53 protein-coding genes (2 of these 53 cut by a window edge) are annotated in these 57479 nt (G+C 73.3%); 10 read left to right on the plus strand and 43 right to left on the minus strand.

Going from position 1 to position 57479, the window contains the following annotated elements; all coding sequences use genetic code 11:
* The 4 genes from add to E0504_RS16565 form a co-directional block, all read right to left on the minus strand.
* Nucleotides 1–392, minus strand: the beginning of a protein-coding gene (gene add, locus E0504_RS16550; RefSeq protein ID WP_243657534.1) for an adenosine deaminase. The gene continues 655 nt to the left of window position 1, outside the view; only the first 392 of its 1047 coding nucleotides appear in the window; it begins with the start codon at nt 390–392; its stop codon lies beyond the left edge, outside the window.
* 155 nt (nt 393–547) lie between these two features.
* A complete protein-coding gene (gene mqnC, locus E0504_RS16555; protein WP_049795791.1) occupies nt 548–1753 on the minus strand; it encodes a cyclic dehypoxanthinyl futalosine synthase in 1206 nt (401 codons plus the stop codon).
* Nucleotides 1754–1928: 175 nt separating this feature from the next.
* Nucleotides 1929–2294: a hypothetical protein gene (locus tag E0504_RS16560; protein ID WP_243657524.1), complete on the minus strand. Its 366-nt coding sequence runs from the start codon at nt 2292–2294 to the stop codon at nt 1929–1931.
* A gap of 58 nt (nt 2295–2352) precedes the next feature.
* Complete coding sequence (locus E0504_RS16565; RefSeq protein ID WP_131625070.1) at nt 2353–4206, minus strand: serine/threonine-protein kinase; 1854 nt, start codon at nt 4204–4206, stop codon at nt 2353–2355.
* Between the two features lie 614 nt (nt 4207–4820).
* On the opposite strand from E0504_RS16565, the gene E0504_RS16570 reads away from it, so the two are divergent.
* Entirely contained in the window at nt 4821–5282 is a 462-nt protein-coding gene (locus E0504_RS16570; RefSeq protein ID WP_071066462.1) for a sirohydrochlorin chelatase, read from the plus strand.
* Between the two features lie 97 nt (nt 5283–5379).
* On the opposite strand, the gene cobA is transcribed toward E0504_RS16570, so the two are convergent.
* The 6 genes from cobA to E0504_RS16600 all read right to left on the minus strand — a co-directional run bounded on the left by cobA (nt 5380) and on the right by E0504_RS16600 (nt 10937).
* Nucleotides 5380–7029, minus strand: coding sequence for a uroporphyrinogen-III C-methyltransferase (gene cobA / locus E0504_RS16575; protein WP_243657525.1), 1650 nt, complete (start codon nt 7027–7029; stop codon nt 5380–5382).
* A gap of 169 nt (nt 7030–7198) precedes the next feature.
* The gene (locus E0504_RS16580; protein WP_112108470.1) at nt 7199–7870 is read right to left on the minus strand and encodes a phosphoadenylyl-sulfate reductase; all 672 of its coding nucleotides are present in this window, start codon (nt 7868–7870) and stop codon (nt 7199–7201) included.
* Nucleotides 7870–8088: a hypothetical protein gene (locus E0504_RS16585; RefSeq protein WP_018505187.1), complete on the minus strand. Its 219-nt coding sequence runs from the start codon at nt 8086–8088 to the stop codon at nt 7870–7872. The genes E0504_RS16580 and E0504_RS16585 overlap by 1 nt, the downstream gene beginning before the upstream one ends.
* Nucleotides 8085–9842 carry a nitrite/sulfite reductase gene (locus E0504_RS16590; RefSeq protein WP_131625072.1) on the minus strand — a complete coding sequence of 586 codons (1758 nt, stop codon included), beginning with the start codon at nt 9840–9842 and terminating at the stop codon, nt 8085–8087. The genes E0504_RS16585 and E0504_RS16590 overlap by 4 nt, the downstream gene beginning before the upstream one ends.
* 56 nt (nt 9843–9898) lie before the next feature.
* Entirely contained in the window at nt 9899–10099 is a 201-nt protein-coding gene (locus E0504_RS16595; RefSeq protein WP_071066465.1) for a putative leader peptide, read from the minus strand.
* A gap of 277 nt (nt 10100–10376) precedes the next feature.
* Nucleotides 10377–10937, minus strand: a complete 561-nt coding sequence (locus E0504_RS16600) for a response regulator transcription factor (protein ID WP_165938532.1) — start codon at nt 10935–10937, stop codon at nt 10377–10379.
* 694 nt (nt 10938–11631) lie between these two features.
* Here E0504_RS16600 and E0504_RS16605 point away from each other — a divergent pair.
* Nucleotides 11632–12801: a helix-turn-helix transcriptional regulator gene (locus tag E0504_RS16605; protein ID WP_112108473.1), complete on the plus strand. Its 1170-nt coding sequence runs from the start codon at nt 11632–11634 to the stop codon at nt 12799–12801.
* Nucleotides 12802–12983: 182 nt separating this feature from the next.
* On the opposite strand, the gene E0504_RS16610 is transcribed toward E0504_RS16605, so the two are convergent.
* The 8 genes from E0504_RS16610 to E0504_RS16645 form a co-directional block, all read right to left on the minus strand.
* Complete coding sequence (locus E0504_RS16610) at nt 12984–13835, minus strand: menaquinone biosynthetic enzyme MqnA/MqnD family protein (RefSeq protein WP_041256667.1); 852 nt, start codon at nt 13833–13835, stop codon at nt 12984–12986.
* 74 nt (nt 13836–13909) lie between these two features.
* On the minus strand, nt 13910–14218 hold the full coding sequence (locus E0504_RS16615; protein WP_071066468.1) for a hypothetical protein: 309 nt from the start codon (nt 14216–14218) through the stop codon (nt 13910–13912).
* Nucleotides 14218–14607 carry a hypothetical protein gene (locus E0504_RS16620; RefSeq protein WP_131625073.1) on the minus strand — a complete coding sequence of 130 codons (390 nt, stop codon included), beginning with the start codon at nt 14605–14607 and terminating at the stop codon, nt 14218–14220. Before E0504_RS16620 ends, E0504_RS16615 begins: the two co-directional genes overlap by 1 nt.
* 7 nt (nt 14608–14614) lie before the next feature.
* On the minus strand, nt 14615–15763 hold the full coding sequence (gene mqnE / locus E0504_RS16625) for an aminofutalosine synthase MqnE (RefSeq protein WP_041254931.1): 1149 nt from the start codon (nt 15761–15763) through the stop codon (nt 14615–14617).
* 110 nt (nt 15764–15873) lie between these two features.
* Nucleotides 15874–16176 carry a hypothetical protein gene (locus tag E0504_RS16630; RefSeq protein ID WP_235014693.1) on the minus strand — a complete coding sequence of 101 codons (303 nt, stop codon included), beginning with the start codon at nt 16174–16176 and terminating at the stop codon, nt 15874–15876.
* A 102-nt stretch (nt 16177–16278) separates the two neighbouring features.
* Nucleotides 16279–17055, minus strand: a complete 777-nt coding sequence (locus tag E0504_RS16635) for a UbiX family flavin prenyltransferase (RefSeq protein WP_020463537.1) — start codon at nt 17053–17055, stop codon at nt 16279–16281.
* An 8-nt stretch (nt 17056–17063) separates the two neighbouring features.
* Nucleotides 17064–17993 carry a menaquinone biosynthesis prenyltransferase MqnP gene (gene mqnP / locus E0504_RS16640; protein ID WP_200835441.1) on the minus strand — a complete coding sequence of 310 codons (930 nt, stop codon included), beginning with the start codon at nt 17991–17993 and terminating at the stop codon, nt 17064–17066.
* Nucleotides 17990–19441 carry a menaquinone biosynthesis decarboxylase gene (locus tag E0504_RS16645; RefSeq protein ID WP_112108485.1) on the minus strand — a complete coding sequence of 484 codons (1452 nt, stop codon included), beginning with the start codon at nt 19439–19441 and terminating at the stop codon, nt 17990–17992. The genes mqnP and E0504_RS16645 overlap by 4 nt, the downstream gene beginning before the upstream one ends.
* A 339-nt stretch (nt 19442–19780) precedes the next feature.
* Here E0504_RS16645 and E0504_RS16650 point away from each other — a divergent pair, with 339 nt between their 5' ends.
* Nucleotides 19781–20197: a PLD nuclease N-terminal domain-containing protein gene (locus E0504_RS16650; protein WP_112108487.1), complete on the plus strand. Its 417-nt coding sequence runs from the start codon at nt 19781–19783 to the stop codon at nt 20195–20197.
* 61 nt (nt 20198–20258) lie between these two features.
* On the opposite strand, the gene ccsB is transcribed toward E0504_RS16650, so the two are convergent.
* From ccsB to hemL, 7 genes are all read right to left on the minus strand, one after another.
* Complete coding sequence (ccsB, locus tag E0504_RS16655) at nt 20259–21449, minus strand: c-type cytochrome biogenesis protein CcsB (RefSeq protein WP_112108475.1); 1191 nt, start codon at nt 21447–21449, stop codon at nt 20259–20261.
* Nucleotides 21449–23533: a cytochrome c biogenesis protein ResB gene (locus tag E0504_RS16660; protein ID WP_131625074.1), complete on the minus strand. Its 2085-nt coding sequence runs from the start codon at nt 23531–23533 to the stop codon at nt 21449–21451. Before E0504_RS16660 ends, ccsB begins: the two co-directional genes overlap by 1 nt.
* Nucleotides 23530–24558: a cytochrome c biogenesis CcdA family protein gene (locus tag E0504_RS16665; RefSeq protein ID WP_112108477.1), complete on the minus strand. Its 1029-nt coding sequence runs from the start codon at nt 24556–24558 to the stop codon at nt 23530–23532. Before E0504_RS16665 ends, E0504_RS16660 begins: the two co-directional genes overlap by 4 nt.
* A 6-nt stretch (nt 24559–24564) precedes the next feature.
* Nucleotides 24565–25122, minus strand: a complete 558-nt coding sequence (locus E0504_RS16670; protein WP_071066476.1) for a TlpA disulfide reductase family protein — start codon at nt 25120–25122, stop codon at nt 24565–24567.
* Nucleotides 25123–25416: 294 nt separating this feature from the next.
* Nucleotides 25417–26337 carry a putative RNA methyltransferase gene (locus E0504_RS16675; protein WP_112108478.1) on the minus strand — a complete coding sequence of 307 codons (921 nt, stop codon included), beginning with the start codon at nt 26335–26337 and terminating at the stop codon, nt 25417–25419.
* Between the two features lie 22 nt (nt 26338–26359).
* The gene (locus tag E0504_RS16680) at nt 26360–27004 is read right to left on the minus strand and encodes a histidine phosphatase family protein (RefSeq protein ID WP_112108479.1); all 645 of its coding nucleotides are present in this window, start codon (nt 27002–27004) and stop codon (nt 26360–26362) included.
* Nucleotides 27001–28356, minus strand: a complete 1356-nt coding sequence (gene hemL / locus E0504_RS16685; RefSeq protein ID WP_112108480.1) for a glutamate-1-semialdehyde 2,1-aminomutase — start codon at nt 28354–28356, stop codon at nt 27001–27003. Before hemL ends, E0504_RS16680 begins: the two co-directional genes overlap by 4 nt.
* Before the next feature lie 595 nt (nt 28357–28951).
* Here hemL and E0504_RS16690 point away from each other — a divergent pair.
* The 4 genes from E0504_RS16690 (at nt 28952) to E0504_RS16705 (ending at nt 32556) form a co-directional block, all read left to right on the plus strand.
* A complete protein-coding gene (locus E0504_RS16690) occupies nt 28952–29716 on the plus strand; it encodes a PadR family transcriptional regulator (protein ID WP_112108481.1) in 765 nt (254 codons plus the stop codon).
* A gap of 307 nt (nt 29717–30023) precedes the next feature.
* Complete coding sequence (locus tag E0504_RS16695; RefSeq protein ID WP_112108488.1) at nt 30024–31235, plus strand: ATP-binding cassette domain-containing protein; 1212 nt, start codon at nt 30024–30026, stop codon at nt 31233–31235.
* Entirely contained in the window at nt 31232–32059 is an 828-nt protein-coding gene (locus E0504_RS16700) for an ABC transporter permease (protein ID WP_112108482.1), read from the plus strand. Before E0504_RS16695 ends, E0504_RS16700 begins: the two co-directional genes overlap by 4 nt.
* A gap of 272 nt (nt 32060–32331) precedes the next feature.
* Nucleotides 32332–32556 (plus strand): heavy-metal-associated domain-containing protein, encoded by a 225-nt coding sequence (locus E0504_RS16705; protein WP_020463551.1) that lies wholly within the window; start codon nt 32332–32334, stop codon nt 32554–32556.
* 58 nt (nt 32557–32614) lie between these two features.
* On the opposite strand, the gene hemB is transcribed toward E0504_RS16705, so the two are convergent.
* From hemB to E0504_RS16735, 6 genes are all read right to left on the minus strand, one after another.
* Nucleotides 32615–33631, minus strand: coding sequence for a porphobilinogen synthase (hemB, locus tag E0504_RS16710; protein WP_112104681.1), 1017 nt, complete (start codon nt 33629–33631; stop codon nt 32615–32617).
* Complete coding sequence (locus E0504_RS16715) at nt 33628–35442, minus strand: uroporphyrinogen-III synthase (protein WP_112104682.1); 1815 nt, start codon at nt 35440–35442, stop codon at nt 33628–33630. Before E0504_RS16715 ends, hemB begins: the two co-directional genes overlap by 4 nt.
* 2 nt (nt 35443–35444) lie before the next feature.
* Nucleotides 35445–36509: a hydroxymethylbilane synthase gene (hemC, locus tag E0504_RS16720; RefSeq protein ID WP_112104683.1), complete on the minus strand. Its 1065-nt coding sequence runs from the start codon at nt 36507–36509 to the stop codon at nt 35445–35447.
* Nucleotides 36506–37936, minus strand: coding sequence for a glutamyl-tRNA reductase (locus tag E0504_RS16725; protein ID WP_071066482.1), 1431 nt, complete (start codon nt 37934–37936; stop codon nt 36506–36508). Before E0504_RS16725 ends, hemC begins: the two co-directional genes overlap by 4 nt.
* Complete coding sequence (locus E0504_RS16730) at nt 37933–38865, minus strand: redox-sensing transcriptional repressor Rex (RefSeq protein ID WP_071066483.1); 933 nt, start codon at nt 38863–38865, stop codon at nt 37933–37935. Before E0504_RS16730 ends, E0504_RS16725 begins: the two co-directional genes overlap by 4 nt.
* 221 nt (nt 38866–39086) lie before the next feature.
* Entirely contained in the window at nt 39087–39623 is a 537-nt protein-coding gene (locus E0504_RS16735; RefSeq protein WP_243657526.1) for a glutaredoxin family protein, read from the minus strand.
* Between the two features lie 246 nt (nt 39624–39869).
* Here E0504_RS16735 and E0504_RS16740 point away from each other — a divergent pair, with 246 nt between their 5' ends.
* Together E0504_RS16740 and E0504_RS16745 are read left to right on the plus strand one after the other, a co-directional pair.
* Nucleotides 39870–40829, plus strand: a complete 960-nt coding sequence (locus E0504_RS16740; RefSeq protein ID WP_112104685.1) for a sigma-70 family RNA polymerase sigma factor — start codon at nt 39870–39872, stop codon at nt 40827–40829.
* 276 nt (nt 40830–41105) lie between these two features.
* Nucleotides 41106–41990, plus strand: a complete 885-nt coding sequence (locus tag E0504_RS16745; RefSeq protein WP_020463559.1) for an HAD family phosphatase — start codon at nt 41106–41108, stop codon at nt 41988–41990.
* A gap of 47 nt (nt 41991–42037) precedes the next feature.
* Here the strand turns inward: E0504_RS16745 and E0504_RS52100 are convergent, their stop codons facing one another.
* The 11 genes from E0504_RS52100 to E0504_RS16800 form a co-directional block, all read right to left on the minus strand.
* The gene (locus E0504_RS52100) at nt 42038–43378 is read right to left on the minus strand and encodes a lysophospholipid acyltransferase family protein (RefSeq protein WP_373693907.1); all 1341 of its coding nucleotides are present in this window, start codon (nt 43376–43378) and stop codon (nt 42038–42040) included.
* 38 nt (nt 43379–43416) lie between these two features.
* Nucleotides 43417–44457, minus strand: coding sequence for an NAD-dependent epimerase/dehydratase family protein (locus E0504_RS16755; protein ID WP_131625075.1), 1041 nt, complete (start codon nt 44455–44457; stop codon nt 43417–43419).
* Nucleotides 44458–44657: 200 nt separating this feature from the next.
* A complete protein-coding gene (locus tag E0504_RS16760; protein ID WP_235013575.1) occupies nt 44658–45494 on the minus strand; it encodes an SAM-dependent chlorinase/fluorinase in 837 nt (278 codons plus the stop codon).
* A gap of 313 nt (nt 45495–45807) precedes the next feature.
* Complete coding sequence (locus tag E0504_RS16765; protein ID WP_003948845.1) at nt 45808–45906, minus strand: 30S ribosomal protein bS22; 99 nt, start codon at nt 45904–45906, stop codon at nt 45808–45810.
* A 102-nt stretch (nt 45907–46008) separates the two neighbouring features.
* Nucleotides 46009–46881 (minus strand): pyrroline-5-carboxylate reductase, encoded by an 873-nt coding sequence (proC, locus tag E0504_RS16770; protein WP_112104688.1) that lies wholly within the window; start codon nt 46879–46881, stop codon nt 46009–46011.
* A gap of 94 nt (nt 46882–46975) precedes the next feature.
* Nucleotides 46976–49387, minus strand: a complete 2412-nt coding sequence (locus tag E0504_RS16775) for an acyltransferase (RefSeq protein ID WP_243657527.1) — start codon at nt 49385–49387, stop codon at nt 46976–46978.
* A 436-nt stretch (nt 49388–49823) separates the two neighbouring features.
* Nucleotides 49824–50573 (minus strand): class I SAM-dependent methyltransferase, encoded by a 750-nt coding sequence (locus tag E0504_RS16780; RefSeq protein WP_071066487.1) that lies wholly within the window; start codon nt 50571–50573, stop codon nt 49824–49826.
* A gap of 73 nt (nt 50574–50646) precedes the next feature.
* Complete coding sequence (locus tag E0504_RS16785) at nt 50647–51513, minus strand: sugar phosphate isomerase/epimerase (RefSeq protein WP_071066580.1); 867 nt, start codon at nt 51511–51513, stop codon at nt 50647–50649.
* 502 nt (nt 51514–52015) lie between these two features.
* A complete protein-coding gene (locus E0504_RS16790) occupies nt 52016–53221 on the minus strand; it encodes a Ppx/GppA phosphatase family protein (protein WP_243657528.1) in 1206 nt (401 codons plus the stop codon).
* Between the two features lie 379 nt (nt 53222–53600).
* Nucleotides 53601–54281, minus strand: a complete 681-nt coding sequence (locus E0504_RS16795) for a response regulator transcription factor (RefSeq protein ID WP_026240240.1) — start codon at nt 54279–54281, stop codon at nt 53601–53603.
* A 138-nt stretch (nt 54282–54419) separates the two neighbouring features.
* The gene (locus tag E0504_RS16800) at nt 54420–55871 is read right to left on the minus strand and encodes a cell wall metabolism sensor histidine kinase WalK (protein WP_112106943.1); all 1452 of its coding nucleotides are present in this window, start codon (nt 55869–55871) and stop codon (nt 54420–54422) included.
* Nucleotides 55872–56203: 332 nt separating this feature from the next.
* Between E0504_RS16800 and phoU the strand changes: the two genes are divergently transcribed.
* Complete coding sequence (gene phoU / locus E0504_RS16805; RefSeq protein ID WP_020463569.1) at nt 56204–56848, plus strand: phosphate signaling complex protein PhoU; 645 nt, start codon at nt 56204–56206, stop codon at nt 56846–56848.
* A gap of 159 nt (nt 56849–57007) precedes the next feature.
* On the opposite strand, the gene E0504_RS16810 is transcribed toward phoU, so the two are convergent.
* Nucleotides 57008–57479 carry the 3' portion of a phosphoglyceromutase gene (locus tag E0504_RS16810; protein ID WP_071066489.1) on the minus strand. 266 nt of this gene lie beyond the right edge of the window, so 472 of the gene's 738 nt are visible here — the last part of the coding sequence; the start codon falls outside the window, past its right edge; it ends in the stop codon at nt 57008–57010.

The following is a 57479-nucleotide window of genomic DNA, read 5'->3' on the forward strand; positions in this document are numbered from 1 at the left end:
CGGGCTGCCCAGCCGACGACGTCCATCGCGACCTCGGGTGGCAGCACCCGGTCGATGTCCGGGGTCAGCCGTACCTCGACCCCGAAGCGCTCGCGGGCCTCGACGGCACCCTCGGCGTAGCCGGTGAAGATCTCCTGCCAGGGCACGCCCCGGTTCACCCGGAACCACGGCGAGAAGATGCCTTCGAGGTAGACGGCGCCCTGCGCGGCGGCCCGTCCCGCGTAGTCGACGACGACCTCGCGGAAGTCGTCGGCCGTGCGCATGACCTGCGTCGTGAGCACCCAGACCTTGAGGAAGTGGTCGAAGTCGCGGAAGCGGTACAGCTCGGCCACGCCCTCGACGGTGCGCGCCGGCAGCGCCTCGTTGTTGCGGCGCGCCATCGCGAGCAGCATCTCCGGCCGCACCGTCCCCTCGAGGTGGACGTGCAGCTCGATCTTCGGCCCGCTACCCACCGCGGCCGGCTCGCCCCTGACCGCCTCAGCGGACGTCGACACAGCATTCGGGACGGCCTTCGGGACAGCGTTCGGTTCGTGGCGCTGGTCGTGGCTCAGGTCGACACCAGCGGCAGCGCGGTCGAGGAGAAGTGCGAGGCCACCCGGTCGTCGACCGGGTCGAGCGCCGGGTCACGGTGCACGACGAGGTGCCGGTACAGCGTGTCGCGCTGCGCCGGGATGCGGTCGGCGGCCCGGATCAGGTGGATGAGCTCGGACCGGTTGGTGCGGTGCCGGGCCCCCGCGGAGGAGACGACGTTCTCCTCGAGCATCACCGAGCCGAGATCGTCGGCGCCCATGTGCAGGGTGAGCTGGCCGACCTCCTTGCCGGTGGTCAGCCACGAGCCCTGCAGGTGGGCCACGTTGTCGAAGAACAGCCGCGCGACGGCCACCAGCCGCAGGTACTCCAGGGTCGTCGCCTGCGTCCGGCCGCCGAGGTGGTTGTTCTCCGGCTGGTACGTCCACGGGATGAACGAGCGGAACCCGCCGGTGCGGTCCTGGACGTCCCGGATCATGCGCATGTGCTCGATGCGCTCGGCGTTGGTCTCGCCGGTGCCCATCATGAACGTCGCCGTCGACTCCAGGCCCAGGCCGTGGGCGATCTCCATGACCGACAGCCACACGTGGCCGGGCTCCTTGAGCGGGGCGATCGCGTGCCGGGGACGCTCGGTGAGGATCTCCGCGCCCGCGCCGGCGAAGCTGTCGAGCCCGGCGTCGCGCAGCCGGGTGATCACCTCGGCGAAGTCCAGGTCGGACGTCCGCGCGATGTGCACGACCTCGCTGGCGCCGAGCGAGTGCAGGGCGAGCTGCGGGTAGGCGGCCTTGATGCCGGCGAACGTCCGCTCGTACCACTCGATCCCGAACTCGGGGTTGTGGCCGCCCTGCAGCATGATCTGGGTGGCGCCCAGCTCGACCGCCTCGCCGCATTTGGCGACGATGTCGTCGAGGTCGCGGACCCAGCCCTCGGCGTGCTTCGGCGACCGGTAGAAGGCGCAGAACCGGCAGGCCGTCACGCAGACGTTGGTGTAGTTGATGTTCCGGTCGATGATGTAGGTGGCGATGCCGTCCGGGTACCGGCGGCGGCGGACGGCGTCGGCCGCGCGCCCGAGCCCGTGCAGCGGAGCGGACGTGTAGAGGAGGAGCGCCTCCTCCGGCGAGATCCGCCCGCCGTCGGCCGCCCGGTCGAGCAGCGCGCGGATCTCGGCGTCGGGAACGCGGGCCCGGCCCGCCGGGGACTCACCGTCGGCATCAACAAGGCTCACCCCAGGATCGTACGACCTGCGCCGGGCGAGCCCCGGGCGACGGGCGGCCGAACTCGGACGAGCCGGCTCGGAAGACACCGCCTCAGAAGCCCCGGCCCGGGCTACACCGGCCCGGGGAAGCGCCGGCCCGGGTGGCGCCGGCCCCGGCGGCGCCGGGGCCGGGTGGCGGACCGGCTCAGATCCGGTCGTATCCCGAGCTGTCGCGGGAGCCGGAACCCGCCCCGGCGCCGGGCCCGCCCGCACCGGTCGTTCCCGGGCCGGAAGGCCCGGCGCCGTTCTGGCCGCCGAAGTCGGAACGGTGCACGTCGGAGTGCATGTTGTCCGGCCCGACACGGGCGTCATGGCCGGTACCCTGCCCGCTACGGCCGCGGCTGGTGAGCTTGCTGGACAGCTGTCGGATCTTGTCGCGGTTCTCCGGCTTGTTCGCCGCGGCCCGCGCCTTGTCGACCATCTGGCGGGCCTTCGGGCTGTGGAGCATCTCCTGGACCTTGCTGCTGAAGTTCGCCATGACGACGGTGTACCTGCGTCGGGCCTGTTTCATGCCGCCGACCTCCACGCGGCCGCGAAGCGTGGCCGGCCCGGGCCCGCGCCAGCACGGTTCAGCCGTTCTGGTTCCCGAGCCCGCCGGGCAGCTGGGTGGACAGGTTGGGAACCTGGTCGCCCAGGTCAGGGGTCTGGTCACGCAGGTTGTCGGTCTTGCCCCACAGGTCGTCGATCCGGCCGCCGATGTCGTCCCGGAATGTGCTGACGACTCTGTCCCAGAGCCGCTGGCGCTGGTCGTCCACCATCGTGGCGATCTGGTCGGCCGCCGACAGCAGGAGCAGCACGAGCGCCACGAAGATGATCGTCTTCTTGAACGGGATCCGCAGGCGCCACCGCCGGCGCGGCCGGCGGCTCGGCGCGTACGGCGCCGGCGCGGGGGGTGCCGGGCGGTGCGCGTCGCCGTAGTACGGCGCCGGCGCCGGAGCGGGCGAGGGCGCCGGCCGGGGAGCCGGTCGCGGCGCCGGGCGAGGCGCGGGCGGGGGTGGCGCGGCGGGTGCGTATCCACGGGGAGCCGGCCTGGCACTCGCCGGCCGCGCGCCGCCGCCCTGGGCCTGCGGCGGACCGGCCGCGCCGGCACCGGCCGCCGCCGCGCCGGCTCCAGCCGCGCCGGCCGCACCTGCCGAGTACCGCCCGTCCGGTCGGGCGGCTTCGGGCTCGTCCCCGTACTGGACGAATCCGCCCTTGCGGCGGCGGCGGGCGGGTTGCTGCCCGCCCGGCACCGGCGGGGATGCCGGGCGGGCACCGGGCAACCCGCCCGGGGCCGCACCGTCGCCCGGCCGGCCCGAGGCAGGCGCCGGCGGGCCCTCCCACCAGCGGCTACTGACGTCCGCGGGGCCGGCGACGCGGGTCCGGGCCGGTCGGCCGGGGGCCTGGCCCGCGCCGGCCGTCCCGCCCGCCACACGGGTCGCCGCGGGCCCACCACCGGCTCCGGCGGCTCCGGCGGCACCTGCCGCGCCGAAGGTGTCGCCCGCGCCGCCCGCGCCGGCGGCCGCCGCGGCGGCGGCGGACCGGCCGCGTGGCCAGGTGCCGTCGAGGACCTCACTGGCCACGGCGCGCGTGTTGCCGCTCCGGCCACGGTCACCGAGCAGGTTCAGCAGGATCTGCTCGGCGGACGGCCGCACCCGCTGGTCGCGTCGCAGCGCCGCGGCGACGACGTCGCGCAGCTGTGCCGGGACGGGCCGCAGGTCGGGCTGGCCGGTGAGGATCCGCTCCGACATCTCGAGATAGGTGCCGTCGCCGTAGGGGTGGCTCCCGCCCGCGGCGTAGGCGACAAGGAGGCCCCAGGCGAAGACGTCGGTCGCCGGGCCCACCGGCGCCGTGCCCTCCATCTGTTCCGGGGCCATCCACCCGGCCGAGCCCAGGACCAGCCCGGACTGGGTGCGCCCGCCCGCCGCGTCGAGCGCCCGCGCGATCCCGAAGTCGATCACCCGGGGGCCGGAGTACGACAGCAGCACGTTGCTGGGCTTGAGGTCACGGTGCACGATCCCGGCGCCGTGGATCGCGGTCAGCGCGGAGGCCACCCCGACGGCGACCCCCTGCAGGGTGGACAGCGGCAGCGCCCCGGACTCGGCGACGACCTCGTCGAGCCGGGCACCGTCGATGAACTCGGTGACCAGGTAGGGACGGCGGGCGTGCGGGTCGGCGTCGAGGACCTGCGCGGTGCAGAAGGGGGCCACCCGGCGGGCGGCGGCGACCTCGTCGGCGAACCGCTCCCGGAACTCCGGATCCACCGCGAGATCCGAGCGGATCACCTTGATCGCTACGTGCCGGCTGCTCTGGTCGAGGGCCAGGAAGACGGTGCCCATGCCGCCGGCGCCCAGCCGGCCGACGACCTCGTAGCGCCCGATCAACGTCGGATCACCCGGCTGCAGGGGGGCACCCCGCGTCCGGCGTGCCGATCGGTCCGCCACTGGTCTCCCGCTCGTCTCGGGCGCCACCGCGACGTGCCGCCACCCTCGATCCCGCGGGAACCCGCGGACACCCCATCATCACGCCTCGGCCGCGCCGGCGACAGGCCGGCGGTCCGGGTCGCGCCGGGCGGCCGTCGCTCGCGACGGTAACCCGCGCAGCGTCGGATGACCGTATGCTGTCCGTCTTCCGACGGCCGCCCGCCGTAACAGCACCCAGCCCGCGAGCCGGGCCACCGGGCCCGGCGATCTCCAACCCCGAGGGCCACTGCGATCCCAGACCACACGACCAGGACAGATCGCTATCTATCGGACAGAACTCCCAAAGGGCCGGGCGGCCTGCTCGCCCTTTCGTTTCCATCTCGCCCTAATGAGGTGGAATCCGCTGCCATCGACACCCGAAACGGCGAGGAAGAAACCAAACGGCGAGAAGGACTCCTCAGGGCAAGAAGCCGAGCCGGGCCTCCGATCAGCCGCCAGGAACAGAGCCACCCCAGCATCAGAGCCGGGCCCGCGCCGCCGCGCCGCGGCGGGCCGGAACCGCCCGGCGACGCGCCCGCCCGGCGACGCGCCCGCCCGGCGACGCGCCGCCCGCCGCTGGTTGCAGACTAGAGAGCATGCGCGGTCTCCTGGTGATCGGACACGGCTCGCGGCGGGCGGAGGCGAACGCCACGGTCGTCGAGCTCGCGCGCACGCTGGCCGGTGCCGACACCGACAGCCCAGCCCCAGCCCCCGGCGACGGGAGCGGCGGCGGCGTGCCGACCGGCACGCCCCCCGCCTGGGACGCGGTGGAACCGGCCTTCCTCGAGATCGCCCGCCCGGACATCGCGGAGGGCTACGCCGCGCTGGTCCGCACCGGCTGCTCGGAGATCGTGGCGCATCCCTTCTTCCTGTTCGACGGGAACCACACCAGCCGCGACATCCCGGACGCTCTGGCGGCAGCGCAGACGGACCACCCCGGGACGAGCTGGACGGTCACCCAGCCGCTCGGGCTGCATCCGGGGGTCGTGCGGGCCGTGCAGGCCCGCATCGAGGACGCGCTGCACCAGGCCGCCGCCGCGGCACCGGCACATTCCTGACCATTGCGTTCGCGGGGTACCGCTAAGGCCACGGCAGTGCCCACCCCGCCCGCCCAGCCGCCGGCAGGCCCCCGACCGGGTCTGCCGACGCCCTGGGCTACGCCGTCGGCGCTCGCCGGCCGGCCACGAGATCGGCGACCGCCGCCGCGAGCGGGTAGATCCCCGGCTCGGACGGGATCGCGTCCACCCGCAGGCCAACAGCCTCGCAGGCCTGCGCGGTGCGCCGGCCCATCGCGGCGACGAGGACACTGTCCGGCAACGGACCGTACAGCTCGACCAGGCAGCGGGCCGCCGTCGACGACGCCAGCGCGACGGCGTCGACGTCACCATGGCGCAGTTCCTCAGCGATCCGCGGGTCGGCCTCGGCGGGCGCGTCGGCGAGCAGCCGCACGCGACGCAGCGTCCGGATCCCCACCGGCGGCGGCGCGGCCCCGCAGATCACCACCCGCAGCCCGGGCACCGGGACCTCCGTCACCACCGTGTGGGCGACCTGGACCTCGGCCGACGACCGCGCGCAGGCCAGCCCCAGCGCGTCGAGCGCGGCGGCGGCCGAGGCGGATGCCGCGACGAGCGTCAGCCCGGCGAGCGCCCGCACGTCCGTACCCGCGCCCCGCAGCAGCGAGACCACGGCGGCGACCTCGTCGGAGTCAGCCAGCACGAGGCCGTCCGCACCTGGAAGCGCCTCGCGCAGCGGCGTCGCGTCCCCGGTCGGGACGAGCCGGCTGACCACCGTCTCGACGGCCTCGCCGCCCAGCTCGCGCAGCCTGCGGGCGAGCAGCCCCTGCCGCGCCCTGGTACGCGGGACGAGGACACGGATACCCGCCAGCGGAGCGTCGCCGGCCACCCCGGGCCGCCCCGACGAGGCGCGGCCGCCCTGCCCGCCGGAGACACCCCGACCACCGAAGACGCCCCGACCGCCGGAAATGCCCTGCCCGTCGGAAATGCCCTGCCCGTCGGGGACGCGCGTGTCCCGCGTGCCGTACCCGTCAGGGACCCGCTCGCCGTGATCGGCGTCGGCCTCGACCACCGGCGGGATGGGGACGGCGGCGTCCCTGCGTGCGGCGACCTCGCCGACGACCAGCACCGCCGGGGAGCGCAGCCCGAAGGCCACGGCGTCGACGACGAGGGCGTCCAGGGTCGTGCGGAGCACCCGCTGTGCCGGGGTCGTGCCGCGCTCGATGACAGCGGCCGGGGTCCCGGGCGGACGTCCGCCCGCCAGTAGCGCGTCGACGATGTCGACCAGCCGGGCGACCCCCATGAGCACGACGATCGTGGCGCGGGAGGCACCGAGCGCGGCCCAGTCGACCGTCGACTCGGGGTGCCCCGGCGGCAGGTGGCCGGAGATGATCGCGAGATCCTGCGCGACACCACGGTGCGTGACGGGGATGCCGGCGTACGCGGGCACGGCGATCGCGGAGGTCACGCCGGGGACCACGGTGCAGCTGACACCGGCGGCGGCGCAGGCCTCGGCCTCCTCGCCGCCCCGGCCCAGCAGGAACGGGTCGCCGCCCTTGAGCCGCACCACCCGGGCGCCGGCGCGCGCGTGCTCGACCAGCAGCGCGTTGACCTCGTCCTGGCTGCGGGACGTCGTCGGGCTCTTGCCCACGTGGATGACGCGGGCGTCCGGCCGGGCGACGTCGAGGAGGACGGCTGCGGCCAGGCGGTCGGTGACGACGACGTCGGCGGTGGCGAGCAGCTCCCGCCCGCGGACCGTCAGCAGCCCGGGATCACCCGGCCCAGCCCCCACCAGCCATACCTCGCCGGGCCGACTGACCTGGGAAGGTGCCGGATCCGACCCGGATCCACGGGCTTGCGGCCCAGGTGTCACGACTGCCACGGCGTGCACGGTACAGCGTGGTCCTGGCCACCTGCCCCGAACTGTGCGCCACCCGGCTCCCGGCTGCGGGCCAAGCGAACTAGTGGATGCCGCACTCGGTCTTGGTCGTACCGGCCCAGCGGCCGTCCCGGCCGGCGCCGCGCTGGGTGCACGGCCAGCAGCCCACCGACTCGTAGCCGTCGGAGAGCAGCGGGTTCACGATCACGTTGTGCTCCTGGACGTACCGCTCGACGTCCTCGTCCGTCCAGGTGGCCAGCGGGTGGATCTTGGCCTTGCCGCGGCGCTGATCCCAGCCGACGACCGGCAGGCTCTTGCGCCCGGCGGACTCCACCCGCCGCGAACCGGCCGCCCAGGCCCGGTAGGGGGCGAGCGCGCGGTCCAGCGGGACGATCTTGCGCATCCGGCAGCACAGGTCCGGGTCGCTCTCGTAGAGCCGCGGCCCGTGCACGGCGTCCTGACCGACGACGGTGAGCTGCGGGCGGGCGCTGATGATCGGCAACGAGTAGGTGTGCGCGACGGCGTCCCGGGTGCCGATGGTCTCCGCGAAGTGGTAGCCGGTGTCGATGAAGACCACCGGGACGTCCGAGCGGATGCGCGCGAGCATGTCGACGAGGACCGCCTCGGCCATCGACGCCGCGACGACGAGACCGGTGCCGAACTCGTCGGCGGCCCACTGGAGGATCTCCTCCGCCGGGGCGCCCTCGAGCTCGTCGCCGGCCCGCAGTGCCCGGGCCTTCAGCGCGGCATCCATCAGTTCTTCTCCTCCACGTCCGACGGCGCCACGACGGTGCCGTTCGCCGAACCTGTTCTGGCTGTGGCCAGCGCAGTGAGACTGAGCCGGAAGGCGCGCCGGCACGACCGGCACGACCAGTGCCCGTGGCCCTCGCCCGTCCCGCCCGGCGCGGGCTCGGGAACGAGGTCCTCGTCACCGCAGTAGGGGCAGTAGAACGGGACGGCGCGGGCGCTCACGTCGCGCCGCCCTCGGTCTGGCCGCCGGCCGGGCCGGCCGACGCGGAGCCGGACCCGACGCCGGTCAGCAGCGCCTCGTCCGCGCGTTCCGCCCAGTCGGCGAAGGTGTCGCCGTCGGCCCGGTGTTCCTGGTAGGTCTCCAGCAGGCCGACGACGTAGTCGACCAGGCCGTCGGCGGTCACCTTGAGACCACGTGACTTCCGGCCCAGCCGGGAGCGGGTGCCCAGGTGGCCACCGAGGTGGACCTGGAACCCCTCGACCATCTCGCCGTTGTCGTCCGGGACGAGCGAGCCCTTGAGGCCGATGTCGGCCACCTGGAACCGCGCGCAGGCGTTCGGGCAGCCGTTGATGTTGATGCCGATGGGCTCGTCGAAGTCGGGCAGCCGGCGCTCCAGCTCGACGATGAGGTCGCGGGCGTTGCCCTTGGTCTCGACGATCGCCAGCTTGCAGAACTCGATGCCGGTGCAGGCCATCGTGCCGCGGCGGAAGACGCTCGGCCGGACGACCAGGTCGAGCGCGGCCAGCTCCGCCTCGAGCGCGTCGAGATTCTCGCCGGGGACGTCCAGGATCACCAGCTTCTGGGTGGTGGTCGCCCGGATCCGCCCCTGGCCGAACCGGTCGGCGAGGTTCGCGACGGCGGTGAGCGTCGTCCCGGTGAGGCGGCCGGCCCGCGGCGCGAAGCCGACCGCGAAGAACCCGTCACGCTGCTGGTGGACGCCGATGTGGTCGCGGCCCTCGTTGCGGGGCGGCAGCGGCGCCGGGCCGTCCGGCAGCGCCGCGTCCAGGTACTCCTTCTCCAGGGTCGAGCGCACCCACTCGACGCCCATGTCGGCGACGAGGAACTTCAGCCGCGCCCTGGTCCGCATCCGCCGGTAGCCGTAGTCACGGAAGAGCTGGATGACGCCGTGCCACACCTCGGGCACCCGCTCCGGGGTGACGAAGGTGCCCAGGCGCACGCCGAGCTTCGGGTTCGTCGACAGCCCACCGCCGACCCACAGGTCGTATCCGGGGCCGAGCTCGGGGTGCACGACACCGACGAAGGCGATGTCGTTGATCTCGTGCAGGGTGCACTGGTCGGGGCAGCCCGACATCGCGCTCTTGAACTTGCGGGGCAGGTTCGACAGCGTGGTGTCGCCGACGAACCGCTCCACCACCTGGTCGATGACGCCGGTGGCGTCGATGACCTCGTCGGCGTCCACCCCGGCCAGCGGGCAGCCGAGGATGACGCGCGGGGTGTCGCCGCACGACTCCTCGGTGGTCATCCCCGCGGCCTCGAGCGCCCCCCAGATGGCCGGGACGTCCTCGATGCGGATCCAGTGCAGCTGGATGTTCTGGCGGTCGGTCACGTCGGCGACGTCCCGGCCGTAACGGGTGGAGATGTCAGCGATGATCCGGAGCTGTTCGGAGGTCATCCGGCCGCCGTCCAGGCGGATGCGCTGCATGAAGTAGCGGTCGTCGAGCTCCTCGGGCTCGAGGACGGCGGTGCGGCCGCCACTGATCCCCGGCCGGCGCTGGGTGTAAAGCCCCCACCAACGGAACCGGCCGCGCAGATCCTGCGGGTCGATCCCGTCGAACCCCGTGTGCGGGTACTCGTTCAGGATGCGTTCGCGCACGGCGAGGCCGTCCTGGTCCTTCTTCATCCGCTCGTTGGGGTTGAGCGGCTCGGAGTAGCCCAGCGCCCATTGGCCCTGCCCCTTGGGTCGGGACGGGCTTTGCGGGCGCGCGGCACGCGGGGGTCGAGCAGGAGAAGTCATGAGATCTCTCGGTGAGCAGGGTCCACGACGGCGTCGAACGCCGGCGCGGGCGGAGTTCAGCGGGAGCGGCGACAGCCGGCGCTGGAGACGCGCAACAGGTCGACGTGCAGACGTGCGACCAGGCGGAGGTCGACGGGGCAGACGTCACCCGGCCGGGACGCGAGCGCGCCGCGGACGCCGGACGGACCATGCCGGCCCGGCTGGCCGGAGCCGGAGTACGCCGACGGCGCCGAGGGGGCCGTCGAGGCACCGGGCATGAACCGGATAACGTTGATCCCCGACCGTGACGGCCCAGCCGGCGGGAACGCGCCAGCGCGTCGGCGACGGGCGTCTGTTCGCCCGACCGACGGCTCCAGCAGATGGACCCGGGCAGTCACGATGGCCATGCTCCCACAGATGACGCCCTGACGTCGTGGTTGTGTCGTCACACCCCATCTGGGTCACGGCTCACACACGACGCGCGAACGACCGGGAATTCGAGCCGACGGCACGGCCAGAACCGGGCCGAAGCGGGACGGGGCTCGCCCGTGGGGCTCAGACGAGGCGTGGGCGCCGGCACATCTGCCGGAGCCGGTCGAGCAGCGCGCTGGTGGACAGGTCCTTCTCCATCAGCTCGTCCGCGCCGAGGGCCATGACCTCGTCGCGCAGCGCGCTCTCGGAGAAGCCGGTGAAGATCACCACTCGCGCGTCGGGCGCCGCCATCCGCACATGCGGCAGGGCTCCGATGCCGTCGAGCACGGGCATCGCGACGTCCAGCAGGACGAGGTCGGGCGCGGTCTGGGTGACGACCTCGACGGCCTCCGCCCCGTTCGTCGCCCGGCCGACCACGGTGAAGTCCGGCTCGGTGTCGAACAGGAGGCAGAGGAGCTCGCGCAGCCCGTCGGCGTCATCCGCGATCACGACGCGGAACGGACCGGGCCGGAACCGGCCGCGCCCGGCCGGCGCGCGGGCCACCTCGGCGTCGGAGACACCGGCTCCGTTGAGACCGGCCCCGTTGAGACCGGCTCCCGCGACGCCGACTTCGGGGAGACCGACTTCAGCGGCGCCGACTTCAGCGACGCCGACTTCCGCGTCCGTCGACGGCCAGCAGTCCATCACTCGTCTTTTGTACGCGCCGCGGGCGAGTCGTGCCCATCGTCATTCGGGATGGTTTCGCGGTATGACCCGACCGCGCCGGGTACCCCACCCGTTCGCTCCCACCCAGAAGCACCTGACGGGCCACCCAGAGCGGATACCCGGGCCGGTGCGGCGAATTGTCTCGACCAGGCGGCGAGCGCGGGCTTTTCAGGCCCTATTTCCGATCCGTCGATCAAAAACACTGAAGACACAATCGATTCACAATACCGGAGGGTGGATTCCGGGAAAACAGGGATGTCGCCGCCGGACGGGATCCGGACGGTCGCCGAGCGCATACCAGTCAGCACCCAAACCCACCCCGCACGCCCCGACGGGCAATCCGTCATCCAAGGCAACGATCACGGAGTGTGATCAGATTCGGCGTCACACAGCTACCACACACCAACGGGTCGACGACGACTCTCCGTGTCTAGGACCTTTGGCCCCTAGTCGTCACCTGCGCCAGGCGGAGTATTCTGATCACACAAGGTGATGTCTCGTATCCGTGACCCGAACGGGCCACACCCTTGGAAACCCACCAGGCACACGACGGCAGGCACCAGATCCGTATGGTGCGTGAACGCGGTCGGCTGACCGCACCACGCGTCCAGGCGGGAAGGTGCCGCCGCGTCCCATAACGGTGAGCAGGCGGCCAGCGGAAGGATCGGCGCAGATGCGGCAACGGAGCCGAGGCCGGCAGGGTTCGAGTACCGCGGAGGACATCCTCCCGACGGAGATCCGGCGGCGCCGGTGTGAGCGCGGCCTGTCCCGCGACGAACTGGCCGGGCGGACCGGATACAGCCGCCAGTACATCGGCCAGCTGGAACAGCCCAGCCGGGGCATACCGGCGCGGCCGGTCCTCGCCGCGGTCGACGCGGCCCTGGAGGCCGGGGGCGCGCTCGTCGACCTGCGCGAGGCCGCCATCGCCGAGCGCACCGAGCGGCACCGCCGCCAGCCCGACGCGGAGATCGAGTCCCGCCGGCGGATCGGTGACCTCCTCGACCACCGGCGCTCAGACCGCGAGCTCGACTATCTCGACCGGCTCGCCGCCGACCTCATCGCGGCGGCCGACCTGCTGGACCCGGCCGACCTCACCGCCCAGGTCCTCGACCAGCAGGCCTTCGTCGACCAGCTCCTGCGCACCCCGATGCTGCCGCACCAGCAGTTCCGCCTCTTCATGATCGCGGGCCACCTGGCCGGGCTGCTGGCCATCTCCCTGCTCGACATGGACGAGCTCGCGAAGGCCAGCACCTGCTGCCTGGAGGCCGCGGTGTTCACCGAGCTGACCGGCCACGAGGGCCTGCGTGCGTGGACACTCGCCGTCAACAGCCTCATCGACGCGGCCGCCCGGCACGCCGAGGAGTCCGAGCCCGCGGCGGGGCGGGCCGGGCTCGACGGCCGCCGAGCGGAGCAGGGGCTGGTGGCGACGCGCTCCGCCGGTTCGGATCTGCGGGCCGGCACCCACGCGGCCCGTACCGGCGCGGCGGACAGCCAGGACGGGGTCGACCACCCGCTCGAATCCACCGCCGATCACGCTGGGTACATGGAGGGCCGGGGGCGCGGCGCCGGCATCGCACCTTCGGGTGGCGCGGCCGCCCCGCGCTCGACCTGGAACCACCAGCAGAGCGACGGAGTACCGTCACTTTCCGCGACAGGCGTGAGCGGCGCCGCAGCCGCGCAACAACCGAACCTGGACGAGATGCTGATTGCGCCGGGTGGCCGGGCGACACCGCCTCGGCTCATCGCTCTCGTCAAAAGCCGGATCGCACGTTTCGCGACGGCCAGTGCGCAGCGGGCCACACCCCCGGTGGGTATCTCCCAGGCATTCCGGCCGCCTGTCTAATACGTCACCATTGCGGCGTTGCGAGTAGGTCACCGGGGCGGCCCGGCAAGCCGGCGATCATTAGGTCCGCCGCCGACCGGGATATCCGGGTCGCTTCCCGGCACCGGCGCACCACTCGGGCATTCGTGCCCGCCGCGCCCGGCGCGGATGACTAGACGCGGCGGGCGCGGCGAGAGTCGGCGTCACACCGACGCAAAAACGATCTCGCCGAGCGGTGGCACGTCGCCACGGGCCGCCGCGCGGCGGGCGAACTCCAGGATTCCGGCCTGCTGGCGGGCACCCAGCCGGAAGTCGAGCGTCGTGAAGTAGCGGGCCAGCGTCGCGGGGTCGAACACCTCGAACCGTGCCGCGCGCCGGGCGACCTCGTCCACTTCGAGCAGGGCCGCGTCGAGACTCGACCGGAAGGCCTCGTGAACCTCCTTGACCACGCCGGGATGGGCCGCGGCGAACGAGCGCCGGGCTGCCCAGAGGGCGAACACCATCGGCAGGCCGGTCCACTCCCGCCACTCGCGAGCGAGGTCGAACACCCGCAGCGGATGGCCCGGGCCCGCCCGCTCCGCGTCGTAGGTCGCCCGCAGCGCCACATCGCCGATCGTGACGGCCAGGTCGGCCTCACGCAGCATCAGCGGGATGTCAGGCGGCATGGTCACGTACTGCGGGCGTAGCCCCCACCGCTGCTCGAACAGCATGCGCGCGAGCAGCACACTCGTCCGGGACGTCGAGCCCAGCGCGACGGTGCGGACCTCGCTGAGCGGGAGCGCGCTGGTGGCGACGACCGACAGGACCGGCCCGTCGGAGCCCACGGCCAGATCCGGGAGGACGGCGAGATCCCCGGCGTGCCGGAGATACTCGACGAGGCTGATCGGGCCGATGTCGAGGTCACCGGCGACCAGTGCGTCGCTCAGGCGGTCCGGGGTGTCCTTGGTCAGCTCCAGGTCGAGCAGCGCACCGGAGTGGACCAGGCCCCAGTAGAGCGGCAGACAGTTGAGAAACTGGATGTGGCCGACCCTGGGCCGACCCGGCCGCTCCGCCACTTCCGGCCGCTCCGCCGCTTCCGGGCGCTCCGGCCCGCCACCAGGTCGGTGGTCAGCCAGGCCGCCCGGGGCCGTCACCAGGGTCGGCCGCCGCGCCGCGCCGCGACATTGTCCAGGACGGCCCGGCGCTGGCGCAGCGCCAGCGGGTAGCTGAGCAGGCCGCTGATCACGGCCGCGAGCGCGAACCCCAGCACGCCGCCCACGCCGGCCAGGAACAGCACCCCGAGGACGGCGCCGAACATCGCCGCGCGCAGCGCGAAGTACCGGAGGTTGAGCCCCATGAGCCCGCCCTCACCCGGCGCGGCTCCGGCCCGCCCGCGACCCGCGCCACCCGTGCCGATGGGGTGGCCGCCAGCGGACGGCGACACGTCGTCAGCGGACATCATGCTCTCCGGTTTCTGGCGGGACGCCCCCGACGGCGGCGCACCCAACCGAGCCGTTGCAGGACCGATGGAAAGAACCCCAGCCCGACGATGATCACAAGCAGCCCGAGCAGGCCGGCCGGGCCGATCGCCAGGCCGCACCACCGCAGCAGGCTGTAGGCGACCAGCCCCGGTACCAGGATCACCAGGAACGCGAGCACGAAGATGGAGCCCATCCCAGGCGCGCCCTCCGGGCGGACCGGGCGGACCGGGCGAGCGCCCCCGGGCGGCGGGCCCGCCGGCCCGCCCGCGTGATCCGGCGGGCCGGGCGCCGCCGGCCCGCCGGCCACGACCGGGCTGTCGGGCCGCGATCCGCCGCCCGACCGGGCCGGGTTCTCCTCGAGCGCCATCGCCGGGTCAGGCGTCGATCGAGACGGGGTTGTCCCGCCGGGTGGTGTCCGGACCGTCGTACCTGCGCACGACCCGGTAGCGGGTGTCCCGCTCGACCGGCCGGAAGCCCGCGTCACGGATCACGGATAGAAGATCCTCCCGGGTCATCGTGTTCGGCGTTCCGAAGCCGTCCGCGTCGTGAGTGATCTTGTACTCGACGACCGAGCCGTCGAGGTCGTCGACGCCGAAGTTCAGGGACAGCTGGGCGGTGGTCAGCCCGTGCATCACCCAGAAGCACTTGACGTGATCGACGTTGTCGAACAGCAGCCGCGACACCGCGAACGTCTTGAGAGCCTCCGCACCGGTCGCCATCGGCTGGTTCATCAGGCGGTTGCGGGGATCGCCGACCGAGTCGTGCTGGAAGCGCAGCGGGATGAACACCGCGAAACCGCCTGTCTCATCCTGCAGCTCACGCAGGCGCAGCACGTGGTCGACCCGGTGCCGCGGCTCCTCGACATGGCCGTACAGCATCGTGCACGGCGTGCGCAGGCCCTTGGAGTGCGCGAGACGGTGGATCCGCGACCAGTCCTCCCAGTGGGTCTCGTGGCCGACGATCTTCTGCCGGACCTCCCAGTCGAAGATCTCCGCGCCGCCGCCCGTCAACGACTCCAGGCCCGCGTCGATGAGCTCGTCCAGGATCTCGTCCGCGGAGAGGCCGCTGATCTTCTCGAACCAGTGGATCTCGGTGGCGGTGAACGCCTTGAGCGCGACGCCGGGCAGCGCCTTCCCCAGCTCGCGCAGCGACCGCGGATAGTAACGCCACGGCAACGTCGGGTGCAGGCCGTTGACGATGTGCAGCTCGGTGATCCCGGCCGGCTCCATATCCTTCGCCAGCCGGACGGCCTCCTCGATGCGCATGGTGTAGGCGTCCGACTCGCCGGGCTTGCGTTGGAACGAGCAGTAGGCGCACGAGGCCGAGCAGACGTTCGTCAGGTTGAGGTGCCGGTTCACGTTGAAGAAGGTCTGGTCGCCGTTCTTTCGGGTACGCACCTCGTGCGCGAGACCGCCCAGCCAGGCGAGGTCGTCGCTCGCGTAGAGGGCCTCACCGTCGGCCCGGCTGAGCCGGGCACCGTCGTGGACTTTGGCTTCGATCTCGCGCTTGAGCCCGGCATCCATGCGATCCAGCGTAGCTCCGCGGACCGACAATCCATGACGTCCCGGTCCGCCAGCGGTGCCGTGATCCCCGCCGCAGGCCCGATCGCGGTCGCTGCCCGAACCATGCACAGTCACCCTCGGGAAGCGGGCGGGTTCCCGGTGGAGTCTTCGGCCCTGGCCCGCTCGGCGGACCGTTGCGCGGCCCGCCGCTGCATGCGGCCCAGCGGCCAGGTGAGGAGCCCGGCCGCCGCGAAGCCGATGAGGACGCCGAGCAGCGGGGCCACCCCGACCGCGATGAGGACCACGGTGAGGATCACGAGCACGGCAAGCCGGATCAGGAAGTACGGGAGCTGGACGCGCAGATCCGGGGCGACCTCGGGCTCACGGCGCGGCCGCCGCTGGCTCCCGGAACCCGCCGCTGCCCCGGGGCCCATGGGTGCCCCGGGCCGCGCAGGCTTCGCGGGCCCCGCGGACGCCGGGTTCCGGCCACGTGCCTGTCCGGCTTTCTTTCTCGCCATGACGTTCCCGCCCGTCCCTTATCCGCTGGTCGGGGCGCGCCGCGGCCCGTCCCCCAGGTCTGTTGTACGCGCCGGGGCGGTGCGGGCGGCGCCGAGCTCGCCCGTCCACCGGCGGAACAGGGTGTTGGGAACGCCGGCGGCATCGAGAACCCGGCCGGCGACGAAGTCCACCAGGTCCTCCGCGGCGCGGGCGCCGGCGTAGAAGCCGGGACTGGCCGCGGCCACGACGGCACCGGCGGCGTCCAGGTCGAGCATGTGCCGCAGCGTGGCCCGGGTGTAGGGCATCTCCCGGGGCACCACGACCAGGCGCCGGCCCTCCTTGAGGGTGACGTCCGCCGCGCGCTGGAGCAGGTCCTTGGACAGGCCGAGGGCGATGCCGGCGACCGAGGCGGTGCTCGCCGGGACAACGATCATCCCTTGGGTCGGGTAGGAGCCACTGCTCGGGCGCGCACCCATGTCGTCGGGCGGGTGGACGTCCACCAGGCGGTCGACGCGGGCGGCCACCTCGGCCGCGTCGGCGCGGGGCCGGCCGTCGAGCCGGGTGCGGAGCCAGCTCGCCAGCGGGTCGCGCCAGGCGCCGTCCCGCCAGCCGATGCCGGTCTCGTCGAGCAGGGTGAGCCGGGCCGCGCGGGAGACCACGATGTCGACGGGCAGATCGGCGGCCAGCAGACCGCGCAGGACGGCGGCGGCGTAGGGCGTTCCGCTCGCGCCGCTGACCCCGACGACCCAGGGCCGCCGCGGATCGCCCCCCGTCGCGGGCGGGCCGCCGGGTGCGCCGGCGGCGGATCGGGACATCCCGTGGATCAGCCGGACAGACCGCGGCTGACCAGGTCGGCCAGCGCGAAGGCGAACAGGCCGATCCCCACGAAGCCGTTGGCCGTGAGGAACGCGCGGTTCATCCGGGAGAGATCGGTCGGCGAGACGATCGCGTGTTCGTAGCAGAAGGCCGCCGCGGTCAGCACCAGGCCGGCCCACCACCAGGCACCGAAGTCCTCCAGCAGGCCGAACACGACGAACAGCGCGAAGGTCACGACGTGGGTGACGACCGAGGCCGCGAGCGCGGCCCGGACGCCGAACCGCGCCGGAACGGAGCGCACCCCGATCCGCCGGTCGACCTCGGCGTCCAGGCAGGAGTAGATCAGGTCGAAGCCGCCGATCCAGGTGCCGACGGCGAGCCCGAGCAGGACGGCCGACCACGACCACCGGCCGGTGATGGCGATCCAGGCGCCGACCGGGGCCACGGCCTGGGCGATCGCGAGGATCGCCTGCGGGAAGTCGGTGAACCGCTTCGCGTAGGAGTAGACGAAGAGCGGGGCCACCGCGACCGGGGCCAGTGCCAGGCACAGCCAGGACAGAGCCGCGGCCGAGCCGAGGAACACCGCGAGCGCGACGATCGAGCCGACAACCGCCGTGCGGACGGACACCACTCCGGTGACGAGCTCGCGACCGGCGGTACGCGGGTTGCGGGCGTCGATGGCCCGGTCGATGATCCGGTTCGTGGCCATCGCGAACGTGCGGGCCGCCACCATCGCGACCGTGACGAGGGCCAGGTCGCGCCAGTGCACCGACCGCGAGACCGCGAAGCAGGCCGCGAGCGCCGCCACGTAGGCGAACGGCAGTGCGAAGACGGAGTGCTCGATGACGACGAGCCGCAGGAACGCGCGCACCGGGCCGTGCGTCGGCCCGCCGGAGGCCCGCCCGGGCATGCCTGGGGCGAAGGCGGCGTCGCTCACAGGCCGTACTCCTTCCACCGACGCGTCACCCTGTCCCGGACGGCCTCATCCATGACGATCTCCTCGGGCCATCCGCCGTCGCGCCGGTATCCCTCGGTGGGCAGCTTGCGGGTCGCGTCGACCCCGACCTTGCCGCCGTAGAACTGCTCGTAGGAGGCGTGGTCGAGGTGGTCGACCGGGCCCACCGTGGTGAGCAGGTCGTGCGCGTAGTCCACATTGCCGAACGCCCGCCAGGCGACCTCGTGGTAGTCGTGGACGTCACAGTCGGCGTCGACGACGATGATCAGCTTCGACAGCGAGAGCAGGCCCGCGCCCCAGACCGCGTTCATCACCTTCTGGGCGTGCTTGGGGAACCGCTTCTCGATCGAGACGATCGCGCAGTTGTGGAAGACCCCGGCCTCGGGCAGGTCGTAGTCGACGATCTCGGGGATCATCATCCGGATCAGCGGCAGAAAGATGCGCTCGGTCGCCTTGCCCATCGGCCCGTCCTCCTGCGGTGGACGTCCGACCACGATGCTCTGGAAGACCGGGTCGCGCTGCATGGTCATCACGTCGACGTGCAGCGCGGGGAACGGCTCGATCGGCGTGTAGAAGCCGGTGTGGTCTCCGAAGGGCCCTTCGGGCAGCCGTTCGCCGGGCTCGAGCCAGCCCTCGAGCACGACCTGGGAGTTCGCCGGCACCTGGAGCGGGACGGTCAGGCAGTCGACCATCTCGACGCGCTCGCGGCGCAGGAAGCCGGCGAACAGGTACTCGTCGATCTCGGCGGGCAGCGGGGCGGACGCCGCGTAGGTGACAGCGGGGTCGCAGCCGAACGCGATCGCGACCGGCAGCCGCTCGCCGCGCCGCTCGGCGACGGCGTGGTGGGCGTTGGAGTCCTTGTGGATCTGCCAGTGCATGCCGACGGTGCGGGCGTCGTGCTGCTGCAGCCGGTACATGCCGAGGTTGCGCGCCCCGGTCTCGGGATGCTTCGTGTGGGTCAGCCCCAGGTTGAGGAACGGCCCGCCGTCACGCGGCCAGGCGTGCACGCCGGGCAGCAGGTTCAGGTCGACGTCCGAGCCCTTGAGGACGACGTCCTGGCAGGGAGCGGTGCGGACCTTGCGCGGCGGCAGGGCGGTGAGCTGCGCGGCCTTGCCGAGCGCGTCACGCAGGCCGCCGAAGCCGACTGGCAGCTCGGGGCGCAGCATCTCGCCGATGCGCGTGCCGACGTCGTCGAGGCGGTCGACGCCGAGCGCCGCGGCCATCCGTGCCTCGGTGCCGAACACGTTGATCGCCAGCGGCATGTCGGAGCCGAGGGGCTTGTCGAAGAGCAGTGCCGGGCCGCGTTCGCGGACGACCCGGGTGACGATCTCGGTCACCTCCAGGCGGGTGTCGACGGGAACCCGCACCCGGCGAAGGTCCCCGCTCCGGTCGAGGTGAGCGAGGAACGCGCGGAGATCGGCCCAGGCCATGGCGTCCATCTTTGCAGCGCCGGCGAAGGGCTGCTGGTCGTACCCTGTCCCAGGGCGCTCCAAGCGTCTGGCGCGTCACATTCGCGACCGGTGAACAGCGCCTTCGCGGACCGCTGGGACATGGCGTCCACCCGGGAGGCACACTAGGGACACACGAGACGTTCATCCTGGAAGCCGTGGATCCGACAGAGCGGGTCCGGGAGGCCGGGGGCGGACAGTCCAGCGCCGGTGACCGCGAGGTGCCGGTGCGTCTTCGACAGGGGCACGCCGATCGGCGATGTCCACGGGCAGGTGCGCGGCGGCGCGCCGCTCACAGCGAGTGAGAGGAGCGGTCGGCCGGTGCTGGGTCTCGCGCTGACATTCCTGATCATAGGTGTCTGGGTGTTTTCGGTCATAGACGTGATCGGCACTCCAGCGGACGCGGTCAAGGTCGTGCCCAAACCGATCTGGCTGATCGTGCTGATCGTCTTCTTCTTCCTCGGCTCGGTCTGCTGGTTCCTGTTCGGGCGGCCACGCGTCGCCCACGGCTACGACGGCTACGAGCGCCGTGCGGCCTCGGACCACCCGGCGTTCGGCGGCCGTGGGCCATGGGGAACCGAGCGTGCCGCCGGCGGCCGCACCCGCTCCGGGGTCTCCCGGACAGGGATGCGCCGCCAGGCCGTCCGTCCCGTCGGCCCGGACGACGATCCCGAGTTCCTGCGGGAGCTCGCCAACCGCATCCGCGGCGGCGAGCCCGAGCCGCCCGCCCGCGGCTGACCCCCGACTGCCGGCCCCACGGCCGGCAGCCCAGGGGTCAGTTCCACCCGTTGCCGGTGCCTCAGACCCCGGCGTACGAGTGCAGGCCGCTGATCACCAGGTTCACCAGGTAGTAGTCGACGAACAGCGCGCTGAAGGCCAGCAGCGAGACCGCCGCCGCGCGCCGTCCCCGCCACCCGGCTGTCGCGCGGGCGTGCAGGTACGCCGCGTAGATCACCCAGGTGATGAAGGACCAGGTCTCCTTCGGGTCCCAGCCCCAGTAGCGGCCCCAGGCCGCCTCGGCCCAGATCGCCCCGGCGATGATGGCGAACGTCCAGATCGGGAAGGCGAACGCGATCGCGCGGTAGGTGATCGTGTCGAGGGTGGCCGAGGACGGCAGGCGCATCACGATCCCGCCCCGGCTGCGCATGGCTCGCGACGCCTCGGCGCGGCCGGAGGCCACCTCGGCCAGCCGGTTCTCCCAACGGTCCTTCAGCAGGAACAGGACCGTCGTCACAGCGGACACCAGGAAGACACCGCTGGCGACGATCGCCCCGGCGACGTGGATCCGCAGCCAGTACGAGTTGAGCGCTGGGACGAGCGGCCCCGCCGCGACGTAGAGGACCGTGCCGGCGAAGCCCATGGAGAGCACGACCGGGACCATCACGAAGACCCCGAGCCACCGGATCTGCTGGCGGGTCATCAGGGCCAGGAACGTCGTCACCGCGATCAGGCAGATCATGGACGAGAACTCGTACATGTTGCCCCAGGGAACCCGGCTCGCCGCGATCGCCCGGGTGACCGCCGAACCGACGTGCGCCACCCAGCCGACGATCGTCAGAACCACCGCGATCCGGCCGATCCAGGGCGCGAACCCGGATCCGGCGGCATCGCCACCGCCCGCCGCGACGTCCGAGCCCGCGGCCCCTCCGGCCGCGTCCGCCAGGCCCGCGGTGCCCGCCCCTGCCCGCGTCGCCTTCCCGGGCCTGCCCGGCTTCCCGGCGGCCTCGATGCTGCCCCCGGCGGCCTCGGCGGTGCCGGTGGCGGAGGTCGCGGCGCCGACCAGGATCTCCTGCTTCTCGGCCTGCGCACCGGCCTCGCCGGCGGTCTCCAGCTGCCCGTCACCGTCCGCGGTGGCGGCCTTCCCGGACGGCGTGCCGAGCCGGCTGAACGCGAACTCGGCCGCGTATCCGAGCATCCCCGCCGCGTAGACGGCGACCGACGTCCCGAACAGCAGGTCGGACAGATTGGCCATGCCTTCGTTGACCGGCATCAAGGCTCCCGTTCGCTGGTGGCGCTGATGGTCGTGCTCGTGACCGGGTCGGCCGGCATGGCAGCGGCCGGCTTCTCCCCGTCCGCGGCGGCCCCGTCCGCGGCGGTGTCGGCCGCGGTGGCCTCGGCCTCGGTGGTGTCGAGCCGGATCTCCTCGCTGAGGGCGGCCAGCTCGGCGGCGAAGCCCTGCGCGTCCGATCTGGAGAGGCCGCCGACCTCCACCGTGCTGCCGCCACCGTCCAGCGGGGTCGCCCGCACCCACACCCGGCGGCGCCGCACCCGCAGGCTCGCGACGAGGCCGAGAATGATGACGACGGACGCGCCCAGCACCAGTCCCTTGTAGGGGTCCGACTTGGTCTGGAACGTGGCGAACTCGTGCACGCCGTCCACCTCGAGCGAGAGGCCGCCCGGCAGGCCGGTCAGCGTCCGCTGCCCGGGGTTGTTCAGGGCGACGACCTGGGCGATCCGCTTCTCCCCGGCCGGCCCGGTCATCGGGAACTGGGTCATGTCCCGGGTGTCGACGGCGTAGACGTTCTGCGGGATGCCCTCGTTGAGGTGCAGGTTCCCGACGAACCCGGTGAGCGTGAGCCCGGGCGCCCGCGCCGCCGGAAAGGTGGAGACGTATCCGTGCCCCGGGTCCAGCACGGTGGTCGGGGTGAACACCCCGCTGAACGCGAGCTGCTGCGGCTCCTGGCGCTCCCCCACCGGCGGCAGGCCGGTGTCGGGGATCTTGACCGTGCAGGTCGAGGTGAACATGCCGTCCCGGGGCGTGCAGGGCACATAGGACTCCCAGACGACCGCGCCGGCGGGGTCACGCAGGACGAAGTGCGGCGCGTAGCCGTGACCGATCAGGTAGATCTTCGCGCTGCCGATCCGCAGCGGGTGGTTGACCCGGATCGTGTCGGTGCGCACGGGCGAGCCGATGTCCGACTGGTACGAGACGTCGGCCCGGAAGTCCGCGGGCTGGCCGTTGTCCTGGTACGAGGCGGAGAACTGGTCGAGGGTGAGCGAGAACGGCGGCAGGCCGGCCGCGTCCACCAGCTCGCCGCCGCTGTACTGGTCGTAGGAGATCAGGGTGTTCGCGAACCCGTTGCCGGTGACGACCAGGACGGTGCCCTGGTAGCCGAACCACGAGCCCAGCCCCATCCCGGCGAGGAGCGCGACGAGCGCCAGGTGGAACACCAGGTTGCCGCTCTCGCGCAGGTAGCCCTTCTCCGCGGCGACCGAGTGGTCCGGCGAGCCGTCGGGACGGCGGGCGTCACCAGGCGCGACGGCCACCCGGAACCGCCGCCCGCGGAGCGCCCCACGGGCCAGGTCGACGGCGTCCGGGGCGTCGAGCGGGCTCGTCCAGGTGCTGCCGCCGGGCAGCCGGCCCGGCCGGGCCGGCGCCTTCGGCGGGGCGGTGAACAACGCCCGCGCGTGCCAGTGCACCCGCGACCAGAGACAGCCGATCAGCGAGATGAACAGCAGGAGGTAGATCGCGGCGAACCAGGGCGCGCCGAAGACGTTGAAGACGGAGAACCGGTCGAGCCAGGGGGCGAGCGTGGGGTGCTCGGCGAAGTACTCCTCGACCTTCATCGGGTTGAGGTTGCGCTGGGGGATGAGCGAGCCGGGCACCGCGGCCAGCGCGAGCAGGAAGAGCAGCACCAGCGCGGTGCGCATGCTGGTGAGCTGCCGCCAGGACCGGACCAGCAGCGCGAGCCAGGCGGCGCGCGGCCCTGCGCCGGCTGCACCGGCTGCACCCGCGAAACCAGCGGAACCAGCGGCACCGGCTGCGTCCGCGGAACCAGCGGCACTCGCGGCGCCGGCCGGCCGCGCGTCAGCGCCGGTTTCCTGTCCCGCTTCCGGGACGTCTCCCGGGCCCGTTCCCGAGACGGTTCCGGCTCCCGACTCCGAATCCGCCTTCGGCGCCTCGTCCGGGCCCGTCTCCGGGGCGCTCCCCGCCGGCCCGCGGGCCGCGGGCGGGCGCCGCGACGACGCTCGCGGAGCCGGTGGGTCGAACGCCTCCGGGGCCTCGAGGACCGTCGGATCGTCCGGGCGCAGCCCGTCGACATGTCCTGACGGCGCGGTGGGACGTGTGCTCACAGGGGCGTCTCCGAGAATCCGGGCGCGTAGGGGCGCAGCTCGGCGACAAGGTCGGCCCAGGCTCCGGTGAGCTGCAGAACGCCCACCGTCACCAGCAGGGCGCCGCCGGTCAGCGCGAGGAGTCGGGCGTGGCGGCGAACCACCCGCAGGGCACCGGCGGCCCGGCGGAAGGCCAGGCCGACAGCCAGGAAGGGCAGCCCTAGCCCCAGGCAGTACATGGCGGAGAGGAACGCGCCGCGCCCGGCCGTCGCGCTCTGCGCGGCGAGCCCCAGCACGGCGGCCAGGGTCGGGCCGATGCACGGCGTCCAGCCGAGACCGAACAGCAGGCCCAGCGCGGGGGCGCCGAGCAGCCCGGGATTGGGCATGCGGTGGAAGCGCCACTCCCGGTTGGCCCAGGACATCTGGGAGAACACTCCGGCGAAGCCGAGCCCCATCACGATCGTGACCACACCGAGCACCTGGCTGAGCCCGACCTGGTGCAGGTTCAGCCACTGGCCGAGGCCGCCGAACGCCACCCCGTACGTCACGAACACGACGCTGAAACCGAGCACGAACAGCCCGGTTCCAGCGGTCACCCGGCCGACCCTGCGCAGCTCCCCCAGCCGCCGGACCAGCGCGGACGGCTGCCCGCCGGCGGCCGCCGCAGCACCGCCGGACGGCGGTACGCCGACGGCCGGCAACGCACCGGACCCCCGCCCGGGGCCACCCACGTCGGCCGCGCCTGACATGCCTGACACGCCTGCGGCGGCGGGCGCTCCGACAGCCGCGGGCGCTCCGGCGGCAGCCATCGGCGCGGCGGCGGGCTCGCCCGGCTCCGCGGTCGCGGCGAACGCCGCGGAGCCGGCGGAGGCTGTCTGCGCCGGACGGCGCTGGAGATCCTCGCCGGACAACCCGGTGATGAAGGACAGGTAGCCGGGGACCAGCGGCAGCACGCACGGCGACAGGAAGGACAGCAGCCCCGCCGCGGCCGCGACGGGCGCCGCCAGTAGCAGCGGGCCGTCCGTGACGACGTCCACGACACCCATCCGGAACTAGACCTCCGTCCGGAGCCGCTCGAGCACGGTGGTCAGCTCCGCCGGCAGCACGCCACCGGTGAAGCGCGCGGCGATGCGGCCGTCCGCGTCGAGGACGAACGTCGACGGCAGGCCCGGGGCGACCGGCCAACCGGCGGCGAGCGTGCCGAGCCGGTCGACGATGCTCGGGTACCCGACCTTGAAGTCGCGGGTGAACGCCTTCGCGCTGGAGGCGTTGTCCTTCTCGTTCACCCCGACGAAGGCGACGTCCGGATTCCTGCCGGCGAGTGTGACGAGACCGGGGGTCTCCGCCCGGCACGGGGCACACCAAGAGGCCCAGAAGTTCACCACGACGGGCTTGCCTCGCAGCGAGGCGAGGTCGAGCTGGCTCCCGTCGAGCGTCGCGCCGGACATCCCCGGCGGTTCACGGCGGTCCGCGGCGGGCACGAAGTCCTGCCCGGGTGCCTGTTGAACGAATCCATAGCCCCCGCCACCCGTGGCGTCGACCTTGCTCGCGTTCGCCGAGCAGGCCGCGAGCCCGCCGCCGACCAGCAGCACGGCGGCGACCACGGCCATCACGCGGCGTCTCCGCCCAGTGTCCCGCTCCCAGCCCAGGATGAGCCCGCTCCTTTCGGCATCGCCGACCTTCTACGACCAACCGTAGAACTACGCCCTCCAGAGTAGGTGCCCCGTGAGCCGCACGCGTCAGGGCTTGGCCGCACAGGCCCCGGACGTCCGTCCCAGGACCTTCGACTCGGCCCCGTGGCACTGACGCGATCCAGGCGCTCCAGCCCGGCCGGCACACCGGGACCGCACACCGGGCCGGCTGTGCCGGCAACGCCGGTTCCGGCAACGCCGGCCCGCCACAGGTCAGGCCTCGGGCGCCTGCGCGCGGTCGATGACGAAGGAGGCGGTGACGTCCATCGCGGCCCGGCCGGGGGGCCACACCGCGGCCAGGCGCCGGCGCAGCTCGGGCGCGCCCGTGTGATGCCCGGTGGGGCCCATGAGAGCCACGTCGACGACCTCGTCCACGCCGAGCTGGAGGGTACGGGTCAACGTTTCCCAGGAGAGCTGGGCGAACCGGCCGGAAAGCTCGTCCGCCAGCCGTGCCCGCTTGCCCGGCTGGACGCCGACGAGCCCGAGTGGCTCCCGCAGCTCCGCGAGGTGCCCCTCTCCGGGTGTGACCAGAAGCAGCGTGCCCCCCGGCCGCAGCAGCCGGCGCATCTCCGCGAGGTTGCGCGGCGCGAAGACGTCCAGCAGGACGTCGACGGACGCGTCGGGCAGCGGCCAGCGGTCGGCCACGTCGAAGGCCACGGCACCGATTCGCGGATGGACCCGTGCCGCGCGGCGCAGCGCGTACTTCGACACGTCGACGGCGATCCCGAGCCGCCGCGGCCCCGCGTCCACGACGGCCGCGAGGTGGTGGGCGGTGCCGGCGCCGATCTCCAGCACGAGCTCGGGAGCACCGGCCGCCGGATCACTGACCGCCGGGTGATCGGCTGGCGGAGCATCGGCCGGTGTCCGCCCGCCCCCCGTTCGGGCCGCGGCAAGTTGGACCAGGCGGGCGGTGAGCGGCGCGTAGTGGCCACCCCCGAGGAAGTCGACCCGGGCCTGGACCATCTCGGCGGTGTCCCCGGACACCCGGCGGGCCCGGCCCGTACGCAGGTTCAGGTAGCCGGACCGTTCGACGTCGAAGGAGTGCCCCGCGGCGCACCGCACGGCACCCTCCGGGTCGGCCAGGGGCGCCGCGCAGACGGGGCACCGCAGGAGGCGCAGGGCTGGATGGATCATCCGACGCGGTGGGGGCCGGCCCTCACGCGCCCACGGAGCCGGGCGCGTTGGCGGTGGGCCCGTTGGGCTCGCTGTACTCCACCCGGAGGAGCTCCCCGGCCACGTAGACGGCCGAGGTGACGCTCGCCAGCGCGCACTGCCGCCGGTCCGGGCGGTGCCACAGGTGCTGCTCCTCCAGCGCGCGCCGGGCGATCCACACCGGAAGCTGGTGGCTGACCAGGACAACGTGCCGGCCCCGATGGGCGTCCCGCCACTCGGCGACGCTGCCGAGCATGCGCCCGGCGATCTCCGTGTACGGCTCGCCCCAGGACGGCGTCAGCGGGTTACGCAGCAGCTTCCACATCGCCGGATAGCGGAACACCGCGGGGCCCGCCTCGAAGGTCCTGCCCTCGAACGCGTTGCGGCTTTCGATCAGCCGCGGGTCGACCTGCAGCGGCACGCCGTGCGCCGCCGCGATCGGGGTGGCCGTCTGCTGCGCCCGGTCCAGCGGGCTCGCCACCACCGCGGCGACATCGAAGCCGGCCAGGTACTCGGCGGTGATCTTGGCCTGCCGCTCGCCGGTCTCGGAGAGCCGGTAGCCGGGCAGCCGGCCGTAGAGCACCTTGCTCGGGTTGAACACCTCGCCGTGCCGGACGAGGTGCACGGTCGTGACCTCCGGCCCGCTCACACGGCCCCCCCGCCGACCGCGACCGCCGCGCCCACCGCCACCGCCGCCGCGGCCCGGGCGGCCGCCGGTGCCGCCGCGGCTATCCGTTCGACCGCCTCGTCGTCGTGCGCCGCCGAGACGAACCACGCCTCGAAGGCCGACGGCGGAAGGTAGACCCCCGCGTCGAGCATGGTGTGGAAGAAGGCGGCATAGCGCTCGCTCGCCTGCCGCTTCGCGCCGGCGTAGTCGATGACCGTCGTCGCGTCGGTGAAGAACACGCTGAACAGCGACCCAGCGCTGTTGAGCAGGTGCGGGACGCCCTGCTCGTTCAGGGCGGTGGAGACGATGCCGGCGACGTCGGCGGCGCGCGCGTCGACCGTCGCGTAGACCTCGTCGGTGCAGGCGCGCAGCGTGGCGAGCCCGGCGGCCACCGCGAGCGGGTTCCCGGAGAGCGTCCCGGCCTGGTAGACGGGGCCGGCGGGGGCCAGTCGGGCCATCACGTCCGCCCGGCCACCGAAGGCCGCGGCCGGCAGGCCGCCGCCCATCACCTTGCCGAAGGTGAACAGGTCGGGCACCCAGCCCTCCACGGCGCCCTCCAGGCCCCACCAGCCGGTGCGGGAGACGCGGAACCCCGTCATCACCTCGTCGAACACCAGCAGGGCGCCGTGGGCGTCGCACAGGCGCCGCAGGCCGGCGTTGAAACCGGGCAGCGGCGGGACGACCCCCATGTTCGCCGCGACGGACTCGGTGATGACCGCCGCGATCGTGTCGCCGCGCTCGGCGAAGGTCGCCTCGACCAGGGCGAGATCGTTGTAGGGCAGGACGATCGTGTCGGCGGTCGCCGCGCCGGTGACGCCCGGGGTGTCGGGCAGGCCGAGGGTCGCCACCCCGGAGCCGGCCGCCGCGAGCAGCGCGTCGACGTGCCCGTGGTAGCAGCCCGCGAACTTGACGATCGTGGGACGTCCGGTGAACCCCCGGGCCAGCCGGATCGCGCTCATCGTCGCCTCGGTGCCGGAGTTCACCAGGCGCACCTGTTCGACCGGGGCCACCCGCTCGACGATGAGCTCCGCGAGCTCCACCTCGCCGGGGGTGGGCGTACCGAAGCTGGTGCCCCGGGCCGCGGCCGCCGTGATCGCCTGGACCACGTCGGGATGGGCGTGGCCCAGGATCATCGGACCCCAGGAGCACACAAGGTCCACGTAGGTGCGGCCGTCGGCGTCGACGAGCCGCGGGCCGGACCCGGAGGTCATGAAGCGGGGAGTGCCCCCGACGGCGCGGAAGGCACGCACCGGCGAGTTCACCCCGCCGGGGACGACCCGCTGGGCCCGCCGGAAGAGATCATCGGATGCGGGTGCGGTAGACGGAACCACCATGCCCCCGATCCTCGCAGGTCTCGCCGCGAGCCCGCGCCCGGCGCGGGTGCTGCCGCGGATCCGGCACCGAGAGCGGGAGCGGGAGCGGGGCCGGAGCGGTCGGCACCGACCGAGGCCGCCGGCGGACGGGGGTCTGCCCCGGCCGCCCACCGGCGGCGGCTCCGGTTACCAACTTTCGTCCCGACCCGGCACCTGCGCGCCGGGGACGAACCAGACCCTAATCCTTCATCTACCCGGGTCTTGCTTGGCCGCCAGTGACGATGGTATGCCCCGCCGCGAACTCGACGGGCGCCCGGCGGACCTTGCGGGCCCGGTGGATGTCCTGATGATGCCGGAACCGGGCCCGGGGTGCCTCCGCCCGCACCGATGATCGATAGGCGCGGTTGTCCTAGGCGACCTTCCCCACACGGGCCACCGGCCCGACTCCCCGCTATCCCAGGAACGGCGGTTGACCTTCAGCCATCCGAACCCTGATACTCGGCGGCGAGTAATCGGTACCAAGCAGCACAGAAACACGGGACGCGGGCCAGCAGCCCAGGCACGGGCGGCAGGGGCACCGGCGGCACGCGAGCCACGGGCGGAGGACGGAGAACTCATGGCACGGCGCAGGATGTCGAATCCGCTCGCCCTGGCCGTCCTGGCGCTGCTGAACGAGCGCCCGATGCATCCTTACGAGATCTCGACGACGCTGCGTGAGCGGCGCAAGGCCGACAGCATCAAGCTCAACTTCGGCTCGCTCTACACGGTCGTCGAGAGCCTGGAACGCGCCGGCTGCATCGTCGCGACCCGGACCGTGCGCGAGGGCCGCCGCCCGGAGCGGACGATCTACGCGATCACCGACGCCGGGCGGGTGGAGCTCGACGACTGGATGGCGGAGCTCGTCAGCACGCCGGTGAAGGAGTACACCCGCTTCGAGGCCGCCCTCTCACTGCTCCCCGTGCTGCCACCGGACGACGCCGTCCGCATGCTGAGCGAGCGTCGGCAGCGGCTGCTCGAGGAGTCCGAGGCGGCGAAGGCCACCGCGCGGCTGGCCACGGTCGAGAACCTGCCCCGGATCTTCCGCCTGGAGGGCGAGTACGTCGACGCCCTGCGGGACGCCGAGCTGCGCTTCGTGGACGCCCTCATCACCTCGATCGCCACCCGCGAGCTGGACGGCATCGAGCTCTGGGACGTCTTCCACGCCGACACCGCCCGGCCGGAGGAGATGCACGCGCTGGTCACCGCGGTGAAGGAGAAGATCGCCGGAGGCCGGTGGGGCGAGCTGACACCGGCGCTGCTCGCCGAGATGGAGACGCTCTCCGGCGGGCCCGCGGCGATCGAGGGCGGCGGCGACGGCACCACCGGCGGGGGGCCGCGATGACGACGTGACGACGACGGGTCCCCCGCACCGGTGCGGCAACACCGGCGCCGGGGACCCGCCCGGCGAGCGCCCGACCTCGCGGTGTTTCCACCGCGCGTACCGGACACCTTCCCAGGTCGACGATAACCGTCCCTGGTACGCGGCAAGGCCGGCTCCGCTCGCCCCGGACGGCGCCGCCACGGCGTCCGGCCCCGGACACGGGCCGGACGCGGTCGGCGTGCGCCCTGACAGCGGCCGCGCCGGGATCACCCGGTGCGGCCTGGGCCTGCACCGCCCGAGCGGGCGGCATCACCACCAGGGAAATCCCATGGCAGCACCGTCCAAGGCGTCCGCCGCACCCGCGGCGGGCGCGACGCCCCGGGGGGCCGCGAGCCCGCCCGACCCGACCGCGGCGATAACTGTCGCCGACCTGCACAAGTCGTACCCCGGCCGGGGACGCGGCGCCCGGCCCGTCCCGGCCCTGGCCGGCATCGGCTTCACGGTTCCGGCGGGAACAGTGTTCGGCCTGCTCGGGCCGAACGGGGCCGGCAAGTCGACCACCGTCAAAATCCTGAGCACGCTGTCCCGCGCGGACTCGGGCACGGCCAGCGTCGCCGGCTACGACGTCCGCCGCGATCCCGGCCTGGTACGCCGGTCGATCGGCCTGGTCACCCAGAAATCCGGCACGGATCTGGACGCCACCGGCCGGGAGAACCTCTGGCTACAGGGCCGCCTTTACGGGCTGGGCGGCCCCCGACTGACCCGCCGGGTCGACGAGCTCCTCGACCGTTTCGACCTCGGCGCCGCTGCCGACCGGCTCGCCCGCACCTACTCCGGGGGGATGCTGCGCCGGCTGGACGTCGCCGTCGGCCTCGTCCACCGTCCGTCCGTCCTGTTCCTCGACGAACCGACGACGGGCCTGGATCCACAGGCCCGGTCGGCCATGTGGCGGGAGATCGCCGACCTCACCGCCGACGGGCTGACCATCCTGCTGACCACGCATTACCTCGAGGAGGCCGACCGCCTCGCCGCCAGGGTCGCGATCGTCGAGGGTGGGCGCGTGGTCGTCGAGGGCAGTCCCGACACGTTGCGCAGCGAGCTGCGCGGTGACTCGGTGAACCTCGAGCTCGCCGCCCACCCGGAGGGCGACCGGACGCACGAGGGCGCCGAGCAGGCGGCCCGGATTCGTGAGCTCCTCGCCGCCGTCCCCGGAGTGCTGGACGTGGCCGTCGAGGGCCGACAGGTACGCAGCCGGGTGTCCGGCGGCGCCGCGACCCTGCCGGCGGTCATCGCGGCGCTGGACGGCGCCGGGCTGGCGGTGGCGTCGGCGACGATCGCCAGGCCCTCCCTGGACGACGTCTACCTGCGCCACGTGGGGCGCCGCATGCGGCCCGAAGCCCGTTCCGGGGATCCGGACGCCGCCGCGAACCCTCCGGACACCCCGCCTACACCGGACACCCCACGCACACTGGGCACGGCAGGCCAGCCGGGCACGGCAGGCGAGCACGGTTCGGGCACCGGGCAGGGGGACGTCCGATGAGCAGCTCCGTGCTGCCGGGACCGGCGGCGGGGAGCGCCAGGCCGGCCCGCGTGTCCGGGCGCGGGCAGCTCGCCGCGTTCTTCGTGCGCAACGTGCGCGCGCTGCTGCGCCAGCCGGCCTACCTGTCGATCAGCCTGGTCCAGGCCGTGGTGTGGCTGCCGCTCTTCGGGTCGCTGTTCCGCGGAGTCGCGGACATACCCGGATTCGGCGACGGCTCCTACTTCGACTACCTGACACCGGGCGTTGTGATGATGTCGGCGTTCTTCAGCGCCGGCTGGGCCGGGATGGGCTTCATCACGGACATGGAGCGCGGGGTCATGGACCGGATCCTCGCCGCCCCGGCCAGCCGCTGGGCGATCATCGGTGGCTGTCTTGCCTACCAGGCCCTGCTGACGACCGTCCAGACGATGATCATCCTGCTGCTCGGCTGGGCACTGGGAACCGACTACGGGGGCGGTGCCGTCGGACTGCTCGTGCTGGTCCTGGTCGCGATCGCGCTCGGCACCGTGGTCGCCGCGCTGTCCATGGCGCTGGCGCTGCTCGTCCGCCGTGAGGAGTCACTGGTCGCGGCGACCAACTTCCTCGCGCTGCCGCTGACCTTCCTCTCGACAGCGATGATGTCCCGCGACCTGCTGCCCGGCTGGATCCGGCCGATCGCGCTCGCGAACCCACTGGACTGGGCCGTCTCGGCGGCGCGCGAGACCATCGCCGCCGACCCGAACTGGGCGCTGGCCGGCTGGCGGGTGGCCGCCCTGACCGCCGCCGCCCTGACCGCCGCCGCCCTGGCCACCCAGGCCTTCCGCGCCTACCAACGCTCCCTCTGACCAAACCGGCCTCCGGTCAGGCCGGGCGGCTCGATGTGTGGCGGGTGAATGAGTCCATGGACTCATTCACCCGCCACGCTAAACCTGAGTCGAGGTTTGGGCCGCGGTGGGGGGGTGGGGGGGGTGGTGGGGTGGGGTGGTGGGGTGGTGCTTGCCGTTTTCCTTGTGGTCCGTGTGACGCGGCGGAGAACCCTACGGGGGGAGGGTATGGGCGTAGGGTTCGGTGGGTATTGGGAACCGTTCGGACGAAAGCATCGCGAGGAGGCGTCGCCATGTCCGTCACCAGCATCGTGACCACTTACAGCGTCACCGGGATGACCTGCGGGCACTGCGCCGCGGCGGTCAGCGAGGAGATCTCGCGGCTGCCTGTGGTGACGTCCGTGGACGCCGACGCTCCCAGTGGCCGGGTGGCCGTGACGAGCACCGGCGAGCTGGACGACGCGGCCGTCCAGGCCGCCGTCGAGGAGGCCGGCTACACCCTGACCGGCCGCCTCTGACCAACGCCCCCGGCCGCGGCCCGAACCTGGCGGCGGCCGGGGGCTGGTGGCGGGGAGGCTAGCGGCGGGAGGCCAGCCGCTCCGCGACCTCGGCCGCCCAGTAGGTGAGGATGATGTCGGCTCCCGCCCGGTGGATGGCGGTAAGCGTCTCCATGATGACCCGGTCGCGGTCGAGCCACCCGTTGGCCGCGGCGGCCTCGACCATCGCGTACTCGCCGGAGACCTGGTAGGCGGCGACCGGGACGTCCACGGAGTCGGCGACCGCGCGCAGGACGTCCAGGTAGGCCAGGGCGGGCTTCACCATCACGGCGTCCGCGCCCTCGGCCAGGTCCAGCTCCACCTCGCGCAGCGCCTCACCGGCCGAGCGGGCTGGATCCTGCTGGTAGCCGGCCCGGTCGCCGAACTGGGGGGCGCACAGGGCGGCCTCCCGGAACGGGCCGTAGAAGGCCGAGGCGTACTTCGCCGAGTAGGCCATGATCGGGATGTCGGTGTGGCCACCGCCGTCCAGCGCGGTGCGGATCGCCGCGACCTGGCCGTCCATCATGCCGCTGGGGGCGATCATCTCGACGCCGGCGGCGGCCTGGGCCAGCGCGATCTCGCCGTAGCGGACGAGGGTCGCGTCGTTGTCGACCTCGCCCGTGGCCGTGAGCAGGCCGCAGTGACCGTGGTCGGTGTACTCGTCCAGGCAGAGGTCGGCCATGATCACCGTGTCGCCGCCGACCTCGGACACGAGGTCGGCGATGGCAAGCTGGACGATGCCGGCCGGGTCGTCGGCGGACGAGCCGCGGGCGTCCTTGTGCTCGGGCACGCCGAACAGGATGATGCCGCCGACGCCGGCCGCGGCCGCCTCGGCCGCCGCCTTGCGCAGCGAGGAACGGGTGTGCTGCACGACGCCGGGCATCGAGGAGATCGGGACCGGCTCGGGCACACCCTCCCGGACGAACATCGGCAGGATGAGGTCGGCGGGATGCAGCCGGACGTCGGCCACCATCCGCCGCAGCGCGGCCCCGCGGCGCAGCCGCCGCGGGCGCGCCACGGGGAAACCGACGGCCGACCGCCCGGGCCCCGCGATCACCGCCGGGAACCCCGGCGCGGCTTGGGCAGCCTGGCGGCGAGCGGGCCGACCTTGCCGAGCTCCTCGCGGTGCTCGGCGGCGAACTCCGCCAGCGACGCGACGAGCGACGGGATCGACGCCTCGGTCGCCTGGACGTCCACCCGCAGGCCGAGCTCCTGGGCGGTCGCGGCCGTCGCCGGGCCGATCACCGCGATGACGGTGGTCTCGTGGGGCTTGCCGGCGATTCCGACCAGGTTGCGCACCGTGGAGGAGGAGGTGAAGACCACCGCGTCGACCCGGCCGCCCTTGAGGGCCTCGCGGATCGGCGCGGGCGGCGGCGCGGCGCGCACCGTCCGGTAGGCGGTGACGTCGTCCACCTGCCAGCCGCGGTCCTTGACGCCGGCGACGAGGGTGTCGGTGGCGATGTCGGCGCGCGGCAGGAGAACCCGGTCGAGCAGGTCGAGCGACTCGTCGAACTCGGGCCAGTCCTCGAGCAGGCCCTCGCTGGACTGCTGGCCGGCGGGCACCAGGTCGGGGCGGATACCGAAGGCGCGCAGCGCGTCCGCGGTGGCCTCGCCGATCGCGGCGACCTTGACGCCGGCGAAGGCGCGGGCGTCCAGGCTGCGCTCCTCGACCTTCTCCTGCACCGCCTTGACGGCGTTCACCGAGGTGAAGGCGACCCACTGGTAGCGGCCGGAGACCAGCCCGGTGATGGCGCGCTCCATCGGCGCGGCCGTCCGCGGCGGCTCGACGGCGATCGTCGGCACCTCCAGCGGACTCGCCCCGTGGGCGCGCAGCGAGTCGGAGAGGATCGCCGCCTGCTCCTTCGTCCGGGGCACCAGCACCGTCCAGCCGAACAGGGCGCGGGTCTCCCACCAGGACAGCTTCGCCCGGGTCGCGACGACCGGGCCGACGGAGATGATGACCTCGTTCGGCGGGTTCGCGGTGGCGTTGAGCATCGGCGCGACGTCGGCCTCGATCCGGTCGAGGGTCGAGGTGACGGTGCGCTGGTCGGTGGTCGTGCCGTCGACGGTGACCGCGACGGGGGTGTCACCGGCGCGGCCGTGCTCGACCAGCGCGGTCGCCACCTTGCCGATCTCGGTGGGGCCGGCGGTGACGATCAGCGTGCCGGGGGCCTGCGCGAGCGCGCCCCAGTCGACGTCGCCCGGTGTGGTGGGCACGCCGAGACCACCGAAGCCGGTAGGGGTGCCCAGGCCGAGGGGCGCGCCGAAGCCGCCGCCTACGCCCAGCGGGCCGCCGCCGAGGCTCGGCATCGACCGGCCGCCGAGGCGGGACGTCCCGAAGGGGGGCGGGGTGAGCGGGCCGACCGGGTCGCCGACGCCGAACGGTGAGGCCGAGGCGACCGAACCCGAGGACGAGAAGACACCCGACGTGCTGGCGAAGGTGACCGGGCTGCCCGGCGCGACACCGGCGTAGGTCGCGACCGCGGCGGAGGTCGAGACACCGGGAACCACCCGGTAGGGGATCTTGGCCTTGGCCAGCGACTGCGCGTCCGCCGCGCCGATCCGGGTCAGCCACGGGTCCGAGGCGTAGAGCCGGACGACCTTGTCCCCGGCCCGTGCCCGGCTGACGACCGCGGCGGTCGCGGCCTCCGCGTCCCGCACCGGCTTCGGGGCGTCGAGGTCACCGATCCGCAGCACCTCGGCCGACAGCGACTCGACCACCTCGGACGGTACGTCCGGGTCGGCGACCACCACGTCGGCAGCGGTGAGAGTCTCCACGGCGAGGACCGTGAGCAGCCCCGGATCACGGGGACCGGCGCCCACAAGCGCGACCGGGGACACGGGCTTCTTGGTACGTCGGGTGGCCATGCTCAGCTTGTTCCCATCAGCGTGTGTGCTCCGGCGGACAACAGCTCGTCCGCGAGGCGCTGCCCGAGCGCCTCCGGGTCGACGGCAGAACCGGTGAGCTCGCGCCGCAGGACCCTGCCTCCATCCGGCGCGGCGACCACCGCCCGCAGGCGGATCTCACCCACGGCGGGCGCATCGTCACCGCCCGCGACCGGGCGTGCGTCGGTACCCGGAAGCACGTGGGCCAGAGCACCTACCGGAGCGGTACAACCGGCCTCGATGCCCGCCAGGAAGGCACGCTCGGCTCGGACCGCGACGGAGGACGTTGCGTCGTCGAGCACAAACCGTAGCAGCTCCGCGAGTCCCTCATCGAAGCCCCGGCCCGCTTCTGGTCCGGTCTGGTCGTGGGCTGGTCCGCCGCCGGCCGGGGTGCGCACGCACTCGATCGCCAGCGCGCCCTGCCCGGGAGCGGGCAGCATCACCTCGGGTGAGATGATCTCGGTGACCGCGTCGAGGCGGTCGAGGCGGTCGAGGCCGGCGTGCGCGAGCACCACCGCATCCACCTCGCCGTCGATGGCCTTCTTGATCCGGGTGTCGACGTTGCCGCGGATCGGGACGACCTCGAAGCCGTGGCCGAGCGCGAGCAGCTGGGCGGCCCGCCGCGGCGACCCCGTCCCGACCCGCGCGCCCGGACCCAGCTCGCTCAGGCGCCGGCCGCTGGGCGAGACGAGGACGTCCCGGGTGTCGGCCCGGCGCGGGACGGCGGCCAGGACGAGTCCGTCCGGGGTGGCCGTCGGCAGGTCCTTGAGCGAGTGGACGGCGAGGTCGATCTCACCGGCGAGCAGGGCGTCACGCAGCGCGCTGACAAAGACGCCCGTTCCACCGATCTGGGTGATCGCCACCTGCGACTGATCACCCGCGGTAACGATCGGGACGAGTTCCACGGGCCGGCTCAGCCGGGTCCGCAGCGTCTCGGCCACTTTCTCGGACTGGGCCCGCGCCAACGCGGAACGCCGGGTGCCCAGTCGCAGCGGCCGCCGCGCCAGGAGCGCGTGTGCTCGTGCCTCGGGCCCTCGGGTCACTGTCACGTTCTCTCCACCAGATCCAGATCAGGGGCGGAGACGATGGCCGGCACGTCACGCGGCAGGTCGAAGAGCTCGCGCAGGGCCTCGGCGTAGGAGTCACCGCCAGGCGCCTCGGCGAGCTGCTGGACGCGCACCGTGGGCGCGTGCAGCAGCTTGTCGACGACCCGCCGCACAGTGCCGGAGACCATGTCCCACTCACGGTTGTCAAGGTCGGGCAGGCGGGTGCGCAGCCGGTCCAGCTCGTCGCGCACCACCGCCGCCGCGTGGGCCCGCAGCGCCACCACGGTCGGGGCGACCCGCTCGGCACGCCGCCGGTCGAGGAACCCGGCCACCTCGGTGGTCACGAGGGCCCGGACGGCCTCCACGTCATGGGCCACCTGCGCCCCGTCCAGGGCGACCCGCAGGGCCTCGATGTCGATCAGGGTCACCCCGGGGAGCTCGCGCACCGCCGGGTCGATGTCGCGCGGCAGCGCGAGGTCGAGGAAGACCAGCGGCCGGGCGCCGCGGCCCGCCAGCGAGGCGCGCACCACGTCGTGGCCGACGACGAGCCCGGAGGCTCCGGTCGACGAGATCACGAGATCCGCGCGGCCGACCTCGTGGGCGATCTCGGCCAGCCCGACCGCGCGGGCGTCGTGCAGATCGGCGACCCGGGCCGCGCGGGCCGCCGTCCGGTTCGCGACGACGACGTCACCGGCGCCGGCCCGGCGCACGGTCTGGGCCGCCAGCGAACCGACCGCGCCGGCCCCGATGATCAGCACCCGGGCCCCGGCGAGCGGGGCGGGGCCCGTCACCTCGACCGGGGCCGTCAGCTCGGGGCGCAGCAGCGCCTCCACCGCGTCACCCGGGTCGCATCCGGGGGACGCGACGGGCGCGACGAGCATGTCCGGCCGGCGGGCCTGCAGGTCGAAGGCGGCCATCCGGACGCCGACCGAGACGATCGAGGCCCCCGCGGCGTCGATGGAGGTCTCGGTGTGGGCCCGCTTGCCGACCCGCAGCGCGGTCTGGAACAGGTTGGCGAGCGTGCCGCTGGTCACCTCGGCAGACTGGGCCAGCCGGAACGCGGCGCGGACCTGGCCGAGGATCTGCGTCTCGCCGACCAGCATCGAGTCGAGGCCGCAGACCACCGAGAAGAGGTGGCTGACGGCGCGGGCCTCATGGTGGACGTACAGGTGCGAGGCGAGATCGGTCAGCGGTACCCCGCACACGCGGCTCAGCTGGTCGGAGATGTCGGCCAGGCCGCCGTGGAAGGTCTCCACCTCGGCGTAGATCTCGGTGCGGTTGCAGGTGGAGAGCAGCACCGCCTCGCTGAGATGATCCGCCGCGACGAGATCGTGCAGCACCTTCGGCGCGTCGTCGGCGGAGACCGCGGCGAGCTCGAGCAGCGAGGTCGGGGCCGTCCGGTGGTTCAGGCCCACCGCGAGCAGGCTCACTCCGCCTCACCCCCGTGAGTGGCGGCCGGCATCGGCACCTCCGGCGCCTGCGCCATCCGTGCCGCCTCCGGCGCCTGCGCCGCCTGTGCCGCCCGCGACTGCCGCGCCACCGGCTGCGCCAGCGGTGAAGGCTGCGCCAAGGGTGACGGTGGCACCATCCGACGGGTCATCCGCACGACCTCACCAGCCTCGTCATCCACGAATCCGCCCGACCCCGGCTGATCGCCGACCACCACGCCCCCCGCGCCGGGGGCCCGGCCTGGCGACGGACGTTTACGCGCTTCGTGAAAGGAGAGAATCTGCAGTTCCAGGGCAAGGTCGACCTTACGCACATCCACTCCCTCGGGCACCGAAAGCACCGTGGGGGCGAAGTTCAGGATGCTGGTCACGCCCGCTGCCACGAGGCGGTCGCAGACGCTCTGCGCCGCGGCCGCCGGCGTGGAGATCACGCCGATGGTCACCTGGCAGTCCTCGATGACCGCCTCCAGCTCGTCGACCGGGCGAACGACGACCTCACCGACCCGCTCACCCACCCTGGACGGATCGGCGTCCACCAATGCCGCGATGCGGAACCCTCGGGCATGGAAGCCGCCGTATCCGGCAAGTGCATGCCCGAGGTTACCCACGCCAACGAGAACGACCGAGCGGTCTTCGGTCAGGCCGAGCTCGGCCGATATGCACTCAAGGAGCACACCCACGTCGTACCCGACTCCGCGCGTGCCGTACGAGCCGAGCTGGGAGAGGTCCTTGCGTACCTTCGCCGACGTCACGCCGGCGGTCGCGGCGAGCGTGTCCGAGGACACCGTGTGCACGCCGCGCTCGCCGAGCGCCGTCAGCACACGGAGGTAGAGGGGCAACCTGGCCACTGTCGCCTCGGGCACCGGCGACCGCCCCGGTACCCGCCCGGCACCCCGCCGAGGTTGACCCATCCGCGGCTCCCGACGTTGCTCGACAGTGCGGGCCGGCGGCACTACCGCCCGATGCCGACCTCTGGGCCGGTCCTGATTCCGACCTCGAAGCCGGCCTCAACGGCGGCCGCGAAGCCGGCCCGGAGGCCGGTGCGGGCCGAACGGGCGCGCCCGACCCGGCGGTCACCGCGGCCGACGACCGCATCTGCGGACCCGTCGAGTCTACGACTTCGTGAAGGGATTCACGAAGTTCCCGATGCGGGGCTCCTGCCGGACCGGCCTGAGCCACCGGACCTGCCGGTCAGCCAGGACCACCGGTCGCCGGCGAGCGCGCGCCGCAGCCGCTGCTCCTCCACCCGCCAGTAGCCGTGCTCCCGGCCGTCGACCAGGATCACCGGGACCCGGTCGCCGTAGGTGTCCGCCGTGCGCGGGTCGGCGTCGACGTCGAGCTCCCGCCAGCCGGCCCCGACATCGGCGCTCACCCGCTCGATCACCTGGCGCGCGTCGTCGCACAGGTGGCAGCCCACCCGGGTGAGCAGGGTGATCCGGACGCCGGGCACCTCGCCCCCGGCGGCACCGTCACCGGCGGGGCTGTCGGCGGTGACGTGGTCACCGGCGACATGCGCGGGAGTCGATGTGGCCCCTTGGGGGCCCTGTTCGCGGTTGGGCCCGGACGTCCCGGCGGCGACCTCGGTCATCTCATCGACGATAGTCCCCCGCCACAGCAGGGATACCGCCCCTGCGAGGCCGCCCCGACGGTCGCCGGTAACCGGGCTCACGGTACGGTTCCCGGTCCCCGCCGTCAGCCAACCGGCTACAGCCAGCTACTCGGCGACTATGGTGGAGTCGTTGTCCGGCCATCCTCCGTACCGCGGCCGGCACCGAAGTACTACGCGCCACCATGCCAACACACCAGGTAACCGCGACACGACGGCAGGTCACCAGAGCACCACGGCAGTGACCCGGCCCCACCCCTCGCCCGCGAAGATCGCGACCGCCCGCGACGTCCATGTTCGGGAGCCCGCATGCGCCTGCCCGCGGCACCGGCCACCCTGCCCGCGGGACCGGCGGCGCCACGGTGGGCACTCGCCCCGGCCGCGGCGCGGTCGACCTTCGCCCCGGCGGCGGCGCGCCGGGGCCTCACTCCGGCCGCGGCGCGGTGGGCTCCTGCCGCGGCGGCGCCGTCCCAGTTCGACGACCCGCTGGCCGTCGGCGTCGCCACCCTGCGCGCGGAGATCGCCCGCGCCCGCCGGGCAGGGCTGCTCGGCGTGCTCCCGGTGCTGCTGGGCGCCGCGATGGCCACCGCCCGGACGGCGACCGCTCACTCCATCCGGGTCGAGCCGGTCGGGCCGCACACGGAGGACGTCCGTCCCTTCACCGACGGTCCCGCGGACGGTCTGGGCATGCCCGACCCGCGCAGGGACGCCGATCTCGTCGGTCGGGCGATCCGCGGGGAGCGGGAGGCCTTCGGCCTCATCTACGACCGGTACGCCGAGTTCCTCTACCGCTACGCCTACTACCGCGTCGGCGGCAACCGCGCGGTGGCCGAGGACGTGGTCTCCGAGACGTTCCTACGGGCGCTGACCCGGATCTCGACCTTCGAGTGGCAGGGCCGCGACATCGGGGCCTGGCTGGTCACCATCGCCCGCAACCACATCGTGGACCTCGCCCGCTCGGGCCGGGCCCGGCTGGAGTTCCCGACCGCCGACCTGCTCGCGGCCGCGGACGGCCACCCGGGCGCGGGCGCCGCCGTTCCCGGCCCGGAGGACGCGGTGCTGGCCGCGCTGGACATCCGCGAGGTGCTCGAGGCGCTGGGAACACTCGGGCCGGAGCAGCGGGAGTGCGTGACGCTGCGGTTCCTCGAGGGGCTGTCCGTCCGGGAGACCGCGCGGGCGATGAACAAGAAGGAGGGCGCGGTGCGTGCGCTGCAGCTACGGGCCGTGCGGACGCTGGCCCGGCATCTGCCCACGGCGCGCACCGACTGACCAGCCACATCGGCTGACCAGCCACATCGGCTGACCATTCGCACCAGCTGAGACCATTCGCGTCGACTGACTGTTCGCATCGACTGACTGTTCGCGCCGACTGACCGCGGATGGCCCACCATGCGGTCCCGGCGGCGCCACGGGTCGTAGGCTGACCACACGGCGCGGCACTCGACGCGGCCGGGCAACCAGATTCGCTCCGGATGTCGGCGGGCGTGGCCAGGACCGGGCCGGTCGGCCACCGGCGACGGCGACCGGACCGGCACGGAGATGACCATGAGAGTGCGACGACGCAAGGATCACCTGGGTGGCCGCGAGGCCGCGGAGGCGGCGGCGACGGCCGCGCTGAAGGTGGCTGCCGAGGAAGTGGCCAAGGCCCCGCCGGACGAGTCCGCCGCTGCCTTCTTCGACGTCGACAACACGATGATGGCCGGCGCGTCCATCTTCTACTTCGCCCGCGGGCTGGCCGCCCGCGACTTCTTCGACTCCCGTGACCTGCTGAAGTTCGGCTGGCAGCACGTCAGCTACCGGCTGCGCGGCCTGGAGGACCCGAACGGGATGCGGGACGCCCGGGAGGCGGCCCTGGCGTTCGTCGCCGGACGCAGCGTGACGGACATCGTCCGTTACGGCGAGGAGATCTACGACGAGCGGATGGCCCAGCAGATCTACTCGGGCACCCACGCCCTGGCCCAGCAGCACCTCGACGCCGGGCAGCGGGTCTGGCTGGTCACCGCCACCCCGGTGGAACTCGCCTCGATCATCGCCCGCCGGCTGAGCCTCACCGGCGCGCTGGGTACCGTCAGCGAGGTGGCGGACGGCAAGTACACCGGGCACCTCGTCGGGGAGCCGCTACACGGGCCGGCCAAGGGCGCGGCCGTGCAGGCGCTGGCCGAACGGGAGGGCCTCGACCTGTCCCGCTGCTGGGCCTACTCCGACTCGGTGAACGACCTGCCGATGCTCTCCCTCGTCGGCCATCCCGTGGCCATCAACCCGGACCCGGACCTGCGCGCCGTCGCCAAGGAGCGCGGCTGGCTGATCAAGGACTTCCGGACGGCACGCAAGGCAGCCAAGATCGGCATTCCGACGGCCGCCGGGATCGGTGCCCTCGGCGGCGGCGTCGCTGCCGGCATGGCGCTGCGCCGCCGCTACGGCGGAACCTGACGGTCAGGATGACGCGGGCCCGACGGAGGCCCGTCGGGCCGCGGCGATCAGAAGAACACCGAGCGGCGCTGCATCAGCAGGCCGTACAGCGTGTGCTGGATCGTCTCGCGGATGCGGTCGGTGAGCTCGAAGACGAGCATCGGGTCCTCGGCCGCGGCCTGCGTGTACTCGGTGGTGTCCACCGGCTCACCGAACTCGATGATCCACTTGCTCGGCAGCGGGACGAGCCCCAGCAGCCCCAGCCAGGGGAAGGTCGGCGTGATCGGGAGGTAGGGCAGCCCCAGCAGCCGCGCCAGCGTCCTGGCGTTGCCGACCATCGGGTAGATCTCCTCGGCGCCCACGACCGTGCACGGGACGATCGGCACCCCGGTGCGCAGCGCCGCGGAGACGAACCCGCCGCGACCGAACCGCTGGAGCTTGTAGCGGTCGCTGAACGGCTTGCCGATGCCCTTGAAGCCCTCCGGCCACACCCCGACCAGATGCCCCGCTCCCAGCAGACGCTCGGCGTCCGCCTGGCAGGCGAGGGTGTTGCCGGTCTTGCGGGCCAACGGCGCGAGGAACGGCAGGGCGAACACCAGGTCCGCGGCCAGCATCCGCAGGTGACGGTGGGCCGGGTGGTGGTCGAGAATCGCCAGGGCGGTCATCAGCGCGTCGAGGGGTACCGTCCCCGAGTGGTTCGAGACGACGAGCGCCCCGCCCTTGTCCGGAATGTTCTCCAGGCCCCGGGTCTCGACCCGGAAATAGCTCCGGTAGATCGGGCGTAGCAGCGGCGCCACGATGTGCTCGGTCAGGTCGGGGTCGAAGCCGTGCTCGTCCACCGTGTAGTCCCCGGTGATGCGGCGCCGCAGGAAGGCGAGCAGCTCGGCGAGCACCCGCTCCAGCTCACCGGCGTCCGCGACCGGCTCGGCCGGTGGCCCGACCGCCTCGCCACCAGGATCCGCGCCGCTACCAGGGCCCGCCTTGCCGCCAGGGGCGGTGCCGGTGCCGGTGCCGGCACCGGCACTGCCCGGACCGCCCGCATCACGTGAACGGTCGGCACCGTCGGCACTGTCGGCACCGCGAGAACGGCCGGCGGCGTCAGCACCGCCTGGATGGTCGGCGCCGTTCGGGCCGCTCGAGCCGTTCAGAGCACCGGCACCTCCCCGGCCGGGGAGGGCGGCCAGGTCATCGAGGCCGTCGAGGCCCGCCCGCGTTCCGGGCTCGCGCTGGCTGCCGGTGCCGGCCCGGCTGGAACCGGATCGTCCGGAACCAGGCCGGACCGTCCGACTCGCGGCGCCGGTCGCGCGCGCGCTCGTCCCGTTGGGCGAGCGCCTGGTCCCCTCGGGTCGCGGCGGCGGCGGACCGGCCGCCCCCGGGGGACCGGCGCGTCCATCCGGTGGCATCGGCACGTCGGCCCCTCTCCGCGAGCTGGTGTCCCGCTCGCCCATCAGGACGTGCTGAGCAGCCGGCGTCGGGCGAGCACGCCCTGAAGGCCGTGCTCCACCCGCGAGACCAGCTCGTGGTCGATGGTGAACCGCAGTCCGCGGTCCTGGACGAAACTGTCGAACGTCGCGACGGTCGTGTACTGAGGAACGTATCCGAACACCTCTTTGAGCTTGGTGGTGTCCACCGCGCGCCCGTGCGCGAGGAACCCGAGCTGCTCGGAGGAGAAGTCGACGAGCCGCAGCCGGCGGGCGATGTTGCCCAACGACCCGATCGCGGGGAAGGGCACCGGCAGCGCCGGCCGCCCGGCCCGCCGGATCGCCTGCGAGAGCAGGAGCACACCGTCCCCGGCCACATTGAAGGTGCCGGCGTGGGTCTCCCGGGTGGCCTTCAGGAGTACCGCCATCGCGTCGTCGGAGTGCAGCAGCTGAATCCGTGGGTCGAAGCCGAGGACCGTCGGGACCAGCGGAAGGTCGAGGTACCGCGCGAGCGGGCTGTCCACTCGCGGGCCGAGCACGTTCGCCAGGCGCAGCACCGTCACCGCGATGTCGGGGCGCCTCCGGCCGAAGCCTCGGACGTACCCCTCGACCTCGACGGCATCCTTGGCGTAACCGCCGCCGGGAAGGCCGCGCGGTTCCATCTCCTCGGTGAACAGCGCGGGGTCGCGCGGTGACGAACCGTAGATCGACGTCGTCGACTTCACCACCAGTTTCTTCACCCCGGGGGTCTTCTGGCAGGCGGCGAGGAGCTGCATCGTCCCGATGACGTTGATCTCCTTCATCGCCGTGCGCCCGCCGGCGCCGAGCGGCGTGGCGAGCACACTCAGATGCAGGACGGTGTCGATGGCGGCGGTGGAGATGACCTTCGCGATCAGCGGGTTTCGGATGTCCACCCGAACGAACTGGGTCCGGCCGAGATCCGCCGTCGGGGCGATGGTGTCGACCCCGACCACGTCGACGATCTCGGGGTCGCCGGCGAGTGCGGCCGCGACCTCGGCGCCCAGCGGACGCGACACTCCTGTCACAAGCACGCGACGTGGCCTCATGGTCGCCTCCCCGGCATGACCTACCGACTCGGCCAGCGGCCGGCCTCGCGGGGTCATCGTACGCCGCGCACCACCCTCATCGCTGCGTAGCGTCACATCAAGGCACACGGAAAGCTACGGAGAGTAGCAAGACTACGGTCGGCGACGCACGACACGGGATGCCAGTCGTGTCAGACCCGCTCGCGCACCACGCTCCGACGTCAGGCGAGCCCACGCACCGCGCTCACCGGGATCCGGGCGCCGTCCCGGGGGACCTGGGCGACGACGACGGCGTCGCCGCGCCGCAGGCGCAGCACCTCGGCCGCCCGGCCGCAGTTCACCGCGATCATGACCTGGCGCAGCGCGTCCTCGCAGAGCGCGATCTCGCCGGGCGGGACCTCGCCGTAGGTGTGCGCGAAGGGCATGGTGAGCAGCCGACCGTCGGCGCGCACCTCCACCCTGTCCCCGAGCAGGATGCCGGCGGCCTCGAGCTCGGCCCTGGTCATGTTCAACGAGAGGTTCCCGAAGTGGTCCACCGAGAGCACCTCGCCGTGGACGTGGTCGTCGTCCACGTGGCACACCCGTGGCTCCACGACGACCAGCTCCCCCGGGTCGATCCTGGGGCCGACGTCGGCCGGAGGCAGGCCCGTCGCGAGCCGCGCCACGACCGGCGCGTAGACGTCACGGCCACGGAAGACAGCGGTGGGCAGCGGGAGCCAGAGGTCCGGGTTGGAGATCTCGTAGGCCTCCTCGACGCCGCCCAGGGCCTCCCAGCCCAGCGAGGCGACGCCGTTGTCCGGGGCGACGAACGTCGATCCGTCCGCGGCGCGGGCGACGACACCGCGGGTGTAGCCGCTGGCGTCGAGCTGCTCGACGACCACGAGGTGGATTCCCCTCGGCAGGTAGCCGACCGCGCCGACCAGCGTCACGGCCGCCTGGCCGATGTCCTGCGGCGCAATCGAGTGGCACAGGTCGATGACCCGGGCGTCCGGCGCGTGCCGGGCGATGATCCCGTGACAGACGCCGACGCAGGCGCCGTCCACTCCGTAGTCGGACATGAATGTGATCCACGCGCTGCCCATGTGACCCCCTGTGCCCGGACGGCGTCGTTGCCGACCTTGCAACCAGCCTGCCATACGGTCACCAGGACCGCATGGACGAGCACACAGCGCGAAACAGGTCTGTTACTCGGCTGTCCGGGCCGGGACAGCGGCCGCAACGGGCCGACATGAGCGGGCCTGACCGCGGGAACCGTGGCTTGACGATGGGAACCGTGGCAGCCGGAAGGGACCCGCCGACGACGCGGCGGCACGTCCGGGATCCGCGCCCCTTGTGATCCGTGCCGCCCCGGCGTCCGCCGGCCCGCCGCCGCTACTTCTTGTTACGGCGCTGGACTCGCGTCCGCTTGAGCAGCTTGCGGTGCTTCTTCTTGGCCATACGCTTGCGACGCTTCTTGATTACGGAACCCACGTACCCGACCGATCTGTTGACGAGGTTTTTCCGAGCGAGCCTACCCGCCGGAACCCCCCGGCAAGACGACCGGTGCGGATCCCGGCCGGTGCCGGGACGGCGCTAGGACGCGCCGAGTTCCCGGGAACGCGCCCACGCCGCCTCGACCGCGTCGAGGACGGCCGCCCGTACCCCGCCGCGGTCGAGCTGCCGCAGCGCGGCCACGGTCGTCCCGCCAGGCGAGGTGACCGCCTCCCGCAGCAGCGACGGGTGCTCGCCCGCGGCCCCACCCGCGCCATCCGAGTCACCCGAGTCACCCGAGTCACCCGGGTCGCCGGCGCCGGGGTCGCGCAGCATGCGCGCGGATCCGGCGGCGGTCTGCACGACGAGCTCGGCCGCCAGCGCGCGCGGCAGGCCCAGCAGCACACCGCCCTCGATCATCGCCTCGATCAGGTAGAAGAAATAGGCCGGGCCGCTGCCCGACAGGGCCGTGACCGCGTCAAGCTGGGTCTCCGTCACCCGGACGACGCGACCGACCGGGCGGAGCATCTCCTCGACCGCGGCGACATGCTCGTCGCCGGCACCCGGCCCGGCGCACACCGCGGACATCGCCTCGCCGACGAGCAGCGGCGTGTTCGTCATCACCCGCACGACGGGGGTGCCCGGTGCCAGCCGCTCGGCGACGAACGCCGAGGTGACCCCGGCCGCCACCGAGACGACCAGCGTCCCGGGCGCGACGTGCGGAGCGAGCTGGGCGAGGACCGTGCCCATGTCCTGCGGCTTGGTCGCCAGGACGACGACACCGGCCTTCGCCGCCGCGGCGGCGGGATCCACCACCTCGACGCCGTACCGCCGGGTGATCTCGGCGGCCCGGCCCGGGTCGCGCTCGGCCGCGACGACCTCGGACGGCGTCCGCCCCGCCCGCAGCAGCCCGGACATCAGGGCGCCGCCGAGCCGGCCGGCCCCGACGATCGCGACAACGCTCGAACCCACCACCGAACACTTCCCTTCGCTCCGGTGCCCACCGCATCCGACGGCGACCACGCCGATGAAGGTTATGACCCGGGCTGCTCGGGACGTCCCATCGCTCTCACCAGTCGCGCCCCGCGCCCGGGACCGGGCCGAAAAGCGGGTCGGGCTCGGCGGGCTCGCGCCCGGCGCGCGGATCCCGGACGGGCTCGAGCACGTGGTCCCCGGCGTGGTCGGCGGGGCCGTGCCCGGCTCCGTCGAGACGGTCGAGGCCCTGGTCACGCCCGGGACCCCTGCTCTCCCCGGGCCCCCGCCCGTATGCCGGGCCGTGGCCGTGGGCAGGGCCGTGACCGTTCCCCGGGCCGTGGCCGTACGCCGGCGCATGACTGGGCCCCGGCACGTGACCGTGGCCCGGCACGTGACCCAGGGCCTGGCCGTGGGCGGGGCTGTGCGCAGGGCTGTGGCCGTACGCGGGCGCGTGGCCGGGTGCCGGGCCGGGCCGGTGGCCGGCCGGATGGGCGACCCCGGGCAGGCGGCCGGGCTCGGCGGGATCGGCCGGGCGGCCGGGGCGGTCGCGCCCGGCCCGCGGGCCGGTCCCGTGGGCAGGGGGCGCGCCGGGGTCGAACGTCGAGGGAAGGTGGAGGTTCATGGTGTCGCCGCCCATCGACGCCGCCGGCCCCCGCCGGGGAGCGCCCATGGCCGGGCCAGCGTCCGCGGCCGATCCGGGGCCGCGGTTGAGGGCCGGGTAGGCCGCCCAGTCCGGGATGGGGGTCGGTTCGAACCCACCGGCGTGCGTAGCGCCCACCGCCGGCCCGTGTTCGTACACGGGTGGCCCGTCGGCGCGGTCGTAGACCACCTCGCCGGCCCGGGGCCCGCTCGGGCGCGGAACGGCCGGCATCGGCTGCGAATCCGGATCGTGGGAGTAGCCGGCCCGGGCCGGCCCGGGCCCGGCCGGGCCGCCGCGGCCCGGGTAACCCTCGTCCACCCAGTCGACGTCGCCGTCCGACCAGTCTCCCGGCCGAGGCGGGGCGCCGGCCCGGCCACCGCGCCCGTCCGCCTGCTCGGCGTCGGCGGCGCTCGTGCCGACACCGGCGAGCACCGGCTCCAGCTCGGGCAGCTCCGGCAGCTCGGACAGGTCCCGCTCCCGCGGCTCCCGCGGGCCGGCCTTGGCCGGCACCTGGGCGGGGGCCCCCGCCGGGCCCGCGGCGGCGGCGGGGCGGGCCGGGCCACGCGGGGTGTCCGCCCACTTCGGCCGGCGCGCGATGATGGGCTTCTCGATGAAGCGGTTCGAGAAGTAGGCCGTGATCGTGGTGCAGACTGCGGCGACGACCACCGACGGCCAGAGCCCGATCCGCGGCACGAGCTGGCCGGCGGCGGCCGAGATGAACGGGTAGTGCCACAGGTAGATGCTGTAGGTGATCTTTCCGGTCCAGGCCATCTTCGGCGAGCCGAGCAGCCGCACCCACCGGGCGTCCCGGTTGACGTCGGCGCCGATGATCAGCAGCGCGCCCAGGGCCGCGCTCGGCACGTAGGCCCCGTAGTCGATCCAGTTCGCTTCCGGGAGGTCCTTGTTCGGCCCGAGGAAGGCCAGCAGGAACAGCACGATGCCGGCGGGAAGGCCGAGGGCGGCCAGTCGCCGTCCGCTCGTCCAGCGTTCGACGGCGGCGGCGGTCGCCGCGGAGTGAGCTCCGGTCGAGGCCTTCTTACCGTCGCCCTTCCCGCCGCCGTCCTTCCTGTCGCCGTCCTTCTTGTCGCGGACCACCGGGGTCGCCAGCGCGCGCAGCCGGTTGTCCCGCCAGACCGCGACGAGGCAGCCGATGAGCAGCGGGGCGATGTGGGTGTCGGGCGCGAGGTAGACCCGGCTGCGCGGGGCCCCGTTGGCGGCCATCATGTACGTCCAGCCCATGATCAGGCCGATCGAGGCGATCAGGAACGTCAACAGGTACGGGCGCAGCCGCGCGGAGCGGACGAAGAGCAGGAAGACCCACGGCCAGACCAGGTAGAACTGCTCCTCCATCGACAACGACCAGACGTGGGCCAGCCAGCGCCCGCCGCCCAGCGGGTTCTCGACCTTGTACCAGTTGTTGACGTTGAGGAACGTCGAGAGGGCGCTCTTGATGTAGTCGTCGCGGTATGGGATGTCATCCCACTTGAAGGCGACCGTGATAGCCAGGCCGAGCAGAAGATAGACCCACATCACCGGCATCAGCTTGTACGCGCGCCGGACGAGGAAGCGCCCGATCGAGACGGTGCCCGTGCGGGCCTGCTCGGCCAGCAGCAGGGTCGTGATCAGGAACCCGCTGAGCACGCAGAACATGTCGACGGCCACGTTGCTGGCGTGGATGGCGCCCATGTGACCGGCGAGGATGATGTAGATGCAGATCACGCGCAGACCGTCGAGCGCCGGGTTGTAGGCGAACTTCGCCGCCGCCGCCGCCTCCGCGTCGGTGGGCTGCCGGGTCTCGGCTGGCCCGGCCGGCGGGCGCGGGGTGGGCTTCGCCCGCCTGGCCGCCCCCGGCGGGCCGTCGGTCATCGGAAGCGAACCGGCTCTCACGATCGTGCGTCCCCTCCTCCAGCCAGGGACGCACGTGGCGACCGGGTGTGAGCACCCGGCAGACCCCTGGACCGCCGTCCGGCCGCGGGCCGCCCCGCCGTGCCCGACCCCCGCCGTGCCCGACCCCCGCCGACCAGGATCAAGACCGGCGCGCCCGGCCATGCGACGACACGGGCGAGTCGGTCAGAACCCCACGAACGCGCACGACGATAGCGGAAGCCCCTTATCAGACTTCCAGTCGCATACTCCTGACACGTTTCTAAAGGATCCGAAAGGAGTTGGACGATTACGAGAGGTATCCACCAACGGCCCGACCGCCCGGCGTCAAGGGAGCATCACGGCGCCGCTACCTGCGCGAAGGCACCTCGCGAACATCACCGGCGGATCCGCGCCGGCATCACGATCGGTCGGTGGTTCAGGGGACGCGCGCGACGACCAGCATCGTCCGGAACGGCTCGATGATCCGACCGTCGGGGAACGAGCGCAGCAGAGAGCGGCGCTCAGCCGCGAGGAAGTCCTCGAGCCGGTCACCGATCGCGGCGACGTACGACTTCGAGCACAGCCACGTCTCGTAGAGGTCGATGTCCAGCTCCCGGTGCCACCGGCAGGTCACCGTAGCCACCTCGGCGAACAGCCCCGTCCAACGCAGCTCGTCGGCGAACGGCCGGTTGCGGTACTCCCTGGTGTAGCCGGGGCTCATCGCCTCGAGGCGGTCCTGCTGGCGCTGGTACCAGTGGAAGTCGTCGGCGTCGACGTCATTCCACCACGCGGCGAGCGCTCCGCCGGGGCGAAGCACCCGGGCCGCCTCCGCCGCCGCCACCGGCACCCGCACCCAGTGCCAGGCCTGGGCGTAGGTGACCAGGTCCGCCGACGCGCTCCGGAGCGGCAGTGCCTCCCCGTCGCCCCGCACGACGGGCAGGTCCGGGGTCCGCCGCCGCAGCCGGTCGAGCATCACCGGGCCCAGCTCGACAGGCAGGACGGAGGCACCCCGGGAGATCATGGCCCTGGTGGCGATCCCCGTACCCGCGCCCACGTCGACCACGCCGGCGCCGGCGACGGGCCGGTCGGCGAGCAGTTCCAGATCGGCGAAAAGCTGGTCCGGGTAGCCCGGCCGGGCCTGGTCGTACGCGTCGGCCAACGGGTCGAAGAGTGATCCAGGGGACACGCCCCGATAGTGGCCCCTACGCGGCAACTCCGCCACTGACAGTGGCTTACCCCACCGGACGGTAAGGCCCTCGTCAGGGAACCGGGACGACTCCGGCCGGAGCGGCGAGGTTGAGCCGGGTGAAGGCCAGCGCCTCGGCGAGGTCGGCCTCACGCTGGTCGCGCGACTCCGCGCGCCTGGTGTTGATCTCGACGACGACCGTGCCGTCGAACCCGTTCGCCGCGAGGCGCTCCAGCAGCTCGGCGCAGGGCTGCGTGCCGCGGCCGGGCACCAGGTGCTCGTCCTTCGCCAGCCCCGTGCCGTCCGCCATGTGGATGTGCGCGAGCCGGTCACCGAGCTCGTCCGCCATCAGCAGCGCATCCGACCGGGAGACGCTGGTGTGGGAGAGATCCAGCGTGACGTGCCGGTAGCCGTCGTCGATCGGCGACCAGTCGGGGGCGTAGGCCGAGACCTCCCGGCCCCGGGCGCGCAGCGGGAACATGTTCTCCACCGCGAAGCGGACGTCCGTCTCGCCGGCCATCCGGTGGATGCCGGCGACGAACTCGCGGGCGTAGTCGCGCTGCCACCGGAACGGTGGATGAACGACGACCGTGGGCGCCTCGAGGGTCTCCGCCACCGCCCGCGCGCGCTCGAGTTTCGCCCACGGGTCCGTCCCCCACACCCGCTGCGTCAGCAGCAGGCACGGCGCGTGCACGGCCAGGATGGGGATGCCGTGGTAGTCACGGAGCCGGCGCAGTGCCTGCGGGTCCTGGCTGACCGGGTCCGTCCAGACCATGATCTCGACGCCGTCGTAGCCGAGCCGCGCCGCCATCTCGAAGGCGGTCGCCGTCGACTCCGGGTAGGTGGAGGCCGTGGAGAGTGCCACCAGCCCACCGCCCACCGGCTGGAACCCGGCGGCGGGTGGGCCGGCCGGCGCCCCGAGCCGCGGGGTGACGACCATGCCGGACGGCGACGCCGCCGCCGCCACCGACGGAGGCACCGCTGGCGAAGATGCTGCCGGTGAAGCGCCCGCTGACGGAGATGGCGCTGACGGAGGCGTCGTCGGCGAGGACCCCGCCGGCGGCGGCGCCGGCGCCACCGGCCGCCTCCTGGCACCGCGTTGCTGCACTTCGGCTCCCGTATCAGGATCTCGGCGGCCGAACGGCCGGACGCCTGTTGTGACCGGACCCGTCCCGGACCGGTGAGGAACCGGCCCCGTCATCCAGGCTAGGCCATACCCGGCGTGCCGCCTCCCGGGCCTTTGCTCCGCCAGGAGGCGGAACGCATCGCCGGACAGGCCCGGCGGTGCCGCCCGCGGGCCCGGGCCCGGTAACCGGACCAGCGGCGCGACGGCAGGACCAGCGGTGCGGGACGGGTGTCCGGCGGATGACCGGCCCCGCGCCCACGGCGCTCCCGCGTTCAGAATCGCCGACGACGAGACCACACAGTGACGCAAGTCATCGCTACCGTGCCGGTGGAAGCGAACGCGGGCCGTCCAGTCCCGAGGTCAGCAGGTCGAGCCGGCGCAGGATCACCCCTTCGCGCAGCGCCCAGGGGCAGATCTCCACCTCCTCGAGGTTGAACAGATCCAGCGCCTCGGCCGCCACGACGGCGCCCGCGATCAGCTGGCTGGCCCGCGACGCGGAGACACCCGGCAGCGCCGCGCGCTCGGCAGCCGACATCCGGCACACCCGCGCGGCCACCTCCACGAGGTCCTCCCGGCGCAGGACCCGCCGCACGTACGGCCCGCGGCCGTAGGGCGCGGCGCCGGAGACACGGGCCAGCGAGCGGAAGGTCTTGGACGTCGCCACCGCCCGGGTCGGCTCGCCCACGTGGTACAGCGACCCGACGACCGGCGCGATCTGCGCCCGGACATAGCGGCGCAGCGCGTTGAGCTCCGAACGCTTGGGCGGGTCGTTCTCGCTGAGCCAGTCCCTGGTCAGCCGGCTCGCGCCGAGCGGGAGGGAGGCGACGACCTCGGGGTCCTCGTGCATGCCCGCGCCGATCTCCAGCGAGCCGCCGCCGATGTCGAGCGCGAGCAACCGTCCCGCGCTCCAGCCGAACCACCGGCGCACCGCCAGGAAGGTGAGCCGCGCCTCGGCCTCACCCGGCAGGACGGCGACCTCCAGCCCGGTGTCGGCGCGTACCCGCGTCAGCACCTCGTCCCCGTCCGGGGCGTCCCGGACGGCTGACGTGGCGAAGGCGACCAGGTCGACCACGTGCAGGTCCTGGGCGTGCGCCCGCAGCTGCTGGATGCAGTCGGTCAGCGCCTGTTCACCACGCTCGGCCAGCCGCCCGTCGTCGTCGAGCAGTTCGACCAGACGCAACGGCACCCGCACGCTCGCCGCCGGCTGCGGCTGGCCACCCCGGTGCGCGTCCACCACCAGCAGGTGGACGGTGTTCGACCCGATGTCGATCACACCGAGGCGCATCGGGCCGTGCGGATGACCGGGAGGCGCCGCGACCCGGTTGTCCGCGGCCGGGGCGGTGGGCCGCAGGCCACGCTCCAGCTCACGCAGCGCACCGTCGTCGCCGCTCCGCGGAGCCTGGCCGCCGGTGCCTGCGCGAGCGGTGTCGGCGCGAGCGGTGTCGGCGCGAGCGGTGTCGGCACCAGCCGTGTCGGCACCAGCCGTGCCCGGGCCGATGATGTCCGCGACTGCTTCGTTCACGCCGGTCGCGTCCGCCCCGGGCTCGACAGCGCTGGTCTCACCAGCGGCGAGCTCAACAGCGCCGAGCTCAACAGCGCCGGGCTGGTCGGCGCCGGCCCTGTTAACCGGAACACCTCCGCCCGGTCCCCGGCGCGCCAGCGCCGGTCTCAACCGCACCGCCGGTCACCCGCCCGGATCGCCATCCGACCGATGGCCCCGCGACGGCCCGTCCTACGACCGCTCGTCACCGGACTGGTCACCCCCCTGTGTATGCCGCCGCCGACGCCCCGTGACCGGGAGGCCGCGCGTGGCCTGCCCCGGAATCCGTCCGTCCCGGGCGCCCATCCAACCTAGTGCCGCTTCCGACCACGTCAGCCGGCCAGTGGGGGGCGGGAGCCGGTCAGGGCTCGAACTTGTAACCCAGGCCACGCACCGTCACCAGGTGCCGCGGCGCCCCCGGCTCGGCCTCGATCTTGGTGCGCAGGCGCTTCACGTGGACGTCGAGCGTCTTGGTGTCGCCGACGTAGTCCGACCCCCAGACCCGGTCGATCAGCTGCCCGCGGGTGAGCACCCGGCCCGCGTTGCGCAGGAACATCTCCAGCAGCTCGAACTCCTTGAGCGGCAGCGCGACCTGGCTGCCGTCGACGGTGACGACATGCCGCTCGACGTCCATCCGCACCCGGCCGACCTCCAGGGTGGCGTCGGACACCTCCTCGGTCTCCACCCGGCGGCGCAGGACGGCGCGGATCCGGGCGACGAGCTCGCGGGCCGAGAACGGCTTCGTCACGTAGTCGTCGGCGCCCAGCTCGAGGCCGACCACCTTGTCGATCTCGCTGTCCCGGGCGGTGAGCATGATCACAGGCACGGTCGAGCGGGCGCGCAGCGTGCGACAGACCTCCGTCCCGGACAGGCCGGGGAGCATGAGGTCGAGCAGGATCAGGTCGGCACCGTGCCGGTCGAACTCGGCCAGCGCGCTGGGCCCGTCACCGACGACGGCGACCTCGAACCCCTCACGCTCCAACATGAACGACAACGCATCGGAGAAGGACTCCTCGTCCTCGACCACGAGCAGCCTGGTCACCGTCACGCTCCCTGTACTCCCGCGTCCGCCGGGATCTCCGGGGACGAAATGTTTCACCGCGCGGTGTCACACCGTTTTACGGCCGGTGCCGGGAACAGGGGCCACCGCTGAAAAGCCGGTTGGAATACCGGCTCCGGATCATGCTCCGGGGCCGCCGTGGCCGGTTCCGGAGGAATTCTCGGACGCGACCGGAGCGGCCGCCGCCGGCCGGGTGCGACCAGCTGATTCGTGCACAGTTTCCGCCAGGACCGGGCCCCGCGACGCGGAATCGGCGAGATCGGGTGCATCGACTGGCGGCCGCAACGGAACGACACCGCTCGGCCGCGACGGAGCCGCGCCACCAGGCTCGACCGTGCCGCCGGGCTCGACCGTGCCGCCGGATCTCGCCGCGGGGCCGGCCTTCGCCACCCCGCCGGACTTCCCCGCACGGCCTGTTTCGGAGCGGCCCGCTCCGGACCCGGTCGCCTTGGGATCGTCGGTACCGGAGGGCAGGCGCAGCGTGAACGTCGAGCCCCGACCCTCCGCGCTCCACACGCTCACCGAACCGCCGTGGTTGGTCGCGATGTGCTTCACGATAGCCAGGCCGAGACCAGTTCCCCCGGTCGCCCGGGAACGCGCCGGGTCGGCGCGGTAGAAACGCTCGAAGACCCGTTCCAGGTCCTTCTCGGCGATGCCGATTCCCTCGTCCGCGACTGATATCTCTATCGTTCCGCCGACCTGGCGGACTCCCAGCACGACCCGTGTGCCGCGCGGCGAGTAGCTGATGGCGTTGTCCAGCAGGTTCGCCACGGCGGTGACCAGCTGGTTCTCGTCGCCGCGGACCCGCAGCCCGCCGGCGCCGATGACGGCGACCGAGATCTCCTGCGCCTGCGCGCTGAACCGGTTCCGGTCGACGGCCTCCGCGAGCACCACCGAGACCGGCACCGGGGCCAGGTCGGGCATCGGCTCGGCGCCCTGCAGCCGGGAGAGGTCGATGATCTCCTGGACCAGCCGGGCCAGCCGGGTGGACTCGTGCGTCATCCGCGACGCGAAACGGCGCACGGCCACCGGGTCCTCGCTGGCCTCGCTGACCGCCTCCGCGAGCACGTGCAGCGCCCCGACGGGCGTCTTGAGCTCGTGGCTGACGTTGGCGACGAAATCGCGCCGGACGGCCTCGACCCGCCGCGAGTCGGTGATGTCGTCGAGCAGGACCGAGACGTACCCGCTGTCACCGAGCGGTCGTGCGTATGCCCAGACGGCCAGCGCGGTCTGGTCCGGACGGGCCCTGGTCAGCGGTGGCTCGGGCACCGGCGGCAGGTCCAGTTGACGGTTGCGCTCGGCCGCTGCGGCCCGGCAGGCCTTCACCAGATCCGCCACCTCGCCCACGCTGAGCTCGTCACCGTCGACGACACCCATCCGGCGGGCGGCGGAGTTGACCAGTACGACCACGTCCTCGGCGTTCACCACCACCAGCCCGGAGGGCAGGCCGGCGATCACCTGTCGGACGAGGTGGGCGGGCAGCGCGTGCGGACCGGTGGCGGCCGCCGCCGCGCCGCGGGGGCCGGTGTTCGTCGCACCGCCCCGATCAGCCGAGTCAGGCCGCCGTGCCATCGCCGCGTCCCCTCCACGATGCCGCGACCCGACCGTCGAGGGCACCCGTACCGGCCCTGCAGAGCCAACCCTGACGAAACGCGACGTGACCGGTTGTCATGTCATCGTCCGACCTGTCCCCCACGTGCCGAATGTTAGGCGCCACCAGGTCGTCCGCGCCTTGGCTCGCAATGGTTCACGGCCGATGGTCGCCAGGTGTTCATCCGGCCTATCGTCGATGTTCACCCGACGGCGACGGCTGCGCATCATCGTCTGACGTCAACCCCCGAGGACCACCGAACGACTGTGATCGAATGGTGCTCCGAGCCTCCCCTAGCTGTAAGGAGCCGTCTGTGCGGGACGTCTTCCAGGAAGAACTGGAAAGCATCAACCAATCGCTGATCGAGATGACCAGCATGGTCGCGTCGGCGATGGCACGGGCCACCACCTCGCTCCTGGACGCCGATCTTCAGCTCGCCGAGAACGTGATCAGCGCGGACGAGACCGTCGACCTGCTCCGCAACGAGATCGAGGAGCGGGCCTTCGATGTGATGGCCCGGCAGGCCCCGGTCGCGACCGACCTGCGGATGATGGTGACCACGCTGCGTATCGTCGCCGACCTGGAGCGGATGGGCGACCTCGCCCTGCACGTGGCCAAGGTCGCCCGGCGCCGCTACCCCGGGCGGGCGGTCCCGCCCGAGCTGCACGCCACGATGCTGCAGATGGGCCAGGTCGCGCAGCGCATCGTCGCCAAGGCCGGCTCGGTGATCGCCAGCCGGGACGCCGAGCTCGCCAAGGAGCTGGAGGCCGACGACGACGCGATGGACGGGCTGCACCGTGCCCTGTTCCACGTGCTGATCGAGAAGCCGTGGACCCACGGCATGGAGGCCGCCATCGACATCACCCTGTGCGGCCGCTACTACGAGCGCTATGCCGACCACGCCGTGTCGGTCGCCCGCCGGGTGATCTACCTGGTCACCGGCGAGAAGGCGGGCTGACGACCCGCCCGCCCCGGCTTCTCGCCGCCCGCCCCGCGCCTTCGACGACCCGCCCTCGCGCTCGGCCCCCGCGCTCGGCTGCCAGCTCCCAGCCTTCGGCCACCCGCCCGCACCGCCCGGTGTCCCGCCGCGCCGCGGCCCGTGCCGCCCGCCTGGCGACTACTTCTTCTTGCCCTGAGCCGCGACGGCCGCGGCGGCGGTCTCCGCCGCGGCCGGGTCGAGATAGCCCGAGTCCAGCACCTTGAGATCGTCGTCCAGCTCGTAGCGCAGCGGGATGCCGGTCGGGATGTTCAGGTTCGCGATGTCGGTGTCGGAGATCCCGTCGAGGTGCTTGACCAGCGCCCGCAGCGAGTTCCCGTGCGCCGTGACGAGCACCGTCGCGCCGGAGCGCAGGTCCGGGACGATCGAGTCATACCAGTAGGGCAGCATCCGGACAACGACGTCGCGCAGGCATTCGGTGAGCGGGATCACATCGGGAGCGAGGTCGGCGTACCGCTCGTCGACGCCGCTCGGCTGGCTCGGCTCGATGGGCGGCGGCGGCGTGTCGTAGGAGCGGCGCCAGAGCAGGAACTGCTCGTCGCCGAACTTCGCCAGGGTCTCCGCCTTGTTCAGCCCCTGCAGGCCGCCGTAG

The sequence above is a fragment of the Parafrankia sp. BMG5.11 genome (assembly GCF_004337455.1).

Bases quoted from the DNA above. Each gene is read 5' to 3' on its own strand.
- E0504_RS16560 (WP_243657524.1), bottom strand. From the start codon at position 2,294: ATGAAACAGGCCCGACGCAGGTACACCGTCGTCATGGCGAACTTCAGC.
- E0504_RS16570 (WP_071066462.1), top strand. From the start codon at position 4,821: ATGCGCGGTCTCCTGGTGATCGGACACGGCTCGCGGCGGGCGGAGGCG.
- E0504_RS16580 (WP_112108470.1), bottom strand. From the start codon at position 7,870: ATGGATGCCGCGCTGAAGGCCCGGGCACTGCGGGCCGGCGACGAGCTC.
- E0504_RS16590 (WP_131625072.1), bottom strand. From the start codon at position 9,842: ATGACTTCTCCTGCTCGACCCCCGCGTGCCGCGCGCCCGCAAAGCCCG.
- E0504_RS16595 (WP_071066465.1), bottom strand. From the start codon at position 10,099: ATGCCCGGTGCCTCGACGGCCCCCTCGGCGCCGTCGGCGTACTCCGGC.
- E0504_RS16600 (WP_165938532.1), bottom strand. From the start codon at position 10,937: ATGGACTGCTGGCCGTCGACGGACGCGGAAGTCGGCGTCGCTGAAGTC.
- E0504_RS16605 (WP_112108473.1), top strand. From the start codon at position 11,632: ATGCGGCAACGGAGCCGAGGCCGGCAGGGTTCGAGTACCGCGGAGGAC.
- E0504_RS16615 (WP_071066468.1), bottom strand. From the start codon at position 14,218: ATGTCCGCTGACGACGTGTCGCCGTCCGCTGGCGGCCACCCCATCGGC.
- E0504_RS16620 (WP_131625073.1), bottom strand. From the start codon at position 14,607: ATGGCGCTCGAGGAGAACCCGGCCCGGTCGGGCGGCGGATCGCGGCCC.
- mqnE (WP_041254931.1), bottom strand. From the start codon at position 15,763: ATGGATGCCGGGCTCAAGCGCGAGATCGAAGCCAAAGTCCACGACGGT.
- E0504_RS16630 (WP_235014693.1), bottom strand. From the start codon at position 16,176: ATGGGCCCCGGGGCAGCGGCGGGTTCCGGGAGCCAGCGGCGGCCGCGC.
- E0504_RS16635 (WP_020463537.1), bottom strand. From the start codon at position 17,055: ATGTCCCGATCCGCCGCCGGCGCACCCGGCGGCCCGCCCGCGACGGGG.
- E0504_RS16645 (WP_112108485.1), bottom strand. From the start codon at position 19,441: ATGGCCTGGGCCGATCTCCGCGCGTTCCTCGCTCACCTCGACCGGAGC.
- ccsB (WP_112108475.1), bottom strand. From the start codon at position 21,449: ATGCCGGTCAACGAAGGCATGGCCAATCTGTCCGACCTGCTGTTCGGG.
- E0504_RS16665 (WP_112108477.1), bottom strand. From the start codon at position 24,558: ATGGGTGTCGTGGACGTCGTCACGGACGGCCCGCTGCTACTGGCGGCG.
- E0504_RS16670 (WP_071066476.1), bottom strand. From the start codon at position 25,122: ATGGCCGTGGTCGCCGCCGTGCTGCTGGTCGGCGGCGGGCTCGCGGCC.
- E0504_RS16675 (WP_112108478.1), bottom strand. From the start codon at position 26,337: ATGATCCATCCAGCCCTGCGCCTCCTGCGGTGCCCCGTCTGCGCGGCG.
- hemL (WP_112108480.1), bottom strand. From the start codon at position 28,356: ATGGTGGTTCCGTCTACCGCACCCGCATCCGATGATCTCTTCCGGCGG.
- E0504_RS16690 (WP_112108481.1), top strand. From the start codon at position 28,952: ATGGCACGGCGCAGGATGTCGAATCCGCTCGCCCTGGCCGTCCTGGCG.
- E0504_RS16695 (WP_112108488.1), top strand. From the start codon at position 30,024: ATGGCAGCACCGTCCAAGGCGTCCGCCGCACCCGCGGCGGGCGCGACG.
- E0504_RS16700 (WP_112108482.1), top strand. From the start codon at position 31,232: ATGAGCAGCTCCGTGCTGCCGGGACCGGCGGCGGGGAGCGCCAGGCCG.
- E0504_RS16705 (WP_020463551.1), top strand. From the start codon at position 32,332: ATGTCCGTCACCAGCATCGTGACCACTTACAGCGTCACCGGGATGACC.
- E0504_RS16715 (WP_112104682.1), bottom strand. From the start codon at position 35,442: ATGGCCACCCGACGTACCAAGAAGCCCGTGTCCCCGGTCGCGCTTGTG.
- E0504_RS16730 (WP_071066483.1), bottom strand. From the start codon at position 38,865: ATGGGTCAACCTCGGCGGGGTGCCGGGCGGGTACCGGGGCGGTCGCCG.
- E0504_RS16740 (WP_112104685.1), top strand. From the start codon at position 39,870: ATGCGCCTGCCCGCGGCACCGGCCACCCTGCCCGCGGGACCGGCGGCG.
- E0504_RS16745 (WP_020463559.1), top strand. From the start codon at position 41,106: ATGAGAGTGCGACGACGCAAGGATCACCTGGGTGGCCGCGAGGCCGCG.
- E0504_RS16755 (WP_131625075.1), bottom strand. From the start codon at position 44,457: ATGAGGCCACGTCGCGTGCTTGTGACAGGAGTGTCGCGTCCGCTGGGC.
- E0504_RS16760 (WP_235013575.1), bottom strand. From the start codon at position 45,494: ATGTCCGACTACGGAGTGGACGGCGCCTGCGTCGGCGTCTGTCACGGG.
- E0504_RS16775 (WP_243657527.1), bottom strand. From the start codon at position 49,387: ATGACCGACGGCCCGCCGGGGGCGGCCAGGCGGGCGAAGCCCACCCCG.
- E0504_RS16785 (WP_071066580.1), bottom strand. From the start codon at position 51,513: ATGGTCGTCACCCCGCGGCTCGGGGCGCCGGCCGGCCCACCCGCCGCC.
- E0504_RS16800 (WP_112106943.1), bottom strand. From the start codon at position 55,871: ATGGCACGGCGGCCTGACTCGGCTGATCGGGGCGGTGCGACGAACACC.